52 protein-coding genes (1 of these 52 cut by a window edge) are annotated in these 56,890 nt (G+C 69.5%); 37 read left to right on the forward strand and 15 right to left on the reverse strand.

Annotated elements, in window-relative coordinates; translation table 11 throughout:
• Positions 1-144: 144 nt before the first annotated feature.
• Positions 145-5,883: an alpha-2-macroglobulin family protein gene (locus M9979_RS04545; RefSeq protein ID WP_422921533.1), complete on the reverse strand. Its 5,739-nt coding sequence runs from the start codon at positions 5,881-5,883 to the stop codon at positions 145-147.
• A 226-nt stretch (positions 5,884-6,109) separates the two neighbouring features.
• Between M9979_RS04545 and M9979_RS04550 the strand changes: the two genes are divergently transcribed.
• The 5 genes from M9979_RS04550 (at position 6,110) to M9979_RS04570 (ending at position 11,964) form a co-directional block, all read left to right on the forward strand.
• A complete protein-coding gene (locus tag M9979_RS04550; protein ID WP_340689043.1) occupies positions 6,110-7,486 on the forward strand; it encodes a glycosyl transferase family protein in 1,377 nt (458 codons plus the stop codon).
• 209 nt (positions 7,487-7,695) lie between these two features.
• Positions 7,696-8,496 carry a hypothetical protein gene (locus M9979_RS04555; protein WP_254288149.1) on the forward strand — a complete coding sequence of 267 codons (801 nt, stop codon included), beginning with the start codon at positions 7,696-7,698 and terminating at the stop codon, positions 8,494-8,496.
• Positions 8,497-8,536: 40 nt separating this feature from the next.
• On the forward strand, positions 8,537-9,451 hold the full coding sequence (locus M9979_RS04560; RefSeq protein ID WP_254288150.1) for a sulfite exporter TauE/SafE family protein: 915 nt from the start codon (positions 8,537-8,539) through the stop codon (positions 9,449-9,451).
• Between the two features lie 32 nt (positions 9,452-9,483).
• Positions 9,484-10,206, forward strand: a complete 723-nt coding sequence (locus M9979_RS04565; protein ID WP_254288208.1) for a TIGR02186 family protein — start codon at positions 9,484-9,486, stop codon at positions 10,204-10,206.
• 66 nt (positions 10,207-10,272) lie between these two features.
• A complete protein-coding gene (locus tag M9979_RS04570) occupies positions 10,273-11,964 on the forward strand; it encodes an ATP-binding protein (RefSeq protein ID WP_254288151.1) in 1,692 nt (563 codons plus the stop codon).
• A 340-nt stretch (positions 11,965-12,304) separates the two neighbouring features.
• Here M9979_RS04570 and M9979_RS04575 read toward each other — a convergent pair whose 3' ends face one another.
• Positions 12,305-13,789, reverse strand: a complete 1,485-nt coding sequence (locus M9979_RS04575; protein WP_254288152.1) for a M23 family metallopeptidase — start codon at positions 13,787-13,789, stop codon at positions 12,305-12,307.
• A 487-nt stretch (positions 13,790-14,276) separates the two neighbouring features.
• Between M9979_RS04575 and M9979_RS04580 the strand changes: the two genes are divergently transcribed.
• From M9979_RS04580 to M9979_RS04610, 7 genes are all read left to right on the forward strand, one after another.
• Positions 14,277-16,751: a helicase-related protein gene (locus tag M9979_RS04580; protein ID WP_254288153.1), complete on the forward strand. Its 2,475-nt coding sequence runs from the start codon at positions 14,277-14,279 to the stop codon at positions 16,749-16,751.
• Complete coding sequence (locus M9979_RS04585) at positions 16,744-17,037, forward strand: RNA-binding S4 domain-containing protein (RefSeq protein ID WP_254288154.1); 294 nt, start codon at positions 16,744-16,746, stop codon at positions 17,035-17,037. The genes M9979_RS04580 and M9979_RS04585 overlap by 8 nt, the downstream gene beginning before the upstream one ends.
• Positions 17,038-17,124: 87 nt before the next feature.
• Positions 17,125-17,466, forward strand: coding sequence for a ferredoxin FdxA (gene fdxA, locus M9979_RS04590; RefSeq protein WP_163957239.1), 342 nt, complete (start codon positions 17,125-17,127; stop codon positions 17,464-17,466).
• Between the two features lie 209 nt (positions 17,467-17,675).
• Positions 17,676-18,209: a CarD family transcriptional regulator gene (locus M9979_RS04595; protein WP_017980630.1), complete on the forward strand. Its 534-nt coding sequence runs from the start codon at positions 17,676-17,678 to the stop codon at positions 18,207-18,209.
• Positions 18,210-18,324: 115 nt separating this feature from the next.
• Complete coding sequence (locus tag M9979_RS04600) at positions 18,325-19,053, forward strand: head GIN domain-containing protein (protein WP_254288155.1); 729 nt, start codon at positions 18,325-18,327, stop codon at positions 19,051-19,053.
• 65 nt (positions 19,054-19,118) lie between these two features.
• Positions 19,119-19,844 (forward strand): head GIN domain-containing protein, encoded by a 726-nt coding sequence (locus M9979_RS04605; protein WP_254288156.1) that lies wholly within the window; start codon positions 19,119-19,121, stop codon positions 19,842-19,844.
• A gap of 245 nt (positions 19,845-20,089) precedes the next feature.
• Entirely contained in the window at positions 20,090-20,788 is a 699-nt protein-coding gene (locus tag M9979_RS04610; RefSeq protein WP_254288157.1) for a GIN domain-containing protein, read from the forward strand.
• An 88-nt stretch (positions 20,789-20,876) separates the two neighbouring features.
• Here M9979_RS04610 and M9979_RS04615 read toward each other — a convergent pair whose 3' ends face one another.
• From M9979_RS04615 to coxB, 4 genes are all read right to left on the reverse strand, one after another.
• Positions 20,877-22,262 carry a DUF1501 domain-containing protein gene (locus tag M9979_RS04615; protein ID WP_254288158.1) on the reverse strand — a complete coding sequence of 462 codons (1,386 nt, stop codon included), beginning with the start codon at positions 22,260-22,262 and terminating at the stop codon, positions 20,877-20,879.
• Between the two features lie 5 nt (positions 22,263-22,267).
• Positions 22,268-23,980, reverse strand: coding sequence for a DUF1800 domain-containing protein (locus tag M9979_RS04620; RefSeq protein WP_254288159.1), 1,713 nt, complete (start codon positions 23,978-23,980; stop codon positions 22,268-22,270).
• A gap of 483 nt (positions 23,981-24,463) precedes the next feature.
• A complete protein-coding gene (ctaD, locus tag M9979_RS04625) occupies positions 24,464-26,125 on the reverse strand; it encodes a cytochrome c oxidase subunit I (protein WP_254288160.1) in 1,662 nt (553 codons plus the stop codon).
• Between the two features lies 1 nt (position 26,126).
• Positions 26,127-27,311 carry a cytochrome c oxidase subunit II gene (gene coxB / locus M9979_RS04630; RefSeq protein WP_422921539.1) on the reverse strand — a complete coding sequence of 395 codons (1,185 nt, stop codon included), beginning with the start codon at positions 27,309-27,311 and terminating at the stop codon, positions 26,127-26,129.
• 215 nt (positions 27,312-27,526) lie between these two features.
• On the opposite strand from coxB, the gene pyrE reads away from it, so the two are divergent.
• The 6 genes from pyrE (at position 27,527) to M9979_RS04660 (ending at position 32,390) form a co-directional block, all read left to right on the forward strand.
• On the forward strand, positions 27,527-28,108 hold the full coding sequence (gene pyrE, locus M9979_RS04635) for an orotate phosphoribosyltransferase (protein ID WP_254288209.1): 582 nt from the start codon (positions 27,527-27,529) through the stop codon (positions 28,106-28,108).
• Complete coding sequence (locus tag M9979_RS04640) at positions 28,105-29,103, forward strand: serine hydrolase domain-containing protein (protein ID WP_254288162.1); 999 nt, start codon at positions 28,105-28,107, stop codon at positions 29,101-29,103. The genes pyrE and M9979_RS04640 overlap by 4 nt, the downstream gene beginning before the upstream one ends.
• Positions 29,100-29,828 (forward strand): pyridoxine 5'-phosphate synthase, encoded by a 729-nt coding sequence (locus tag M9979_RS04645; RefSeq protein WP_254288163.1) that lies wholly within the window; start codon positions 29,100-29,102, stop codon positions 29,826-29,828. Before M9979_RS04640 ends, M9979_RS04645 begins: the two co-directional genes overlap by 4 nt.
• Positions 29,829-29,966: 138 nt before the next feature.
• Positions 29,967-30,377, forward strand: coding sequence for a holo-ACP synthase (gene acpS, locus M9979_RS04650; protein ID WP_254288164.1), 411 nt, complete (start codon positions 29,967-29,969; stop codon positions 30,375-30,377).
• Positions 30,374-31,327 (forward strand): signal peptidase I, encoded by a 954-nt coding sequence (lepB, locus tag M9979_RS04655; protein WP_254288165.1) that lies wholly within the window; start codon positions 30,374-30,376, stop codon positions 31,325-31,327. The genes acpS and lepB overlap by 4 nt, the downstream gene beginning before the upstream one ends.
• A 1-nt stretch (position 31,328) precedes the next feature.
• Entirely contained in the window at positions 31,329-32,390 is a 1,062-nt protein-coding gene (locus M9979_RS04660; RefSeq protein ID WP_254288166.1) for an AI-2E family transporter, read from the forward strand.
• An 80-nt stretch (positions 32,391-32,470) separates the two neighbouring features.
• On the opposite strand, the gene M9979_RS04665 is transcribed toward M9979_RS04660, so the two are convergent.
• Positions 32,471-33,517, reverse strand: coding sequence for a glycosyltransferase (locus M9979_RS04665; RefSeq protein ID WP_254288167.1), 1,047 nt, complete (start codon positions 33,515-33,517; stop codon positions 32,471-32,473).
• Between the two features lie 112 nt (positions 33,518-33,629).
• On the opposite strand from M9979_RS04665, the gene M9979_RS04670 reads away from it, so the two are divergent.
• From M9979_RS04670 to M9979_RS04680, 3 genes are read left to right on the forward strand one after another with little or no spacing between them, the layout of a single operon-like run.
• Positions 33,630-34,571, forward strand: coding sequence for a hypothetical protein (locus tag M9979_RS04670; protein WP_254288168.1), 942 nt, complete (start codon positions 33,630-33,632; stop codon positions 34,569-34,571).
• Positions 34,568-35,083 carry a DUF2141 domain-containing protein gene (locus tag M9979_RS04675; RefSeq protein WP_254288169.1) on the forward strand — a complete coding sequence of 172 codons (516 nt, stop codon included), beginning with the start codon at positions 34,568-34,570 and terminating at the stop codon, positions 35,081-35,083. Before M9979_RS04670 ends, M9979_RS04675 begins: the two co-directional genes overlap by 4 nt.
• Positions 35,080-36,264 carry a glycosyltransferase gene (locus M9979_RS04680; protein WP_254288170.1) on the forward strand — a complete coding sequence of 395 codons (1,185 nt, stop codon included), beginning with the start codon at positions 35,080-35,082 and terminating at the stop codon, positions 36,262-36,264. Before M9979_RS04675 ends, M9979_RS04680 begins: the two co-directional genes overlap by 4 nt.
• Positions 36,265-36,457: 193 nt before the next feature.
• Here the strand turns inward: M9979_RS04680 and M9979_RS04685 are convergent, their stop codons facing one another.
• The 3 genes from M9979_RS04685 to ubiG all read right to left on the reverse strand — a co-directional run bounded on the left by M9979_RS04685 (position 36,458) and on the right by ubiG (position 39,531).
• Complete coding sequence (locus M9979_RS04685; RefSeq protein WP_254288171.1) at positions 36,458-37,177, reverse strand: polysaccharide deacetylase family protein; 720 nt, start codon at positions 37,175-37,177, stop codon at positions 36,458-36,460.
• Complete coding sequence (locus M9979_RS04690; RefSeq protein ID WP_254288172.1) at positions 37,174-38,583, reverse strand: hypothetical protein; 1,410 nt, start codon at positions 38,581-38,583, stop codon at positions 37,174-37,176. Before M9979_RS04690 ends, M9979_RS04685 begins: the two co-directional genes overlap by 4 nt.
• A 222-nt stretch (positions 38,584-38,805) precedes the next feature.
• Positions 38,806-39,531, reverse strand: coding sequence for a bifunctional 2-polyprenyl-6-hydroxyphenol methylase/3-demethylubiquinol 3-O-methyltransferase UbiG (gene ubiG / locus M9979_RS04695; RefSeq protein ID WP_254288173.1), 726 nt, complete (start codon positions 39,529-39,531; stop codon positions 38,806-38,808).
• Between the two features lie 52 nt (positions 39,532-39,583).
• On the opposite strand from ubiG, the gene M9979_RS04700 reads away from it, so the two are divergent.
• The 11 genes from M9979_RS04700 to M9979_RS04750 all read left to right on the forward strand — a co-directional run bounded on the left by M9979_RS04700 (position 39,584) and on the right by M9979_RS04750 (position 49,291).
• Positions 39,584-40,837, forward strand: coding sequence for an aspartate kinase (locus M9979_RS04700; RefSeq protein ID WP_254288174.1), 1,254 nt, complete (start codon positions 39,584-39,586; stop codon positions 40,835-40,837).
• 134 nt (positions 40,838-40,971) lie between these two features.
• Complete coding sequence (locus tag M9979_RS04705; RefSeq protein WP_254288210.1) at positions 40,972-41,958, forward strand: NAD(P)H-dependent flavin oxidoreductase; 987 nt, start codon at positions 40,972-40,974, stop codon at positions 41,956-41,958.
• Positions 41,959-42,172: 214 nt separating this feature from the next.
• Positions 42,173-42,943 carry a hypothetical protein gene (locus M9979_RS04710; protein WP_254288175.1) on the forward strand — a complete coding sequence of 257 codons (771 nt, stop codon included), beginning with the start codon at positions 42,173-42,175 and terminating at the stop codon, positions 42,941-42,943.
• Between the two features lie 42 nt (positions 42,944-42,985).
• Positions 42,986-43,450, forward strand: a complete 465-nt coding sequence (gene ybgC / locus M9979_RS04715; protein WP_254288176.1) for a tol-pal system-associated acyl-CoA thioesterase — start codon at positions 42,986-42,988, stop codon at positions 43,448-43,450.
• A complete protein-coding gene (gene tolQ, locus M9979_RS04720; RefSeq protein ID WP_254288177.1) occupies positions 43,447-44,139 on the forward strand; it encodes a protein TolQ in 693 nt (230 codons plus the stop codon). The genes ybgC and tolQ overlap by 4 nt, the downstream gene beginning before the upstream one ends.
• A 144-nt stretch (positions 44,140-44,283) precedes the next feature.
• Positions 44,284-44,739, forward strand: a complete 456-nt coding sequence (tolR, locus tag M9979_RS04725) for a protein TolR (protein ID WP_254288178.1) — start codon at positions 44,284-44,286, stop codon at positions 44,737-44,739.
• The gene (locus tag M9979_RS04730; RefSeq protein WP_254288211.1) at positions 44,739-45,752 is read left to right on the forward strand and encodes a cell envelope biogenesis protein TolA; all 1,014 of its coding nucleotides are present in this window, start codon (positions 44,739-44,741) and stop codon (positions 45,750-45,752) included. Before tolR ends, M9979_RS04730 begins: the two co-directional genes overlap by 1 nt.
• A 281-nt stretch (positions 45,753-46,033) precedes the next feature.
• Positions 46,034-47,410, forward strand: coding sequence for a Tol-Pal system beta propeller repeat protein TolB (tolB, locus tag M9979_RS04735; protein ID WP_254288179.1), 1,377 nt, complete (start codon positions 46,034-46,036; stop codon positions 47,408-47,410).
• 54 nt (positions 47,411-47,464) lie between these two features.
• Entirely contained in the window at positions 47,465-47,989 is a 525-nt protein-coding gene (pal, locus tag M9979_RS04740) for a peptidoglycan-associated lipoprotein Pal (protein WP_254288180.1), read from the forward strand.
• A 200-nt stretch (positions 47,990-48,189) separates the two neighbouring features.
• Positions 48,190-49,086: an SPFH domain-containing protein gene (locus M9979_RS04745; protein ID WP_422921547.1), complete on the forward strand. Its 897-nt coding sequence runs from the start codon at positions 48,190-48,192 to the stop codon at positions 49,084-49,086.
• A 4-nt stretch (positions 49,087-49,090) separates the two neighbouring features.
• Positions 49,091-49,291 carry a type II toxin-antitoxin system antitoxin gene (locus M9979_RS04750; protein WP_254288181.1) on the forward strand — a complete coding sequence of 67 codons (201 nt, stop codon included), beginning with the start codon at positions 49,091-49,093 and terminating at the stop codon, positions 49,289-49,291.
• Positions 49,292-49,457: 166 nt separating this feature from the next.
• On the opposite strand, the gene M9979_RS04755 is transcribed toward M9979_RS04750, so the two are convergent.
• The 3 genes from M9979_RS04755 to M9979_RS04765 all read right to left on the reverse strand — a co-directional run bounded on the left by M9979_RS04755 (position 49,458) and on the right by M9979_RS04765 (position 52,611).
• Positions 49,458-50,318, reverse strand: coding sequence for a S1/P1 nuclease (locus M9979_RS04755; protein WP_254288182.1), 861 nt, complete (start codon positions 50,316-50,318; stop codon positions 49,458-49,460).
• Between the two features lie 209 nt (positions 50,319-50,527).
• Positions 50,528-51,457: an isoaspartyl peptidase/L-asparaginase family protein gene (locus tag M9979_RS04760; protein ID WP_254288183.1), complete on the reverse strand. Its 930-nt coding sequence runs from the start codon at positions 51,455-51,457 to the stop codon at positions 50,528-50,530.
• Positions 51,454-52,611 carry an acyltransferase family protein gene (locus M9979_RS04765; protein ID WP_254288184.1) on the reverse strand — a complete coding sequence of 386 codons (1,158 nt, stop codon included), beginning with the start codon at positions 52,609-52,611 and terminating at the stop codon, positions 51,454-51,456. The genes M9979_RS04760 and M9979_RS04765 overlap by 4 nt, the downstream gene beginning before the upstream one ends.
• A 63-nt stretch (positions 52,612-52,674) precedes the next feature.
• Between M9979_RS04765 and ispG the strand changes: the two genes are divergently transcribed.
• The 5 genes from ispG to M9979_RS04790 are packed head-to-tail and all read left to right on the forward strand — an operon-like array spanning position 52,675 to position 55,833.
• Positions 52,675-53,805, forward strand: a complete 1,131-nt coding sequence (ispG, locus tag M9979_RS04770; protein ID WP_254288185.1) for a flavodoxin-dependent (E)-4-hydroxy-3-methylbut-2-enyl-diphosphate synthase — start codon at positions 52,675-52,677, stop codon at positions 53,803-53,805.
• A 36-nt stretch (positions 53,806-53,841) separates the two neighbouring features.
• Positions 53,842-54,087: an AbrB/MazE/SpoVT family DNA-binding domain-containing protein gene (locus M9979_RS04775; protein WP_254288186.1), complete on the forward strand. Its 246-nt coding sequence runs from the start codon at positions 53,842-53,844 to the stop codon at positions 54,085-54,087.
• A complete protein-coding gene (locus M9979_RS04780) occupies positions 54,084-54,470 on the forward strand; it encodes a type II toxin-antitoxin system VapC family toxin (RefSeq protein WP_254288187.1) in 387 nt (128 codons plus the stop codon). The genes M9979_RS04775 and M9979_RS04780 overlap by 4 nt, the downstream gene beginning before the upstream one ends.
• Entirely contained in the window at positions 54,467-55,360 is an 894-nt protein-coding gene (locus M9979_RS04785) for a DMT family transporter (protein WP_254288188.1), read from the forward strand. Before M9979_RS04780 ends, M9979_RS04785 begins: the two co-directional genes overlap by 4 nt.
• On the forward strand, positions 55,357-55,833 hold the full coding sequence (locus M9979_RS04790) for a GNAT family N-acetyltransferase (protein ID WP_254288189.1): 477 nt from the start codon (positions 55,357-55,359) through the stop codon (positions 55,831-55,833). Before M9979_RS04785 ends, M9979_RS04790 begins: the two co-directional genes overlap by 4 nt.
• Before the next feature lie 93 nt (positions 55,834-55,926).
• On the opposite strand, the gene ppa is transcribed toward M9979_RS04790, so the two are convergent.
• Together ppa and M9979_RS04800 are read right to left on the reverse strand one after the other, a co-directional pair.
• Positions 55,927-56,508 carry an inorganic diphosphatase gene (gene ppa, locus M9979_RS04795; protein ID WP_254288190.1) on the reverse strand — a complete coding sequence of 194 codons (582 nt, stop codon included), beginning with the start codon at positions 56,506-56,508 and terminating at the stop codon, positions 55,927-55,929.
• 33 nt (positions 56,509-56,541) lie between these two features.
• On the reverse strand, positions 56,542-56,890 hold the 3' end of the coding sequence (locus M9979_RS04800) for a M61 family metallopeptidase (protein ID WP_254288191.1). The gene runs 1,568 nt beyond the window's last position; only the last 349 of its 1,917 coding nucleotides appear in the window; its start codon lies beyond the right edge, outside the window — the gene reads right to left on this strand; the stop codon is at positions 56,542-56,544.

Genomic DNA, 56,890 nt, shown 5'->3' on the forward strand with positions numbered 1-56,890 from the left:
CCGGTGGACCCCGGAACAAGTCCGGGGTGACGAGGGAGTTGGGGTTGCGTTCGTGCGTCAGCCAACGCGCGGCGGAGGCGCCGCCGACGGCCGCCATCCCCCGTCCGACTCCAAATCGCGCCGCGCGCCGCACCGACGGCCCCCTCACCGCTGCGCCACCACCACCGGGTCGTTGGGCAGCTGCGCGCGCACGGTGGGCGAGTACATCGCCTCCACCCGTGTCGGCGGCAGGCTGAAGCGACCCGCGCCGTTGAGGCGCACCGCATAGCTCACCGTGAACCGCCCGCGCGGGACCCAGGCGAAGAAGCCGCGCCAGCTGTCGTTGCCGCGCTCGACGTAGGACGGCTGCACGCCCTCGCCGCCGCCGCCCTCGCCCAGCATCTGCGACTGGTTGGCGAGATCGCCGATGATCGTCGCGCCGGCGGGGATCGGATCGTTGACCACCACCCAATTGCGCTCGGCGGTCGCATCGACGGTGATCGTCACGCGCAGCACGTCGCCGCGGGTAAGCTGGCCTTTGGTACGCACTTGCACCGGCGTCACGCTGCGGCTGGCGCGATAGCCGGCGAACAGCGGCGCCCTGAGCGGCACCGCCGCGCGCACAGAGACCATCGCCCACGGCCCCGCACCGCCGTTCTGGCGCAGCAGCAGGGGCGTCTGTGCGGCGGGGAGCGGCAGGCTGACCGTGCGCGCCTCGGGGCCAAGCGGCCAGGCGCGCGACACGCTCGTGCCGCCAAGCTGCATCGTGGTCGTACCGGCGATCGCCTGCGCCGGATACAGGCTCGCGAACTTGCGCACCGCAACCGCGCCCCAGGCGTTGGCGGTGGTCGTGTCCCAATGGCCGCGCGACTGGCGTAGCGCGACGCCGACCATCATCTTCGCCGCCTCGTCCTGCCAGCCGGGGCGGCCGAGCGACACGAGCAGCGTCTTGACCGACGCCTCGTCGCCCGACGACATCAGCCACCATGGTGCGTTCGCCGCGTCGGACAGGTCGAGCCGCGTGCCTTCGTAGACCAGCCGGCTGCGCAACACGCCTTCCGCCTGCGCCTTCAGCGCCGCGGCATTGGCGAGCGGCACGCGATCGAGCGCGGCGATATAGTCGGCAAGGAGCGCGGTCGGCATGTCCTGCGCGGGCAGGCCGATCTGGCCGAGCATCGCCGGCGTCGCCGCGCCGGCGCGGGCGAGCGCGGCGAAGGCGACGAGCCGCTGCTGGCGCGGATCGCCGTAGCTTTCGCGGCGGACGCGGTCGTCGAGCACCGCCTTCAGCCCCTCGATCATCCGCGCGCGGGGCGCAGGCGGCAGCGGCAGGCCGGCCTCACTGGTCAGCGACAGGACATAGGCGGTCAGCGCCTCCGACCCGTCGAGCGTCTCGCTCGGCCAGTAGCGCAGCAGGCCGTCGGACGCCTGATAGGTCGGAATCGCGCCGGCCAGCGCCGCCCAGCGCTGCGTATCGCCCAATGCGACGATCCGGCTCAATTGCTGTTCGAAGCAATTGTACGGATAGTCGGTCATGTAGCGACGCACGCCTGCGAGCGGCGGGGCGAGCGTGTCGGTCAGTTGGACGTCGACCGAACCACGGCCGGGCAGCGCGCCGGCGGGCGGCGCGATCGGCAGCGACGTGTCGGCGACGCGGGTCAGCGCCGCCGCCCAGGTTTCGACCGGCACCGCGGGCACGACCTCCTGTGTCGCGGTGAGCCGGTCGACCGCCTTGCCGTCCTGCGACCGCGCGGTGACCTGCCAGCGCAACGTGCCGCTCGCCTGCGGCGCGGTGAGATTCCACGCCACCGGCACCGCGCCGCCCGCGGGGAGGGTGACGGTCAGCGGCCGCCCCTGCGCGATCCGCGGGAAGACTTCGACACTGGCGGTGACGGTCATCGGTTTGTCGCTGCCGTTGCGCAGCGTGAAGCCCGCCGCATACCAGTCGCCGCTGCGCACCAGCGGCGGCAGCCCGGCGTAGAGCGACAGGTCCTGCGCGGTGCGGATCGTGGTGGTGCCGGTGCCGAACAGGCCTTCGCCATCGGTGGCGATCCCGACCAGTTTGAACGACGACAGCGCATCGGACAGCGGCACCGACAGCGTCGCGCGACCCTGCGCATCGAGCGCGACATGGCCGCGCCACAGCAGGACGGGCTGGAAATTTTCGCGGTTGAGCGCCGCCGCGGCATCGCCGCCGCCGCCGCCCGCCTCCACCGCCTTGCGCCCGTAATGGCGCTTGCCGACGACCTGCATCTGCGCGGTCGCGGTCAGCACCGACAGCGGGCGATCGCCCATCATCGCAGGTAGCACGTCCCAACTGTCGTTGGGCGCAAGCTGGAGCAGCGCCTCGTCGACCGCGGCGAAGGCGACGTCGGCGCTCGCCGCCGGGCTGCCGTCGGGGCGGCGGACCTGCAGCGCGACCTCGGCGGTGCCGCGCGGCGCGAAGCGTTCGCGGTTCGCCTTCACGTCGACGGCGAGCGTATGGCCCTCCCACCCGACCGTGACCTTGGCGATGCCGAGGCGATAGGCGGGCTTGGCGAGATCGACGAGCGCGGTCGGTTCGGGCGCAGGCTCGGCCTTCACGAGGCCGAGACTCTGGCCGATCCCGCGCAGCCAGCTCGTCCAGCCGCTCTCGATCCGCCCGCGCACCGCCATCACCGAGACATAGACGTCGGGCGCATAGCTGCCCGGCATCGGCACTTCGACCACCGGATCGGTGCCGCTGAGTTCGGTGACGAAGCTCGACAGCACGCCCTCGCGCTCGACCGTGACCAGCGCGGTGGCGGAACGGAACGGCATGCGCACCTGGAAGCGTGCGGTCTCGCCCGCCTTGTAGGCGGTGCGTTCGGGAACGACGTCCATCCGGTCGCCATTGTCGCCGCCGAACCACCAGGCGTCGTCGCCCGCCAGCCACACCGATCGCACCGCGCGCGACACGTTGCCGTCGGCGTCGGTGGTGGTCGCGACGACATAGACCTCGCCCGACACGCCGGGATCGACGCTGCATTGGCCAAGGCCCTGCGCGTCGGTGGTCGCGGTGCAATCCGCCGCGAGCTTCGTCGTGCGCATCTGGTTGTCATAGGCGTAGAAGCCGCCGATCAGCCGCCGCCGCGCGGTAAGGATCTGGCGGCTGTACAACGCGACCGAGACCTTCTGGCCCTTGATCGGTTTGCCCGCGGTGTCGAGCGCGGCGAAGCGCAGGCGCAGATCGTCCTGCTTCATCAGCCAGCCGTCGGTCTTGACGCCCAGTTGCACCGCCGACGGGAAGATCGGCAGCCTGCGACTGGCGGTCAGCACTTCGCCGTTGGCGTCCTGATAGTCCATCTCGACCAGCATGTCGGTCAGTTCGTCGAGCGCGGGCACGTCGACGCTGGTGCGCGCGGTGCCGCCGGCGTTCAACGTCGCGGGCAGCGTCTGCGTCGGCGGCAGCGGCGTCGGCTGGTCGTCGCCGTCGCCGTTCATCGGCCGGACGCCCTCTTCCACCTTCGCACCGCCGAACGTATAGCCGTCATAGCCCTTGGGGCTGCCGCTATGCGCAAACCAGCCGACGCGCACCTCGACAGGCAGGCTCCCCGCGCCGCCGCCCGACAGATAGCCGACGTACAGGTCGAGCGGCAGCGACCTAGGCCGCACCGCCGGCGCCTTGGGCCCGGTGACGCTCGCGCGCATCGTCGGCAGTTTGTACTCGTCGACCTTGAACGACTGGTCGGTATAGGTGACCTCGTCGCCGCGGACGATCCTGAGGTCGTAATCGCCCATCGGCGCGCCCTGCGGTGCGGTCCAGGACGTCTCGCCTTGCCCGCGTGCATCGATCGTCAGCGGCACGTCGAATTGCGTGTCCGATCCGCGGTGCGACAGCCGCAGGATGCCGGTGAAGCCCGCCGGGATCGCGAAGCCGCTGCCGTTCGGGCGGCGGACGATATGCTTCATGTGGATCGTCTCGCCCTGCCGCACCAGCGCGCGATCGAAGACGGTGTGGAACGTCTCGGCGGGCGCCGAATAGCCATAGGGCAGCTCGAAATCGGACGGCCGGATGCCCTGGCCCCAGCTGGTCAGCGCGAAGCTGAAATCGTCGTCGCTGCGCGCCGACACCATCAGCGCGTGCGCGGACGAACTGTCCTCGCAGCCGTCGTACGTCTCGGGCTGCGGCAGACCGGCGGGGATCATCAGCCCGCCGCTGCGATCGGTCGCACCGCGCGCCAGCAGCTTGCCGGTGCAGCTGTCGCTGATCGCCACGCTGGCGTTGGCGACCGGCTGGCCGGTGTCGAGCGCGGTCACCCAGACGAGGCTGCGCTCGCGCCCCCATTTGAAATGCACCGCCATGTTGGTGACCAGCGCGGCGCTGGCGACATAGCGCGGCGCGTTGCGTCCGAGCAGCGAGCGTCCGAGCACCGGACTTGCCAGTTCGACGACGTAGAAGCCGGGCTTGCCCAATGGGATGCCGACCACCTCGAAATCGTGGCCCTTGCCGGGCAGGCCGAGCTTCAGCCCCGCGCCCTGCTGCCCCAGGATCGAACGGTCGCCGGTATGGTTGATCCGCCGCACCACTTCGTCGCCGCGCTTCACCTCCTCGACGTCATAATTGTCCGCGGCCGCGACCGTGCGCAGCCATGCGGCGACCGCCGCGTCCGAATCGCCGACCTTGAGCGTCCGCCCGCCGATCGCGAGGTTGCGGCCCTGCAGGGCAGGCTCGACGTTGCGTACGGTGACCGGCAGCACGCCGCCCTGTGCCGCCTCGAGGATGCCGAAGCCCGCCGCGAACTTCACCAGCGGCGGCGCGGCGTCGAAGCGCACGTCCAGTGGGAAGCGTTCGCCATTGGTCAGCGCACGGCCGCTCTCGTCCTTGAGGCCGGCGGGCAGCGTCAGCTTCGCCGCAGTGTCGTAGGGCAGCGGCGCCTTGAACGTGACGTCGGCGATCGTCGCCTTCTTCCTGTCGTCGTCGTCGAAGGTCGGCGCGATCTGCCTGCCGTCCGCCAGCGTCAGCCGGATCGCCGCCGCCTGGCTCATCGTCACCGGTGCGGTGAAGCGGACATAGGCGGGTTGCACCGGGCTGCACCCGGCCTGCGGATTGGTGCGGCTGCATTCGAAGCGCGCCGTGAACGGCTTGCGGACGCTATAGTCGAAGCGCTGATCGGCGCCGGCGAGACGGCCGGAGGCCGACGCGATCCCCTTCGGCCAGACCAGCGCGACGTCGCGCCCGGGCGGCAGCGCGCGGCGGCATTTGAGCGCGGTGACGCCGGCGTACAGCGCCTGCCGCGCGGCGGGCGCGTCGGGAACCGCATCGGGCAGGCCGGCATTCTCGAGGAAGCTGCGCACCGACCAGTCCTGCGTCCCCATCGCGCCGAACAGTTTCGCGGGCAGGTCGGCGGCGAGGACGTCGACCGGGATCTTCTCGCCGAGCCCGTCGACCGCGCAATAAGCGTTGGCGGCGACCGACGCGCGCGTCGGCGCGGTCGACGTGGCGACCAGGAACACCTGATCCTCCTCGATCTCGTCGCCGCCACCCGGCGGCAGGACGGCGCGCGCGCTCGGTCCTCCGGCGTCGACCGCATAGCTCTGCCGTCCGTTCAACGCATAGCCGGCGACGCTCTTCAGCCCCTTGGCGGCGTCGAAGCTGCATTTGGTCTCGCCGCGTAATGGTGTGGCGAAGTCGAAGACCCAGGTCTGCTGGTCGACCCAGCGTCCGCTGCCGGCACAGCCGGTGGTAAAGGGCGCGGGGCTGCGTGGATCGCCGAGCGGCACCATCGGCTGGTTGAAGCGGATCGTGTAGCGCTCGATCGCGCCACCGTTGCCACCGGCGCCGGGCTGGGCGAGCACCACCTGCGGGCTGTTGTCGCCGAACGCGGCGACGGGCGCCAGCGCCAGAGCCAGCACCGCCCACCGTACCGCTGCTCCGCGCCGCATCATCGCCCTCCCGTAACGACACGACGCTAGGCGGTTCACGAACGCGAATCCAGAGCCGCCGCCGTCCCCGAACCGATCCGCGTTTCCGCCGATTCGGCGGCAATCCGCCGCTGGCGGGCGCGTCATGAGCGATGAAATCCAACGATCGGAAAGGCTTGCCTATCGCCCCTTGTCCGATCCGCATCCGTAATGAACCTTATCGGCATGGGAAACTGTCCGGGGGCGGATCGTGGATCTTTTGACGGCGATCTTCGATGCCGCGGCGCGCGAAACGATGCTGTTCGCGGCGACGGGACTGCTCATCGGCGGGATCGACGACCTGATCGTCGATCTGTGCTTCCTGGCGCATCGCTGGAGCAAACGTAAGGCTGTCCGTCCGACGTTGGCCACCCTGCCACGGCCCGCCTCGCCTGGTGCGTTCGCCGTGTTCGTCGCGGCCTGGGACGAAGAGGCGGTGATCGGCGGCATGCTCGCAGCGGCCGTCGCCCGTTTCGAACATCCGGATTACCGCCTGTACGTCGGGGTCTATCCCAACGATCCGGGCACGATCGCGGCAGCTACGGCCGTTGCCGCCACCGATTCCCGGATCCGCGTCGTCATCGGCAGCCGCGACGGGCCCACGACCAAGGCGGACTGCCTCAACACATTGTGGACGGCGCTGATGCGCGACGAGGCAGCAGGCCGGGTGACGAAAGCGGTGGTTCTCCACGACGCGGAAGATGTCGTCCATCCCGCCGAACTGACCGTGTTCGACACGATGATCGAAGGGCGGTCGGTGGTGCAATTGCCGGTGTTGCCGCTGATCCGACGCGGATCGATGGTCTCGGCGCACTATGCCGATGAGTTTTCCTATGCGCACAGCGTCCAGCAGCCGGTGCGTGCGATGCTGGGGGCGGCGATGCCGCTGGCTGGGACAGGTTGCGCGATCGCGACGCCGATACTGGCGGCGATCGCCGCCGAGCGCGATGGCGCACCGTTCGACGAATCGAGCCTGACGGAGGATTACGAACTCGGCCTGCATGTCGCCGCGCGGGGCGGCGGCAGTTGCTTCGCGCGCATCCGTGATTCCCACGACGGCAGTCTGGTCGCGGTGCGCGCCTATTTTCCCGACGCGCTGCCGACGGCCACGCGGCAGAAGGCGCGATGGATGACCGGCATCGCGCTCGCCGGCTGGGATCGAACCGGATGGGGCAGGCCGCTCGCGCTCGCGGATCACTGGATGCGCATGCGCGACCGGCGCGCATTGGTCTCGGTGTTGGTTCTGGCCGTCGCCTATGTGGCCGTCCTGCTATGGCCCTTGGCGGTCGTATTGCACTGGCTGGCCGGTACGCCCGTCGCCGACGATCGGCTTGCCACATGGCTGCTCACGACGACATCAGTGCTGCTCGGCTGGCGGCTAGCGATGCGTGCCGTCTGCACGGCGCGGGACTATGGCTGGCGCGAGGCGGCATGGTCGCTACCGCGATTTTTCGTCGGCAATCTCATTTCGCTGATCGCCGCGCCGCGCGCGCTCCACCGTTACCTGAAGCTGCTGCGCGGTGCGCCGCTGGTATGGGACAAGACGCGGCACGAGTTTCCCGACCTCGACATGGCGTCCAACGTGTGACGGGTGGACGGCCGCTCCGCTTTCTCGCCGTCCTGCTCGCCGGCTGGGCCGGCACCAGGGGATATGCGATCTATCGCGACGGCGGCGTGGCGGCTTTACCCCTGGCGGCACCCGTCGCGCGGATCGTCGCGGCGATGGGGGTGTCCCCGGCCGTGGCGAGGCCCATGCCTTTTGCGCCCGCCGGCGATCGTCGGACGGAGCGGATGTGGATGCGTGCGAATCGTGTCGTGCATCGGGCGGCGGTGGCGAGCGATTCGCCATCGATCGCCAATCAACGGCGCTCTACGGCGGGCATCGACGCCTCCTGGGCGGTGGATGATGACCGGCGATCCGACCCGCCACGTCTGGCGCCCGCCGTCCAGCCGCCGCCGATCGCGCAAGGGCCATCGCGCTGGGCGGGCAGCGCGTGGCTGATCGCGCGTGGCGGGAATGTCGCCAGCGTCACGAGTGGCCAGCTCGGCGGGTCGCAGGCGGGCGTGAGGCTGACCTATGCGTTGGGTGCGGCACGGCGGGTAGCGCTTGCCGCTCGCGTGTCGGCACCGTTGTCCGGCCGGGGACGGGAAGCGGCGATTGGACTGGATTGGCAGCCGATGCGGGCACCGATCCACATCGTCGCCGAGCAGCGCATCGCCCTCGACGGTGGGCGGGGCGGGCCGATGGTGGGGGTGATCGCCGGGTTCGGCCCGACGCGGATCGCGCCGGCGCTGACGCTCGAAGGCTATGGACAGGCCGGTTTGATCGATCGCGGTCAGACCGAGGCATTCGCTGATGGCGCCTTGCGGGCGGCGCATCCGCTCGGCGCGCTGGGCGCGGTACGGATCGACATCGGCGCCGGCATCTGGGGCGGCGCGCAACGCGGGGCGACACGGCTCGACTTGGGGCCGTCGCTGGGTATCGTCGTGCCGGTCGGTAAACGTCGCCTTCGCCTGACCGCGGACTGGCGCCAGCGCGTCGCCGGTGCGGCGCGGCCGGATTCGGGGCCGGCGTTGTCGATCGGCACCGATTTCTGACGGCTGGTCCGCCGCGCCAAGCCGGGTATAACGCGGGGCCGTGGACCTCTACCTTCCCATCGCCAATCTGTCGGTCAACGCGCTCGTCATCGTGCTGCTGGGCGGTGGCGTCGGGTTGCTGTCGGGGATGTTCGGGGTCGGCGGCGGATTCCTGACGACGCCGCTGCTCATCATCTACGGCATCCCGCCGACCGTCGCCGCGGCGTCGTCGGCGAGCCAGGTGACGGGGGCGAGCGTATCGGGCGTCTTCGCGCATTTCCATCGCGGCGGGGTGGATACCAAGATGGGCGGCGTGCTCGTCGCGGGCGGCATCGTCGGCAGCTTCGCCGGTGCGTGGATCTTCCAGCTGCTGCGCGCCAGCGGCCAGATCGATACGGTGATCGGCGTCGTCTATGTGCTGATGCTGGGATCGATCGGCACGATGATGGCGCGCGAATCGATCGCCGCGATCGGCGTCGCGCGCGGGCGGCGGCCGGTGCGCCCGCGCAAGCGGCGCCACCATCCGCTCGTCGCCGCGCTGCCGCTGCGCACGCGTTTCTATGCGTCGGGCCTGTACATCTCGCCGCTCGCGCCGCTGCTGCTCGGCTTCTTCACCGGCATCCTCACCATCCTGCTCGGCATCGGCGGCGGGTTCATCCTGGTGCCGGCGATGATCTATCTGCTCGGCATGGCGACCAGCGTCGTCGTCGGCACGTCGCTGTTCCAGACGCTGTTCGTCACCGCGGTCGCGACGATGGTCCACGCCACCACCACCAAGGCGGTCGACATCGTCCTCGCCGGCCTGCTGCTGATCGGATCGGTGATCGGCGCGCAATTGGGCGCGCGCTTCGCCTCGCGGGTGAAGCCCGAATATCTCCGCCTCGCGCTCGCGATCATGGTGCTGCTCGTGGGCCTGCGCATCCTGCTCGGGCTCGTCTGGCGGCCCGAGGAGATCTTCACGGTCGAGCTGACGTGAGGCGCTGGCTGCCGCTCGCCGCGCTGCTGCTGATGGGGCAGGCGCCAAAACCCGTGCTCGTCCCCGACGTGTCGCAGCGCGATATCGAGATCGCCTATTCGTTTACCGGTGCCGAGCTGCTGCTGTTCGGCGCGATCCTCTATCCCGGCGGGCGACTGCCCAAGGGTGAGGCGCCGACCGATATCGTCGTCGTCGTCAAGGGACCGACCCAGCCGGTGCTGGTGCGCGAGAAGGAAAAGGTCGCCGGCATCTGGGTCAATGCGCAGCACCAGCGCTACAGCTCGGTGCCGAGCTTCTACGCGCTTGCCTCGTCGCGGCCGGTGGACCGTATCGTCGATGAACGGACGCGCGCGATCTACGAACTCGGGCTCGACAGCCTTCAGCTGTCGCCGGGATCGAATGCGGTCACCGCGGTCGAGCATCGGTTCCAGCGCGGGCTCGTCGACCTCAAGCGCCGCGCCGGCCTGTATCTGGAGGCGCCGCATGCGGTCGGGATCACCGATGGCGTGCTCTACCGCGCGCGGCTGACCATCCCCGCGCGTGTCCCCGTCGGGCGGTTCACCGCGGAGACGTTCCTGATCCGCGACGGCCGCGTCCTCGCCGCGGCGGTGCGCGACATCGACATCCGCAAATCGGGGTTCGAGCGGTTCGTCGCGCGCGCCGCGGAACGGCACGGCATCTATTACGGCCTCGCCGCGGTCGTCCTGTCGGTGGCGCTCGGCTGGGGGGCGGGCTGGATCGCGCGGCGCATCTGATGGCGAACGCTATGTTAAGGCCTTCGCCCTAATCCATCGGGTCGATATGGACGAGGATCGACCGTGATGACCGACATGCCGGGACCCGCCGCCTTTGCCGGAGCGGTGCCGCTGGCGGCAGGAGCGGCGCCGCTGGCGGGGCCGGCCGGCATCGGCGGCATGCCGATCGGCTGCGTGCTGGCGATCGCGGGCGGCAGCAGCCGCGTCCTGTTCGACCGCAACGCGCTGGAGCTCGCCGCGCAGGATGCCGATCCCGTCGCCGCGTCGGCGGGGCAGGTCGGCGGCCAGATCAAGATGCGCGTCGGCGGCACCTGGCTGGTCGCCAACATCCGCAGCCTGGCGTTGCAGGAAGCGGGCGGCGACTGGGTCGCGGCCGATATCGATTTCCTGGGCGAGGGCGACGAGGAGCGGCTGACCGGCAAGCTCTACCATTTCCGTCGCGGCGTGACGCGCTATCCGATACCCGGCTGCGAGGTGTTCGCGATCACCACCCCCGACCTCCAGCAGATCTATTCCGCCGCCGACAAGCCGCATATCCAGGTCGGCACCGTCTATCCGACGCGCGACGTGCGCGCTTCGCTCTACATCGACGCGATGCTCGGCAAGCATTTCGCGCTGGTCGGATCGACCGGCACCGGCAAGTCGACGTCGGCGGCGCTGATCCTCCATCGCATCTGCGAACTGGCGCCGCAGGGCCATGTGCTGATGATCGATCCGCACGGCGAATATGCCGCCGCCTTCCGCGGCAACGGCGCGATCTACGACGTCAGCAACCTCCAGATGCCGTACTGGCTGATGAACTTCGAGGAGCATTGCGAGGTCTTCATTACCGCGAGCGGATCGGATCGCCAGATCGACGCCGACATCCTCGCCAAATGCCTGTTGATGGCGCGCGCCAAGAACCGGCTGGGGCAGGGGATCGCCAAGCTGACCGTCGACGCGCCGATCCCCTATCTGTTGAGCGACCTCACCAACCTCATCGCGCTCGAAATGGGCAAGATGGACCGTGCCGGCGATACCGCGCCCTATCTGCGCCTCAAGACCAAGATCGACGAGATCAAGGCCGATCCGCGCTACGGCTTCATGTTTTCGGGCATGCTGGTCGCCGACACGATGGCCGATTTTCTCGCGCGCATCTTTCGCCTGCCGGGCGACGGGCGGCCGATCTCGATCGTCGACGTCTCGGGCGTACCGTCGGAGATCACGTCTGTGGTCGTCGCGGTGCTGAGCCGGATGACGTTCGACTTCGCGATCTGGTCGCGCAACGAACCGCAGCGGCCGATCCTGCTCGTCTGCGAAGAGGCGCACCGCTACATCCCGAGCAGCAACAGCGAGGCCGGGCGCAGCGCCTCGGTCGGCCGCATCCTCGGCCGCATCGCCAAGGAAGGGCGCAAATACGGCGTCAGCTTAGGGCTTATCACGCAGCGGCCGTCCGATCTGGAGGAAGGCGTGCTTTCGCAATGCGGCACGATCATCGCGATGCGGCTCAACAACGAACGCGACCAGGCGTTCGTGCGCGCCGCGATGCCGGAGGGCGCGCGCGGCTTCCTCGATGCGATCCCCGCGCTGCGCAATCGCGAATGCATCATCTGCGGCGAAGGCGTCGCGGTGCCGATCCGGGTGAGCTTCGACGGCCTCGAAGAGTCGAAGCGGCCGGCGTCGGGCGACCCTTTGTTCTCGCAGTTGTGGCGCGATGCCGGCGGCGAGGATGCGATCATCGGCCGCACGATCATGCGCTGGCGCGCGCAGGGGCGGTAGGCGACATAGACAAGATGGACACCTTGACGTGAACGATCCGGTTCGATCGTTTCGATTTCGGTGATGATGCGAAAGAGCGTGGGGCTGCGGTAGCAGGGCGATGCCGTGTAGGACAGCGGTGGGTGAATTTGCGTTCCACGTCAGTTGGTTACGCGATCGTACGACCAACAGCGCGGTCGGCGGCCGGGATTTTTGTCGTTTCCCAAAGCGATTCGTCACCCCGGACTTGTTCCGGGGTCCACTCCGCGGCGAGGCGCAGCCCTCTCGCCTCCAACCCTGCGCTTGCGGCACAGTGGACCCCGGAACAAGTCCGGGGTGACGGAGGATGTGGGGAGGGGCCTTACCCGCCCCCGCCGACCTTCACCGCCAGCAGGTCCGCGACCTGCGCCTTGAAGCGGCGCAGGTTTTCGCCCGACAGCGCCTGCACACTGGCGAACGAGATCGAGCGCGGGTTGATCGTCTGGCCGTTGCGCCAGACCTCCCAATGGAGGTGCGGGCCGGTCGACATGCCGGTCGAGCCGACATAGCCGATCACCTGTCCCTGGCGGACCTGCTGCCCGCGCGCCACCGCGATCCGGCTCATATGGCCGTAACCGCTGGCGAGCCCGCCGGCATGGGCGAGCTTGACGAAATTGCCGTAGCCGCCCGATCGCCCCGCACCCTGCACGACGCCGTCGAGCGCGGCATAGATCGGCGAGCCATAAGGCGCGCCGATGTCGAGCCCCTTGTGCATCTTAAGATAGCCGAGCAGCGGGTGCATGCGATAGCCGAAGGACGAGGTGATCCGCCCCGCCACCGGCATGCCCATGAACCCGCGGCGTTCGCTCTGCCCGTGCGCGTCGAACCACGACGGTTTGCCGTCGTCCTCCCAGCGCACCAGCTGCACCTTGCGGCGGCCCTGGTCGATGCCGGCGAACAGCAGGTCGCCGAGGCGCACCTCGCCGGTTGCGGCACGGTCGCGCGCGACGATCAGGTCGAAGCCGTCGGCGGCGCTGACGTCGCGGCCGATCGACAGGCGCGTCGCGAGCGCCTTGATATAGCTTTCGACGACGCGTGCCGGCGCACCGGCGGCGCGCGCCGAGCGATAGAGGCTCGATCCGACGAGGCCCTGGATGCGCAGCGGCGTGCGGTCGACCGCGATCGGCTGGCGCGTCATGACCAGCCCGCCGCCGGCGCGATCGAGGCTGAGCGCGAGGTCGAAGCGCGCGCGCAGGGAGAGTTTCTCGAGCGGGCGTGCCACCGTCTTCGCCGGGCGGCGGCCGAGGGTAAGAGAAAGACGCGTGCCCGGCTGGATATCGCCGAGCGCGACCGCCTGCGCGACCAGCCCTGCTGCGGCCTTCGCATCCGACCGGCCGACGCCGGCGCGGGTGAGGACATGGTCGAAGGCGTCGCCTTCGCCGAGCGTCGCGCTGAGTTCGACGAGCGGGCGTTCGGGCGCTTCGGCGAGCGGCGCGACGAGGTCGTTCGCCGCCATCCGGTGACCGGTGTCGCCGCCCCAGGCGAGCGGCGCGATCGCCTGTCCGCGCGCTTCCTCCCAGGCGGTGTCGGCGAGAGGTGCGGGGGTGGCACCGACCAGCGGCCGCATGCCGGGCGCCAGTGCCCAGACGCTGCCGAGCAGGACGGTGAGCGTCGCAAGGCCGCGCCACCAGTCGCGGCTGCCGATCTGCGCGCCCAGATCGGGCGCCCAGTCGATCGCACCCCAGTGCGGCGCGACGGTCGGGCTGCGGCGGGGATCGAGCACGCGCGGCACGGCGAACGCCCGCCCGAACGGGCGTGCGGCGGTGCCGCCGGCGAGATCGAAACCTTGGTCGTTGCGCAGGAACACGCGGGCGGCGCCTCATCAAGAACGTCGCCGTCATCCCCCCGGCGCTGGGTGGCAGCGTTGTGGGGGAGAAAGTCTAAAGTCAAATTAACCGCGGGGGTGCGCGAGTCGCGGTGCGACGAGGCGTTTCGGGGGTGCGGCGATCGCCAAATATCCCGCGTTACCCCGGACTTTTCGAGGCCTCTGCGAAACGCTATCCGTGCTCCCGCGCAGGCGGGAGCCCTGGAGTCCCGAGCCCCATCAGCCGTTGTTTTGCTTGGCTCTGGGCTCCCGCCTGCGCGGGAGTACTGGAGGGGATGCGGACTTTCGCAGAAATCTCGATGTGTTCCGAGGTCCACTCCTCGGCGAGGCGAACGGTCGGAGCCTCTTGTCCTGCGCCCGCGGCCCGGTGGACCCCGGAACACGTCCGGGGTGACGGGGGCGATGGGTGACGGGGGGATGCTTGATCCGCCTCATTGCGCTGATCCCCCGGACGCACGATGTTGCCCCCATGAAAGCGGCGGTCACCGCGGTCCTCGGACCCACCAACACCGGCAAGACCCACCTCGCCGTCGAACGGATGTGCGCGCATTCGAGCGGCATCATGGGCTTTCCGCTGCGGCTGCTGGCGCGCGAGGTCTATGACCGTGTCGTCAAGCTGAAGGGCGCCGACAGCGTCGCGCTCGTCACCGGCGAAGAGAAGATCGTGCCCCCCAATGCGCGCTGGCACCTGTGCACGGTCGAATCGATGCCCGAGCACGACGCCGCTTTCGTCGCGCTCGACGAGGCACAGCTCGGCACCGATGCCGAGCGCGGCCATGTCTTCACCGACCGGCTGTTGCGCCGGCGCGGGCGCGAGGAAACGATGATCCTGGGGTCCGAGGCGCTGCGGCCGATGGTGCGCGCGCTGGTGCCGGATGCCGAGATCATCGTCCGGCCGCGTTTTTCGAAACTCACCTATGCGGGCGCCAAGAAGATCAGCCGGCTGCCCAAACGCTCGGCGATCGTCGCGTTCAGTGCCGAGGAAGTGTACGCCGTTGCCGAGATGCTGCGCCGCCTGCGCGGCGGAGCGGCGGTGGTGATGGGCGCGCTGTCGCCGCGTACCCGCAACGCGCAGGTCGCGATGTTCCAGGCGGGCGAGGTCGATTATCTCGTCGCCACCGATGCGATCGGCATGGGGCTCAACATGGACGTCGCGCACGTCGCCTTCGCCGGCCTCAGCAAGTTCGACGGTCGCCGCAGCCGCCGGCTGACGGTGGCGGAGATGGCGCAGATCGCCGGCCGCGCCGGGCGCCATCAGCGCGACGGCACCTTCGGCGGGGTCACCGAAGAGGGGCCGGGCGCGTTCCTGCCCGAAGAGGTGTTCGCGATCGAGGAGCATCGCTTCCCGCGCATCGAACAGCTCTACTGGCGCAACGGCGAGCCCGATTACGCCAGCATCGACGCGCTGATCGCCAGCCTGGAGCGGCGGCCCGAGCCGGGCGTGCTGCTCGCCGCGCCGCAATCGACCGACCTTGCGGTGCTCAAGCGGCTCGCCGACGAACCCTGGGTGCGCGACCGGACGCGATCGCCGGCGATGGTCAAGCGGCTGTGGGCGGCGTGCGGACTGCCCGATTTCCGCAAGCTCGGCCTCGATCCGCACACGCGCTTCGTCGCGCGCGTGTTCGGCTACCTCAGCGAAGGGCGCGGCGTCGTGCCCAACCAATGGTTCGCCGACGAGGTGTCGCGGCTCGACACGATCGCCGGCGATGTCGAGACGATCGCCGGACGGATCGCCGCGATCCGCAGCTGGGCCTATATCGCGCAGCGCCCCGACTGGCTCGCCGATCCCGCCGCGGGGGCGGAGCGGGCCAAGGGAATCGAGGAGCGATTGTCCGACGGGCTCCACGCCAGCCTGACGCAGCGCTTCGTCGACAAGCGCACGACCGCGCTGATGCGCCAGATCGGCGGCGACGTGTCGCTGCTGCCGGTGGTGATCGGGCCGGAGGGCGAGGTGCTGGTCGAGGATCATCCGATCGGCCGACTCGAGGGGTTTCGCTTCACCGTCGATCCCGCGGCGCGCGCGACCGACCGCCGGCTGTTGCTTGCCGCGGCGGAAAAGCATCTCGGCGGCGAGCGTCGCCGCCGCGGCGAGGCGCTGATCGCGGCGGAGGATGCGGCCTTTACGCTGCGCGACGACGCGATCGTCTGGAACGGGCATGCGGTCGCGCTGCTGACGCCGGGGCCGTCGCTGGCGCGCCCGCAGCTAAAGCTCGATCGCGATCTCGATTGCTTGGCCAAGCCGCAGCGCGAGGCGGTGGCGGTGCGGCTCAACGCATGGTTCGCGACGATGCTCGGCCGTCATCTGCCGGCGTTGGTCGCGCTTGCCGAGGCGGCGCGCGATCCGCAGGCAACGCCGGCGCTGCGCGTCGTCGCGGGCGAGCTGGAGGCGGCGGGCGGGTTGCTGCCGCGGTTGCCGCTGCGCGAATCGCTCGACGCGCTGGGGCAGGACGAACGCAAGCGGCTGCGCCGGATCGGCATCACCATCGGCGCGCTCGACCTGTTCGACCCGCGGCTGCTCAAGCCCGCGGCGGCGCGCTGGCGGCGGACGCTGCTCGGCGTGCGCGGGCGCACGCCGGTGCTGCCGCGCGAGGGGGCGAGCGTGCTGCCGCGCGGCGCGCCGGGGGCGCAGCTCGCCACCGGTTTCCGCCCGCTTGCGGCGCAGGCGGTGCGCGTCGATCTGGTCGAACGCATCGCGCGTGCCGCGCATGACGCGCGACAGGGACGCAAGCCGTTCGCGCCCGACCCGGCGCTCGCCACGTCGATGGGGGTGGAGCCGGCGACGTTCGCGCGGCTGATGGCGGAACTGGGCTTCCGCACCGTGCGCGGCGCCGACGCGCCGGCGTGGATCTGGCAGGGTCGCCGCCCGCCGCGGCGCGAGGAGGCGCCGGCCGCGCCGCCCACGGGGGCCTTCGCCGCGCTTGCCGGCTGGGGCCGCCATGGCTGAGGCATCGATGCGGCTCGACCGGTTCCTGTGGTTCGTGCGGCTCGCGAAGACGCGCGGGGTCGCGCAGGACATCGCCTGCGACGGGCGGATGCGGATCGACGGGCGGCGGGTGGAGCGCAGCGCGGCGCCGGTGCGCGTCGGCAACATCCTGACCTTCGCGCAAGGGTCGCGGGTGCGCGTGCTGCGCGTCGAGGCGCTGCCCACCCGCCGCGGGCCGGCGCCCGAGGCGCAAGGCTGCTATCAGGAACTGGTCGCGAACGTCTCGCAACCCCCCGGGATCGATTGACGCGAGCGACGACGCGGCATAGCAGCCCCAGACATTCGTACCCGGCGCGGCGCCACAGCCGACGCACCAAGGCCGCAAGGAACCGCCATGACCTACGTCGTCACCGATGCCTGCATCCGCTGCAAGTATATGGACTGCGTCGAGGTGTGTCCGGTCGACTGTTTCTATGAAGGCGAGAACATGCTCGTCATCAACCCCAGCGAGTGCATCGACTGCGGCGTGTGCGAACCCGAATGCCCGGCCGAGGCGATCCTGCCCGACACCGAGAGCGGGCTGGAACAGTGGCTCGAGCTCAACACGACCTTCTCGGCGCAATGGCCCAACGTCACGCGCAAGCTCGACCAGACGCCGCCCGACGCCGACGCGATGAAGGGTGTCGAGAACAAGTACGACCAGTTCTTCTCGCCCGAGCCCGGCGCCGGCGATTAAGTCCGGCAAATCCGCGCATGAGGCAGGGTAACTGACTCATGCGCGCTGGTAATTTTGTTGCGAGTGTGTTAAAAGGGTCCATGACGGGCATGATGCGTCATGCCTGCTCTGGAGACACTCGTACCAACCATCCTCGCCGGTCCCTGTCCAGCGGTTTGCCGCCACGGATCGTCCACAAGCGAGCGATGCGACCTTAGAAAGGCCCGTTCATGGCTGCCAAGGCATTGTCCTTCGATGTCGGTGATTACGTCGTTTATCCCAAGCATGGCGTCGGCCGTGTGATCGAGCTGCAGAAGCAGGAGATCGCCGGGACCAGCCTGGAGCTGTACGTGCTCCGCTTCGAAAAGGAGCGCATGACGCTCCGCGTCCCCACCAACAAGGCCGAATCGGTCGGCATGCGCAAGCTGTCGTCGGACAAGACGATGCGCGAGGCGATGGAGACGCTGAAGGGCAAGCCCAAGGTCAAGCGCACCATGTGGTCGCGCCGCGCGCAGGAATATGAGGCGAAGATCAATTCGGGCGACCTCGCGTCGATCGCGGAGGTGGTCCGCGACCTGTTCCGCGCCGACGACCAGCCCGAGCAGAGCTATTCGGAACGTCAGATCTTCGAAGCGGCGTGCAGCCGCCTCGCGCGCGAACTCGCCGCGATGGAAGAGGTCGACGAGCTGAAGGCGCAGGAGAAGATCCTCGACATCCTGCGCGCCGCCGCGGCGATCTACAACAAGGACAAGGTGCCGGCGTAACTCGCCGCGACCTTTGTTTCATGTGAAAGGGCGGTCCCGCGAGGGGCCGTCTTTTTCGTTTACAGGCGTAGGCGACGCGGTGTAGCATCCGACTACAACAGTTGAGGACGATCCCATGAAGCTGCTCGCACTCGCCCTGATCCCGCTTGCCGCCACCGGCGCGTTCGCCGGTGAGCGCGATCGCGGGCCGGGCCTTCCCGGCCAGCGGCAAGGCAATGCGCTGGTCTATGCCGCGCGCGATTTCGACAGCGTCAGCCTCGGCGGTGCCGCGCGGGTGATCGTGCGGGCCGGGCCGGTGTTCGCCGTCCGTGCCGAAGGGCCGGCGGAGGCGTTCGCCAATTTCCGCGTCGCGCGCGAGGGGCGGACGCTGCAGGTCGGCCGCCGCTACGAAGGGCGCAGCGAGATGCCGCTCGAACGCCGCATCACCGTCTACGTCACGCTGCCCGCCCTCGCGGCGGCGAGCGTCGGCGGGTCGGGCAGCATCGACGCCGATCGTGGCGGCGGCGAGCGCTTTTCGGGCGCGGTCGGTGGATCGGGCCGTCTGCGCGTCGCCCGGCTCGATACGCCCACCGCCGAATTGAGCGTCGGCGGATCGGGCGACATCGCCGCCGCCGGTACGGTCGGCGCGCTCAAGGCGAACGTCGGCGGATCGGGCAGCATCGCCGCCCCCGGCCTGCGCGCGTCGCGGGCGGAAGTGTCGATCGGCGGATCGGGCAGCGTCCGCGCGATGGTCGCCGGCCCTGCCGACGTGTCGATCGCGGGCAGCGGCAGCGTCGATCTCGGCGCGCAGGCGCGCTGCCGGGTCAGCAAGGTGGGCAGCGGCACGGCGCGCTGCGGCCGCTGAGCCGACCCCTTGCCCCGCCTCTCGTTGTGTATTATACAAGCAATACACAACGAGAGGGTTTCGTCATGCGCCAGGTTGCGATCATCATGCTCGGGGCGGCATCGCTCGCCGCCTGTTCGATCGGCCATGACGACGGCCCCGGGGTCGCGCCGACCGGCAGCGGGCCGACGCGCAGCTATGCCGTCGACGGCTTCAGCAAGATCGACCTCGGCGGTGGCGACGACGTCGACGTGCGCGCCGGCACCGCCTTTTCGGTGCGCGCGGAAGGGCCGGCGGAGGAGCTCGACCGGCTCCGCATCGCCAGGGACGGCGACACGCTGGAGATCGGCCGCAAACGCCAGGCGTTCGGCTGGGGCAGCCGCGGCAAGGTCAAGGTCTACGTCACGCTGCCCCGCCTGACCGAGGCGAACATCGCCGGCTCGGGCACGATGGCGGTCGACCGCATCGAGGGTGGCGCGTTCGAGGGCAATATCGCCGGGTCGGGCGACCTCAACATCGCCGCGCTCGGCGTCGACGAGGCGAAGGTGTCGATCGCCGGATCGGGCAACGTGCGCGCCGGCGGTGCGGTCAAGCGGCTCGAGGTCAACGTCGCCGGCTCGGGCAGCCTCGACGCCGCCGGCCTGCGCGCCGAACGCGCGGAGGTGTCGGTCGCCGGATCGGGCGACGTCCGCGCCGCCGTGACCGGCGAGGCGAAGGTCGAGCTGATGGGATCGGGCGACGTCGACCTGGGCGCGGAGGCGCGCTGTTCGGTGTCGAAGATGGGATCGGGTTCGGTACGCTGCGGGCGGTGATGGGGGCGGGGCTTTGACCCCTTGCCTCCAGCCATTCGTCACCCCGGACTTGTTCCGGGGTCCACTCCGCGGCGAGGCAAACGGCTAGAGCCTCTTGCCCTGCGCCTGCGGCCCGGTGGACCCCGGAACGAGTCCGGGGTGACGCGTGATGGGTGGAAGCGTTCCGGCACCATCGCCATCGTCGTCCGAGCGCTTGCCGTAACGGAACCCTTGCCCCGCCCCGCCACCGGTGCGACGCTTGCCGCATGATCCGCCTCCTCGTCCTCGCGCTGCTCCTCATCCCCACCGCCGCCACCGCGGACGAACGCCGCGTCGCGATCGGCAGCTTCGAACGGTTGCGCGTCAACGGCGCGTTCGAGGTGACGGTGGCCACCGGCACCTCGCCCGGCGCGACCGTGATCGCCGATCGCGGCGTGATCGGCGACATCGACCTGCACGTCGAGGGCAATACGCTGACCGTCCGCCGCAACACCACCGGCCGCTGGAGCGAACAGACGTCCGCCGCCGTCGCCACGCCGGTGCGGATCGCGCTCACCACGCCGCGGCTGTCGGGCGTCGCGATCGTCGGCGGCAGCCGCGTCACCGTGTCGAAGCTGACCGGCATGCGCATCGATCTGGCCGCGACGGGCAATGGCGCGATCCAGGCGGGCGACGTGCAGGGCGACCAGCTCGTCGCGCAGCTGATCGGTGACGGCAAGATCACCGCCGCCGGCCGCGTCGCTACCGCGCGATTGCTCGCCAACGGCGCGGGCGCAATCGATGCGGCGGGGCTGGATGCGGGGGATCTCAATGCGCATCTCGACGGCCTCGGCACGATCGCCGCGCGGGCGCGCTATACCGCGCAGGTGTCGAGCACCGGGCTCGGCACGATCAGCGTCGCGGGGCGGCCGAAATGCCGCGTCATCGCCAGCGCGGGCGCGCCGGTGACATGCGGCGGGAACTGAGGCTCACGCTCTCCCGTTCGCCCTTGGGGGAGGACGAGACTCAGGCCCTTCGACAGGCTCAGGGCGAACGGGTGGCGGGTGGCCGCCCTTACACGAACCCCAGATTCCAGGTCGATGCATTGTAATTGCCCATGTTGGGCAGCACCGTCGTCAGGTCTCCATTGCCGACGCCGAACCAGCTCGCCAGCGTCGCGGCATATTGATCGACCGACGTCGTCGGCAGCAGCCGGCCCTGGCCGACGTCGTCCGTCGTGCCGTTGCCGACCTGCGGCGCGGTGCCGAAGAAGCGCCGCCCGCGCACCGCGCCGCCCATGACGACATGGTGGCTGCCCCAGCCGTGGTCGGATCCGTCGTCGTTCGATTGCAGCGTGCGGCCGAAGTCGGAGGCGGTGAAGCTCGTCACCTTGTCCGCGACGCCCAGTGCGACCGTGGTGTCGTAGAAGGCGCGCATCGCATCGGCGACCTTGCCGATCAGCGCGGGATGCTGCGCGACGAGATTGTCGTGCAGGTCGAACCCGCCGATCGAGACGAAGAACACCTGCCGCTTGGCGCCGAGTTCCGACGAGACGGAGATCAGCCGCGCGACCATCTTGAGCTGGTCGGCGAGGGAGTTGCCGGTCGGGAAGAGCGGGAAGCCGGTCGCCGGCGCGGATCCCAGCGCGCCGCTGACCTGCGCATAGGTGTCGAGCGCGCGCTTGCTGACGCGGGCATGCTCGCTGGCGAAGACGTTGGCGTTGCTGCCCGTCATCAGGCTGCGCAGCGTCGATGCGGCGGTGGTCGATCCGTACAGCGACGTCGCGTTGTTGATGAGCGCCACGGGTCCGCCGGTGCCGATCGCATATTGCACCGCCGACTTGCCGGTCAGGTAGACCGCATTGCCGCTGGCGTTGATGCAGGTCAGCGTCGCGGCGCCGTTGCCCGACTGGAACAGGTCGCCGATCCGCCCGCCCCAGCCGCTTGTCGCGCCCTCGGGATTGGACGCCTGGAAATAGCTTTGCTGGTCGTTGTGGCTGAACAATTTCGGCGGCAGCTTGACGCTGTTCGCCTGATATTGCGCCTTGGTCGTCGGCTGGACGAGCGTGCCGACGTTGAGTGCGACCGCGAGTCTGCCCTGATCGAACAGCGGCAGCAGCGACCCCATCGTCGGCGCCAGCGCATATTGCCGCCCGCCGGCCAGCCCCGCGGTCGGATTGAGCACCGTCGCCGCCAGCGATTCGCGGGTCAGCGCGATATTCGATCGTGCGGCAAGATATTTGGCGTAGCTCTCCGCGTCATAGGCGGCGACCGTGTTGGCGTAGTCGTTGCCGCCGTACAGGAAGACGCAGACCAAAGCCTTGTAATCGGTCGCGGTCGCCGCCGCGGCTTCGCCGATCGCGGCGAGGCTGGTGACGAACGGCGTCGCCACCCCCGCGACGCCGAGCGCGGCGGACCGCTTGAGGAAGGCACGGCGCGAGGCGTCTCGGGTAAAATCCATGGGGCTCACCGCAACGTCAAAAATTCGGGGGAGGCGAGCGTCAGCAGGATCGCGATGCCGACGCGGTTGACCGGGCCGTTGGTCGCGGTCGTCGCGACGCTGTCGACCGCGGCGCGGATCGCGGTGACGGTCGCGGCGCTCAACTGGTTCGCGGCGAGTACCAGCACGACCTCGTCGACGAGGCTCGCGCTGTCGGACGCCTTGGCGATCAGGTCGGTATAGTCGGGCTTCATGTCGCCGGTGCCGTTGGCGACGAGGCCCTGCATGTAGTTGACGTAGGCGACGACGCTCTGTTCGTTGGTGATCTGGAATTCGGGCGCGACCAGCCCGGCGTTGCTGATCCCGCTCGCGGGCGGGGCATAGCCGGGGCGGAAGAAGTTGAAGACGGTCTGGCTGCGGCCCATCGACTGGCCGAGCCGGCTCGACTGGCTCGACGTGTCGCCGAACGCCCAGGTATTGGCAGGCGAGTTGATCTTCGCGAGCCGCGCCCAGGCGGTGAGCCGCATGACGGGCTCGCGCAATTTGCCCGCGGTGGTGCTGGCCAGCGCATCGTCGCTGCGCGCCTCGGTATCGAGCAGGATCGCCTTCAGCACCGCCTTCATGTCACCGCGCACGCCGGAGCCGTTGTTGGCGAACACCGCCGACACGCGGCCGATGTAGGCGGCGCTGGGGTTGCTGGTGACGAGGCGCTGGATCAGCTGCTTCGATACGAACGGCGGCAGGTTGGGATGCGCGAAGATCGTGTCGAGCGCGACCTTGACCGCGGCCATGCCGCCGCCGCTGGTCGAGGTGCCGAGGAAGGTGGCGGTGCCCGTCTCGTTGAGCGACGCGTTCATCACCAGCGGCTGGCGATGGCGGTCGGGCGTCGCGCTGACCGTCGTCGCGAGGCTGAGGCCGGTGAAGACGCGCGCGAGGCCGCTGACGTCGGCGGGCGTATAGGTTTCGAGCGGCACGCCGCCGCTCGTCTTGACGCTGCCGTCCATGTTCAGCTGGTAGAGGCCGAGCGTGAAGAGCTGCATCAGCTCGCGCGCGTAATTCTCGTCGGGCTGCGCGCCGGTGGTGGCGTTCGCCTTGCGGTTGCCGAGGAAGGTGAGGAACGACCCCATCGCCGCATTGGTGGTGATCGCGTCGAGGATGGTCCGGTAGTTACCGAAGGCGTTGTCGAGCAGCACGTCGACGTAAGCCGCGGTCGCGAACTGCTTCCAGTTGAGGTTGACCCCGCCGATGCCGACGACGAGCAAATCGAGGAGCGCCATGCCGACCCGCTGGCGCAGCTGGTCGGGTTCGGCGATCATCTGACGCCACATCGTGGCGTCGAAACCGGTCTCATTGTTGGTGTTGGCGGCGACGGCATAGCCGTTGGCGACCAGCCAGTCCCAGTGCGAGGTCGCGCGGGGCAGGGCGAACTGGTCGTCGATCCAGCCTTCGTAACGGCGGCTGACGACGGTATCGATCATTGCACGGGTGGCGCCCATCGTCGTCTGCGCGAGGAAGCGGCTCGCCTGCGCGGTGGTGATCGCGGCCGGGGCGACCACGACCGGCGCGCTCGCCGCCGGCGGCGCGCTGCCCGACCCGCTGCCACCGCCGCTGCCGCACGCGGCGAGCAGGAAGGCGGGTGCGAGCGTGGCGCCGAGCGTCAGCGCGCCGGCGCCGCTTTCCGCGAGCGTTTCATGATCCCCGGCGAACGCGCGTGCGTCCGCTGCTTCCCCATCCAGCACTGATGCAGTCCCCCGACCCGGTCGCCCGAACACCCTCCCGCAGGCGAACCATGGTTTATCAGCATCATAGCGGGTCAAGTCTTAACGAAGAAGATTAACGCGGATCGGGTCGGCGCGTTGGAAGCGGCGTTGGTCGCATGTGTGTCGGAATATTGCTGAGGGGCTGGGTCTGCTGGCGGCACCACCATCCCGCCGTCACCCCGGACTCGTTCCGGGGTCCACCGGGCCGCGAGCGTAACGCTCGATCATTTGCCGTGCGCCTCGCCGCGGAGTGGACCCCGGAACGAGTCCGGGGTGACGGGGGCAAAGAAAAGCCCCGGAGGTTTCCCCCCGGGGCTGTTTCGTCCCGATCCCGGCAGCCCGTCACGGGAGTAAATCCCGTGACGTCGATCGCGGCGTCGCCGCGTCGGCCGGGCCGGGTGCATGCGACCGGCTGCGCCGTTCGCACCGGGCTGCAACGGGGTTGCAGCCCTTGCACCCGCCTCAATCGATCTTCGGGAGCGTCTCGAACTGGTGGTACGGCGGCGGCGAGGACAGCGTCCATTCCAGCGTCGTCGCACCTTCGCCCCAGGGATTGTCCGGCGCCTTCGGACCCGCGATCAGCGAATAGATCACGTTGACGAAGAACACGACCATGCCCGCGGCCATGATCTCATAGCCGTGCGTCGCCAGCGCGTTGAACGTCGCATAGGCGTCCGGATAATCCGGATAGCGGCGCGGCATGCCCTGCAGGCCGAGGAAGTGCATCGGGAAGAACAGCACGTTCACGCCGACGAAGAACACCCAGAAGTGCAGCTGGCCGAGGAACTCGTTGTACATCTTCCCGAACATCTTCGGGAACCAGTAATAGAAGCCCGCGAACAGGCCGAACACGGCACCCAGAGACAGGACGTAGTGGAAGTGCGCCACGACGTAATACGTGTCCTGCATGTAATCGTCGATGCCGCCGTTGGCGAGCACGACGCCGGTGACGCCGCCGACGGTGAACATGAAGATGAAGCCGATCGCCCAGACCATCGGCGTCTTGAACGACAGCGAACCGCCCCACATCGTCGCGATCCAGCTGAAGATCTTGATGCCGGTCGGCACCGCGATCACCATCGTCGCGGCGGTGAAGTACATCTTCACGTTCACGCTGAGGCCGGTGACGAACATGTGGTGCGCCCACACGACGAAGCCGACGACGCCGATCGCGACCATGGCATAGGCCATGCCGAGATAGCCGAAGACGGGCTTGCGGCTGAACGTCGCGATGATCTGGCTGACGATGCCGAAGCCCGGCAGGATCATGATGTACACTTCGGGGTGACCGAAGAACCAGAACAGATGCTGGTACAGGATCGGGTCGCCGCCGCCGGCGGGGTCGAAGAAGGTCGTGCCGAAGTTGCGGTCGGTCAGCAGCATCGTGATCGCCGCGGCCAGCACCGGCAGCGCGAGCAGCAGCAGGAAGGCGGTGACGAGCACCGACCAGACGAACAGCGGCATCTTGTGCAGCGTCATGCCCGGCGCGCGCATGTTGAAGATCGTGGTGATGAAGTTGATCGCGCCGAGGATCGAGCTGGCGCCGGCGAGGTGGAGCGACAGGATCGCCATGTCCACCGACGGTCCGGGTTCGCCATAGGTCGAGAGCGGGGCATAGACCGTCCAGCCGGTGCCGGCGCCGCCGAAGAAGGGCGAGGCAAGCAGCAGCGAGAAGGCGGGGATGAGCAGCCAGAAGCTGACGTTGTTCATCCGCGGGAACGCCATGTCCGGCGCGCCGATCATGATCGGCACGAACCAGTTGCCGAAGCCGCCGATCATCGCCGGCATCACCATGAAGAACACCATGATGAGGCCGTGCGCGGTGATGAGCACGTTCCACAGGTGGAGCGCATGGTCGAGGCCGCCGTCGCCGCCGGGCAGGAAGTTCGCCCAGCCGACGAGATACTGGATGCCCGGCTGCGCGAGCTCGGCGCGCATCAGGCCTGAGATCGCGCCACCGATGATCCCCGCGACGATCGCGAAGATTAGGTAGAGCGTCCCGATGTCCTTGTGGTTGGTCGACATGAACCAGCGGGCGAAGAAGCCCGGCTTGTGGTCCGCGTCATGGTGCGCATGATCGTCGTGCGCGACGAACGCGTTAGGGTGGAGGGCGGTATCGGTCATCTTACTGTCCCGCGTTGCCGGTGGCCGGATTGCCGGTCGCACCCTGCGAAGTGGTAGGGGCGGCGGTCGTCGCATTCTCGGTCGGGCCGGTGGCGGCGTCGGCGGCATTGCCCTGCGCCTCCCCGGCCGCGGAGCCGACGGCGCCGGGCTGCGGGATCACCTTGTTGCTGAGCTGGCCGGGCGCGGGCATCGTGCCGCCCTTGGCACGGACCCAGGCGGCGAACTGCGCCGGGGGAACCGCCTGCACCGCGATCGGCATGAACGCGTGGCGCGCGCCGCACAATTCGGAGCACTGGCCGAAATACAGGCCGGGCTTGTCGATCGTGAAGCTCGTCTCGTTCAACCGGCCGGGCACCGCGTCGAGCTTGATCCAGAAGGCGGGGACCGCCCAGCTGTGGATCACGTCCTGCGAGGTGGTGATGAGGCGGATCGGCACGCCGACCGGCAGCACGATGCGGTTGTCGGCGGCGAGCAGGCGGGGCCCGTCGGCATCGGTGCGGAAGCGTTCGCCCTTGCCGACCTGGTCACGCTCTTTCAGCATGTTGGCGGTGATCTCGAACCCGCCGTTGTCGGGATACTGATACGACCAATACCATTGGTTGCCGATCGCCTTCAGCGTCACCGCGCCGGCCGGGGCCGGCTTGAACTGCGCCTGCAGCAGGCCGATCGAGGGGACGGCGATCAGCACCAGGATGACGACCGGCGCCAGCGTCCAGATGATCTCGATCGCGGTATTGTGGCTGGTCTTGGAGGGGATCGGGTTCGCCGCCTTGCGGAAGCGGATGACGACCCAGATCAGCAGCAGCAGCACGAAGACGCTGATGACGACGATCAGCGGCAGCAGGATCGAATCGTGGAACCAGTGCGCGAACTGGCCATTGGTCGTGACCTGCGGCTGGATGCCGATGCGGCCGTCGACCGGATGGCCGACGCCCGGCTCGATCGTCGTCGCCGGCGCACCGTCCTGCGCGAGCAGCGGCGAAGACGGCGCCGCCGGAGCGGTCGCCGCGGCGGTGGTGGGGGCGACGTTCGACACGCCGGCTGGTGCGGCGGCCGCCTGGGGGGCCGGTGCGGCAGCCGCCTGAGGGGCCGGCGCGGCGGCGCCCTGCGGCCTGGGCGACGCTTCGGCGCCCCCCATGCCCGTCAGCGCCAGCCCGATGGCCAGCGCGATCCCCGTGAACCTCATGCGCATGCGTGTCGTCACCCCGTCCTGTTCCCTGGCCCGCCCGGCGAACGGGCCATCCGGGGCGCACGGATGCACCCCTTTTGCCATGGCCTATACGCGGGGGTGCCGTCCGCCTCAAGCGCCCGGCCCATGTTTATGACGCGAGCGCGCTTGGCGGGGACCGGGCGAGTTCCTATGAGCGCCGTACCCGACGTTTCTTATCGGAAGTGACGATGATGACCGACGACGACGTGCTGGCCGAATTCCGCGCCGCCGATGCCCTGCTGGAGGGGCATTTCATCCTGTCGTCGGGGCTCAGGAGCTCGCGCTACCTGCAATGCGCCCGCGTGCTGATGGACCCGCGCCGCGGCGCCCGCCTGTCCGACGCGCTGGTCCAGCGCATCCCCGCCGAGCTGAAGGCGCGGATCGCCGTGGTCGTCTCCCCTGCGATGGGCGGCGTCATCGCCGGCCACGAGATGGCGCGCGCGCTCGGCGTCGAGGCGATGTTCGTCGAACGCCCGACCGGCACGTTCGAGCTGCGCCGCGGCTTCCGGCTGGAGCCGGGGCAGGAGGTGCTGATGATGGAGGACGTCGTCACCACCGGGCTGTCGAGCCGTGAGGCGATCAAGGCGATCGAGGCGGCGGGCGGCAGGGTGATCGCGGCAGCGTCGCTGGTCGATCGGTCCGGCGGCACGGTCGACCTCGGCGTGCCCTTCTATCCGCTGATCCGGCTCGATGTGCCGACCTATGCCGCGGACGCGCTGCCGCCCGAACTGGCGGCGATCCCCGCGATCAAGCCGGGGAGCCGCGCGGCGTGATCCGCGCGCTGCTCGCCGCGCTGGTGTCGGTCGCCGCGCCGGTCGCGGCGGAGACGCCGGATGCGGTGGCGCGGCGCTACGGGCTGCAGGGCGAGCTGCTGGCCGCGAAGGGTGACCGCATCCTGCTCGATCGCGGTTATGGCACGATCGATCCGGCGGGCGGCGCGGTCCACGCGGCCGGCGAACGCTGGCGGCTGGCGTCGATCACCAAGCAGGTGGTGGCGGCGCAGGTTGTCGCCGGACTCGAATCCAAGCCGGGGGTATTGGACGCGCCCATCCCCCGCGAGGTCGCGCCGGGCGTCGGTTTCATACCCGCGCTGGCCGGGCTGACCGTGCGGCAATTGCTGACGCACCATAGCGGGCTGGCCAATCCGGACGATACGCCGCCGGGCGCAGGCGGCGTGCCGGGCGCCTATCTGAAGCGCGCGCCCGATGTCGCTTATTGCGCGTCGAAGCCGGGAACCCCCGGCGCGGCGTTCGCCTACAACAATTGCGATTATCTGCTGGTCGGCGCGTGGCGCGGGACGGACCGCTGGCCGCAGGGCATGGCGATGGCCACGGCCGGCGAGCGCGGCGTGCCGGGCTATGTAAAGGGCCGACCCGAACCGGCCATCCAGCTGGCGAGCTTCGGCGCGGCCGGTGGCCTGATCGGCACCGCGCGCGACGTGTTCCGCTTCGACCGGGCGCTGATGACCGGCAGGCTGATGGCACCCGCCAGTCTGGCCGCGTTATGGACGCCGGAGGGCAAGGGCAGCTATCAGGCGCTCGGCCAATGGGTGTTCCCCGGCACGCTTGCCGGCTGTGCGACGCCCAGGCGGATCGTCCAGCGCGACGGCGAGATCGGCGGCGTCCAGGTGCGCAACTTCATCCTGCCCGACGACGCTATCGTCGTGATCGTCTTCACCAACCGCTCGTCGGACGATTTCGCGTTCGGCGAGGTGTGGGAAGGCAAGGGCTTCGTTTACGACCTCCTATCCGCGGCGGCCTGCTCATGACCCATTCCCTGCGCCTCGGCGTCAATATCGATCACGTTGCGACGGTGCGCAACGCGCGCGGGTGCGGCTATCCTGATCCGGTACGTGCCGCGCTGCTGGCGGCGGAGGCGGGGGCGGACGGGATCACCGCGCACCTGCGCGAGGACCGGCGGCATATCACCGACGAGGATATCGCGCGGCTCGCGGCGGAGCTGACCGTGCCGCTCAACCTCGAGATGGCGGCGACCGACGAGATGCTCGCCATCGCGCTGCGCCACCGTCCGCATGCCGCCTGCATCGTCCCCGAGAAGCGCGAGGAGCGCACCACCGAGGGGGGGATCGATGCGGCCGGGCAGCACGACCGCCTCGCGCCGCTGGTCGGCGAGCTCGGCGCGGCGCGCATCCGCGTGTCGTTGTTCATCGAACCCGATGCGCGCCAGATCGAGGCGGCGATCCGCCTGGGCGTGCCGGTCGTCGAGCTGCACACCGGGCGCTACGCCGAGCTGGACGGTGAGGCGCGCAGCGAGGAGCTGCGCCGCCTGTCGGATGCGGCGGCGCTGGCGGCGAAGAACGGGATCGAGGTGCATGCCGGGCACGGGCTGACGTTCGACAATGTCGGTCCGATCGCGGCGATCCCGCAGGTGCGCGAGCTCAACATCGGGCATTTCCTGGTGGGCGAGGCGTTGTTCGTCGGGTTGGGCGAAGCGGTGCGGCGGATGCGCGAGGAAATGGATGCGGCGCGATGACATCTCCCTCTCCCAGCGGGAGAGGGAAGGGGCCCACGTCGCGCAGCGACGTGGGAAGGGTGAGGGGCGTCGGTTGATCCTCGCCCTCACCCTTCCGCAGCTTCGCTGCTCCCTCCCTCTCCCGCTGGGAGAGGGATTATGATCGTCGGTCTTGGCTCCGACCTGTGCAACATCGAGCGGATCCAAGCGTCGCTCGACCGTTTCGGCGAGCGTTTCGAACGCCGCGTCTTCACCGACGCGGAACTCGCTCGCGCCGCGCGGCGCCCGTTCACCAAAGCGGGTACGCTCGCCAAGCGCTTCGCCGCGAAGGAGGCGTTTTCCAAGGCGGTCGGCACCGGGTTCAAGGCGGGCGTGTTCATGAAGGACATCGGCGTCGTCAACGCGCCTTCGGGTGCGCCGACGCTCAGCCTGACCGGGGGGGCGAAGGAACGCCTTGACGGCATGATCCCCGCGGGCCACCTCGCGCGTATACATCTGACCCTGACCGACGATCATCCCTGGGCGCAGGCCTTTGTGATTATCGAGGCGATCGCGGACCCCAAGGCATGAAGGAAGCGGTGTTGGACGGCAGCAACCCCAGCGAGGCAGCGGTCCCCGCGCCCGCGCCCGCGCCAGAGGCCGCCGCGAAGAAGAAGACCGACTGGTGGGGCGAGATCAAGGGCATCTTCTGGCTGATCCTGATCGTATTGGGCTTCCACAGCTTCGTCGCCAAGCCCTTCTATATCCCCAGCGAATCGATGCTGCCGGGCCTGCGCATCGGCGACCGGCTGGTGGTGAGCAAGTTCGCCTATGGCTGGTCGTTCGTCTCGCCGACGATCCCCAATCCGGTGGCGATCTTCAAGGGGCTCGTGCTGCGCGAGCCCGAGGAGAGCTGGAGCGTCGGCCTGCCCTTCGTCCACGGGCGGCTGTTCGGCCGCCTGCCGACGCGCGGCGACGTGGTGATCGTCACCCCGCCGGGCACGCGCAACGATTATATCAAGCGCGTCATCGGCCTGCCCGGCGACACGCTCGCGGTGCAGGGCGGCACGGTGATCCTCAACGGCAAGGCGATCGCGCGGGGAGCCATGCATTACGTCGACCTGCCGGTCGACACGAACAGCCCGTGCAGCGACAGCGAATATTATGGCGCGCGCCGCCCCGCAGCCGGCGGCGGTTACGTCTGCCACCTGCCGATCGTCACAGAGACGCTGCCCAATGGCCGGCATTACGACACCGTCGACCTCGAACCGGACAGCCCGGGCGACAATTACGGGCCGGTGACGATCCCCGCCAACCACGTCTTCCTGATGGGCGACAATCGCGATCGCTCGGCGGACAGCCGTTTCCCGCTCGCGCAGCTCGGCCTCGGCGGGCCGGTGCCGTACGAGAATCTGGGCGGGCGCGCCGAATTCCTGACCTTCAGCCTCGATGGCGATGCGACGCTCAACCCGCTGACCTGGCCGGGATCGCTGCGCTCGGGCCGCGCCGGCCTGTCGCTCCACCCCGCCGAAGGGAAATAAGGTGACCGAGCAGCGCGTGCAGGACCCCAGCCCCAACGAGCTGCGCGATCCGTTCGTCCGGCAGGAGCTGAAGCGCGCCACCGTCTGGCTCGGGCTCGCCTGCGCGATCGCGCTGGCGGTGATCCTGGTCCAGCCGCTGCTCATCATCTTTGCAGGACTCGTGTTCGCCGCGCTGCTCGACGGCGGCGTGCGGCTGCTGGGCAAGGTGCTCCCCATCGGGCGCGGCTGGCGGCTGCTGATCGTCGTGCTGCTGACGATCGCCTTCCTCGCCGGCACCTTCTACCTCACCGGCGTGCAGGTCGCCGACCAGTTCTCGCAATTGCGCAGCACGCTGGAGGGCCAGGCGAACCGGCTGGCCGGCTGGCTCAGCGCGCAGGGGCTGATGCCCGGTGCCTCCGACGTCAGCGGCATCGCGCGACAGGCCTTGTCGTCGGTCGGGCGGATCACCTCATGGGTCGGCACCGCGTTCGGCGCGCTGACGACGATGTTCATGATTATCGTCATCGGCCTGTTCGTCGCGATGGATCCGGGCACCTACAGCCGCGGGCTGGAATGGATGGTGCCGCGCGACAATCGTCCCGAATTCGGCGTGGTGCTCGCGCGGATGGGCAAGACGCTCCGCCGGCTGCTCGCCGGCCGCCTGCTCGGCATGGTGGCGGAGGGGATCCTCACCGGCATCGCGCTGACCATCGGCGGCGTGCCGATGGCGATGATCCTCGGCATCCTCACCGGCCTCCTCGCCTTCATCCCCAACATCGGCGCCTTCATCAGCGGCGCGCTGATGATCGCGGTCGGTTTCTCGGCGGGGACGCATGTCGGTTACTGGGCGATCGGCACCTATGTGATCGTGCAGGGGTTCGACGGCTACGTGCTGCTGCCGATCGTCGCGAAGAAGACCGTCGACCTGCCGCCGGCGCTGACGCTCGGCGCGCAGATCATGGCGAGCGCGCTGTTCGGCATCCTGGGGCTGGCACTCGCCGATCCGATGACCGCGATGGTCAAGACCGCGCTCGAGCGCAGCTCGGAACGCGAGGCGGAGCGGGACGAGACGGGCGGGGCGTGAACGCAGGCCTCTCCCACCGTTCGTGCTGAGCCTGTCGAAGCACAGGTGAGTTTCATCGCCCTTCGACAGGAAAGGGAGGCTCAAACCAGCCGGTCGAACAGCGCCAGATAACGCTCCGCCGAATCGGCCCCCGGTTGCGGCACCGGCGCCGGACGCGGGGCGTCGAGCCAATATGCGAGGGCCGCAGCAAACCCGGCCGCATCCTCCGCTTCGACGACGCTCCCCAATTGCGGCGTCGCGACGATCTCGCGCACCGAGGGGCTGCACGCGGTCGCCACCACCGGCGTGCCGACCGACAGCGCTTCGCGCAGCACGCCGGGCACGCCCTCGTAATCGGAAGGGAGCGCCAGCATCCGCGCCGCCGCCATCGCGCCGAGCGGATCGGCGACATGGCCGGGCAGATGGACGCGCTCGCTGAGCCCCGCCTCGCGCGCCTGCCGCTCGAGCGCCTCGCGCAATTCGCCCTCGCCGAGGATCACGACCTGCACGTCGTCGGGCAGCGCGGGCAAAGCGGCGATCAACCGGTCCCAGCGCTTCTGCGCCACCAGCCGGCCGACGCCCAGCACGACGCGCCCCGGCGGCAGCGGCGCCGGCGTCGCGGCGAGCGGCGCGGCGGGCGGATTGGGGATGACGCTGGTCCGCCGCTCCATCCGCGTCAGCCGCGCCGCCTGCGCCGCGGTCGCCGGCGTCATCGCGACGAGATGATCGAGGAAGCGGCCGTGCTGCGCCAGCCACACGCGATGCGCGGCATCCATGACCCGGCCGTGGTCGCCGCGCGCGACCGCGTTCGACAGCTTGGCGACGATCGGCGGGCAGTCGTCTTTCAGCCGCCAGCGCAGCCACGCGGCGACCAGCGTATAATGGCTGCCCGGGCAGAAGACGATATCGGGGCGGAGGTCACGCACCACCTCGGCGACCCGCGCCTGCGTCGCATAGCGGCGATCCGCCAGCGGCACGATTCCCAGCCCCGGCGGAATCTCGCCCGCCAGCGCGCCGTTCGTGTCGCCGATCGCCAGCGTCACCCGCCGTCCCGCCGCCAGCCAGTCGCGCGCCAGGCGCAGCTGCGCGCGTTCGACACCGCCCCCGTTCAGGTCTTGCGCAAAGGTCAGGATGTGGTCGGCGGCCATGGTTCGGGCGCGTCTTGCCACAATGCTGCCCGACACGACAGTGAAAGCGATTTCATGTGCAAATCCGCGACTTCCCCGCTAAGCCGCGCCACCTTCATGTTCGGACCATTGGGTGCAGATCGATCATAAAGCCGGCGGTTTTCCGACCGAAACCGTAGCTCCTGCCCCCGACATCGCGGGGCTCCAGCCGTTGAAGACGATCAAGAGCCGCTGGCCGGCGATCATCGGCGGGCTGGTGACGCTCGCCATGCTGGCGGGCCTCGCGCACGAACTGCTCAATGCGGGGCTCGCCGGCCTCGAACGCGCGACGCCGCGCGATCCGTGGTTCTACGTCGCCTTCGCCGCGCTCTATTTCATCCCGCCCGTCGCCGATTACCTGATCTTCCGCCGGCTGTGGGGCATTCCGCTCGCCGGGCTGGTCGCGCTCATCAAGAAGCGGATCGCGAACGACGTCGTCATGGGCTATTCGGGCGAGGCCTATTTCTACGCCTGGGCGCGGCAGCGCGCGCAGCTGGTCGCGGCGCCATTCGGCGCGGTCAAGGACGTGTCGATCCTGTCGGCGATCGCCGGCAATGCGGTGACGCTGGCGATGATCGCGGTCGCGCTGCCGGTCGGGCGCGACCTGATCCCGCCCGACATGATCCGCTACGTCTACGGCAGCCTCGCGGTGATCTTCGGCACCTCGCTGCCGTTCCTGATCTTTTCGCGCAAGGTCTTCTCGCTGCCGCGCGGGCAGCTGTGGATGGTGTTCGGCATCCATTGCGCGCGGCTGATCCTCGGCGCGCTGTTCCTCGCCGTCGCCTGGGCGCTGGCGATGCCCAGCGTCGCGCTCGGCACCTGGGTGTTCCTGTCGGCGGGGCGGATGCTGTTCGGGCGGTTGCCGCTACTGCCCAACAAGGACCTGTTGTTCGCCAATTTCGCGATTCTCATGATCGGCGAGGATCAGGCCTTGTCCGAACTGATCGCGTTCACCGCTGCTGCAGTCCTGTTGGTGCATGCGGTGCTGATCCTGGGCTTCGGCCTCCACCATCTGGCGACGAGGAAGCGGGTATGAAGTCTCTGGCGATCCTTGCCGCGCTGGTGCTGGCGACGCCGGCGGGCGCGCAGGTGCTGGGCAGCGATGCCGCGGCGTGCAGCGCCGGCGGCGGCCCGGCGATCCTGGCGCAGGTGCTGGGCCTCAAGGACCGCAAGGGCCGCATCAAGCTGGAGCTGTATCCGGCGACCGAGGGCGATTTCCTGAAGGACGACGACGCGCTCGTCGCGCAGGGCAAGACGTTCCGCCGGGTGTGGACCGCGATCCCCGCGAGCGGCGCGGTGCAGGTGTGCATCCGCGTGCCGCGCCCCGGCCGCTACGCGCTGCTCGTCACGCACGACCGCGACGGCAAGAACAAGTTCAACTTCTTCGCCGACGGCGCCGGTTTCGTCGGCGCGGGCAAGCTCGGCATGTCGCGGCCCAGGCTCGACCAGGCGGTGGTCGACGTCGGCACCGGCACGGTCGACCGCGCCGTGCGCATGCAGTATCTCCACGGCCTGGGCGGGTTCGGCCCGATGAAGGGCGGGGCATGAGAATCGTCGACGTCAACGAATTCTACTCGCCGACCGGCGGCGGCGTGCGCACCTATGTCGATCGCAAGATCGAGGTGCTGGCGGGCATGGGCCACGAGCTGATCGTGCTCGCCCCCGGCCGCGAGAACCGGATCGAGGAGCGCCCCGGCGGCGGCGCGATCCATTATATCGAGGCGCCGGGCATGCCGTTCGACGCCAATTACGGCCTGTTCTGGGATGCCGCGCCGCTCTACCAGCGATTGAACGCGCTCGACCCGGACGTGGTGGAGAATTGCTCGCCATGGCGCGCCGCCTGGATCGTGTCGGGCTGGCGCGGGCGGGCGATCCGCTCGTTCTTCATGCACAACGACAATGTCGAGGCCTACCCCAAGCGCTGGTTCAAGCCGCTCGCCTCGGCACCGCGGATCGAGCGCGCCTTCTCGTGGTACGACCGCTATCTCGGCCGCTGCCTCGACCGGTTCGACACCGTCGTAACCAACGGCCCGTCGCTGACCAAGCAGCTCAGCCTTCGCGGGGTCCGCGTCGATGCGACGATGCCCTTGGGAATCGAGCGCGCGCATTTCTCGCCGTCCTTGCGCGACGAAGGGCTGCGCGCGGCGCTGCTCCAGCAATGCGGGCTGCCGGCGGATGCGCACCTGCTGCTCGGCGTCGGGCGGCACCATCCCGAAAAGCGCTGGCCGACGGTGATCGACGCGGTGCGCCGCGCCGGCACGCAGGCGCCGGTCGGACTCGTCATCCTGGGGCAGGGGATGGATACCAAGACGCTGGAGCGCCACATCGGCGACAATCCGCACATCCGCCTGTTCCGCCCGGTCTACGACCGCCGCCGCCTCGCGACGATCATGGCGAGCGCGGACTTCTACATCCACGGCTGCGGCACCGAGACGTTCGGGCTGGTCCCCGCCGAGGCGCTGGCGAGCGGCACGCCGCTGATCGTCCCCGACGGCGGCGGCACCGCGGAGATCGCCGATCCGCTGTTCGCCGAAGTCTATGCGCAGCGCGACGCGCATTCCTGCGCCGACGCGATCCTGCGCATGCTCGCGCGCGACCGCGGCATCGTCCGCCGCGCCGCAACGGTCGCGGCGGCCACGGTGCGCAGCGACGAGGAGCATTGCGCCGATCTCGTCGCGCACTACGCCGACGTGATCGCGCGGCGGGGGGGTGTGCGGCTGACGGCGTGACCTTCGAGGGGGGGGCATCCTCCACTTGCATGATGCCCCGGGGCTTCCGCCCAAAGCCCTTCGTCACCCCGGACGTGTTCCGGGGTCCACCGTTCGGCAAGCGTAAAGGCCAGAGCCTCTTGTCCTCCGCGTGCGGAGCAGTGGACCCCGGAACAAGTCCGGGGTGACGGGGGATATGGACGGGCCGACCGTCCTACCCCAGCAGCTCCGCATAGCCCGCCGGGCGATGCCGCCCGAACGCGGCGAAGGTCGTCGTGATGCTGCGCATCAGCGCCGGCACCGTCGTATCGCCCGGATGCACCGCGATCCGCACGTTGCGCGTCGGCTGCAAGACATGGCGCAGCGCCCCCGCCGCGGCGAGCGAGCTCAGCTGGCGCGGGCGGCTGCGGCTCGCCCAGGTGATGACCGGCCCGCGCGCGACTACCGCGCCGCCGGGGCGCCACACCCGCGCATGATCCTCCGCCAGCGCGAAGCCCGCATCCTGCAACGCGGCGCGCGCGCCCTCCGAATACAGCCATGCCGGCGCGATGAAGCCGGTCGCGGCGCGGCCGGTGATATCCTCGACCAGCGCCTTGCCGCGCCGCATCCGTTGCAGCGCCTCGGCATGGGACAGGCCCAGGAATTCGCCCTCGCCCGCGGTCATGTGGCGAGCCTTGAGCGCGGCGGCCTTGTCGACGTGCGGCGTATCGTCGCGATGCGTCCAGCCGTGGACGAACATTTCGATCCCCTCGTCCGCCCAGCCGCGCAGGCGGGTGGCGAAGGCGGGCGTGATCGGCGCGCTCGACCAGTGATCGGGCACCACCAGCATCGCGAGCCGCCGCCCGACATGGGGGGCGAGATGGTCGAGCAGGCGGTCGACCTGCCCCTCGAACCGGGGCGAGACGTCGTGGATCGAGGCGAACAGGCGTTTCATCGCGCCCGTTTATAGACGCTGATCGTCTCGTTGCCCATCGGCAGCGCCGCGGCGAGGCGATAGCCGGTGGCCATCGTCGCCATGGCGAGCGCGCGCGCCTGCGGCCGCTCGCCTCCGTAGGGCGGGCGCATCACCACCACCGCCGGTTGCCCTGCGAGGATGCGGCGGATCTCGCCATCCTGATCGACCCCGGTCGCCCCCGCCTCGCGCGTGCGGCCGAGGTGGCTAGGCACGATATAGCGCGACGACGTGCAGCGCCCGCTCGCGACATAGAGCATCGTGCTGCCCGAATAGACGTAGAGGCAGCCGGGACCACGCCCGACCGCCTGCGCCAGCGCGGCGAACTGGCGCGCGTCGCCACGCTCGCCGCGTAACGCGACAAGCACGATCTGCCCGGCGAGCGCGGCGGTCAGCAGCAGCGCCGGCGTGCGCCAGCGCTGCCAGTCGCCACGGCCGAGCATCCCCGCCGCGGCGGCGCAGGCGGGCAACAGCACCGGCAGGCTGTAATGATCGAACCACGGCCGGAACACGAGCACGCCGGCAATCGCGACGCCGAGCCAGAGCGCGAGGAAGCGGCGCTCGCGCGTCGCCTCTGCCCGATGCAGCGCGAGCACCGCCAGCGCGACCAGCGGCGAGATGACGAGCACGATCTGGCCGAGGTTGCCCGCCAGCTCGCCCAGCGGATCGGGGTTGCGATGGAAGATCGACAGGAAGTTGGCGTAGACGAACGCTTGCCCTTGGCCGATGGCGGCGTAGGCCGCGGCGGCGAGTGCGGTTGGCAGCAGCGCGACGACGATCAGCATTACGCCATAGGTCAGGACGGCGAGCGGCCGGCGGGTGCGCGGCCATGCGTCGGCGAGCAGCCACAGGCCGAAGAACACCCCTTCGAACACCACCGAATATTTGATCTGCAACGCGACGCCGACCAGCGCCATCGCGGCGATCCCGGCGGCGCGTCCGCCGCGCAGGACCAGCAGCGCCGCACCGATCGTCAGCAGATTGTAGAAGACCGGCGACTGCCCACCCTGTCCGCCCAGCAGCCCGAGCCAAAGGATGTAGCCGATGCCCGCCGCGGTCGCCCCCGCGGCGAAACCGGCGCGCGTGGCAAGACGCGCGACCAGCCACGCCGTTGCGACCGCACTCGCGAGTGCCAGCGCCTGATACGCCCAGATCCCCGCCGGAAAGCCGAGCCCCGCGGGCAAGGCGTAGAGCAGGAACAGCCCCACCGGCTTCCTGTCCCATACGTCGACGAACGGCAGCATCCCGCGCCACAGCGCCGATCCGGTGACGAAGTAGAACTCCTCGTCGACATGGACGACCGGATTGCCGAACGTCAGTGCCCGCGCCGCGATCGCGACGAGGATCAGCAGCGGGAGCCGCAGCCGCGAGTTGGTGAGGACGTGCATCGGCGTGGGCCTAGCGGGGGAGCGGGAGAGTGCCAATCGCCTAGCTCGTCATGGACTTTGGCGAGGTGAGACCTCACCGCACATCCTTCGTCACCCCGGACGTGTTCCGGGGTCCACCGTTCCGCGAGCGTTTCGCTCCAGCTTCATGCCGTGTGCCTCGCCGCGGAGTGGACCCCGGAACAAGTCCGGGGTGACGCGGGGATTCTGGGTGCCCCGCAGGGCTCAGAGCCGCTTCGCCGTCACGAAATAATCGAGGCTCGTCGAATCGCTCAACGTGAACCCCGTCGCCGGCGAGAAGCCCAGCCCCTGCACGTCGGTCACCGTCAGCCCGGCACGGGTGAGCAGGTCGGTCAGCTCGTCGGGGGTCAGGAACTTGTCCCAGTCGTGCGTGCCGCGCGGGATGCGCCCCGTCCCCTCCGCCAGCGTGATGAGCGCGAGCCGCGACAGCGGCGTGCGGTTGGGGGTGGACAGCACCAGCAACCCGCCATCGGCGAGCGCCTCCGCCAGCCCGCGGACGAAACCGGCGGGGTCGCAGACGTGCTCGATCACCTCGAGGCTGGTGACGAGGTCGAACCGCTCGCTCATCGCCTCGACGCCGACCGCGCGGTAAGCGATGCTGAGGCCGCTCTGCGCCGCATGCGCTTCAGCCACCGCGATATTCTCCGCCGCCGCGTCGATCCCCGTCACCGCAGCGCCCAGCCGCGCCAAGGGCTCGCACAACAGCCCGGCACCGCAACCGACGTCGAGCGCGGTCTTGCCTGCCAAGGGCGTGAAGCTCGTGTCGTCGCCGTCCCAATGCAGGTCGATCGCCGCGCGGATATAGCCCAGCCGCGCCGGATTGAGCTTGTGCAGCATCGCCGACGAGCCCTTGGGGTCCCACCAGTCCTTCGCCATCGCACCGAAATGCGCGGCTTCGCGGGCGTCGATCGTGCTGCTTGCGCTTCCCATGGCCGCTACCTATCAGGACGGCCCTTCTACCCCAAGGAGTTTGGCGAGCAGCATGGCGCGGATCGTGATGAAGTTCGGCGGCACGTCGATGGCCGGGATCGAGCGCATCAGGAGCGTCGCCGCGCGCGTCAAACGCGAGGTCGAGGCGGGCAACGAGGTCGCGGTCGTCGTCTCGGCGATGGCGGGCGAGACCGACCGGCTGGTCGGCTTCTGCCGCGAGGCGTCCTCGCTCTACGACCCGAAGGAATATGACGTCGTCGTCGCCGCGGGCGAACAGATCACCAGCGGGCTGCTGGCGATCGCGCTGCAGGCGGCCGGCGTGAAGGCGCGGTCGTGGCTCGGCTGGCAGCTGCCGATCCACAGCGACGATGCGCATGCCAAGGCGCGGATCGGCACGATCGAGACGGATGCCTTGCTCGCCAGCATGGCGGCGGGCGAGGTCGCGGTGATCCCCGGTTTCCAGGGCGTATCGGACGAGGGCCGGGTGACGACGCTCGGCCGCGGCGGGTCGGATACCTCGGCGGTCGCGGTGGCGGCGGCGATCAAGGCGGATCGCTGCGACATCTATACCGACGTCGACGGCGTCTACACCACCGATCCGCGCATCGTGCCGCGCGCGCGCAAGCTCGCCAAGGTGACGTACGAGGAGATGCTGGAACTCGCCAGCGTCGGCGCGAAGGTGTTGCAGACCCGCTCGGTCGGCCTCGCGATGAAGGAGAACGTCCGCGTCCAGGTGCTCTCGTCGTTCACCGGCGAGGACGCACCGATGGCGGACACATTGCCCGGCACGATGATCGTCGCCGAAGAGGAGATAGACGTGGAACGCCAGCTCATCACCGGCATCGCGCACGACAAGAACGAAGCGAAGATCACGCTGACATCCGTCCCCGACAAGCCGGGTGCGGTCGCCGCGATCTTCGAACCGCTTGCCGCCGCCAACATCAACGTCGACATGATTATCCAGAACATCGCGCACAACCACGGCTCGACCGACGTCACCTTCACGGTGCCCTCGGCGGATCTGGCGCGCTCGCTGGAAGCGCTCAACCAGGCGCGCGAGGCGATCGGCTTCGGCGAGCTGGTCCACGACACGCGCGTCGCCAAGATCTCGGTCGTCGGCGTCGGCATGCGCAGTCATGCGGGCGTCGCCAGCACGATGTTCACCACGCTGGGCGCGCGCGGCATCAACATCCAGGCGATCTCGACCAGCGAGATCAAGGTGTCGGTGCTGATCCACGAGGACGAGACCGAACTCGCCGTCCGCGTCCTCCACACCGCCTACGGCCTCGACGCCGAGGCGGCGTAATATTCCCCTCCCGCTTGCGGGAGGGGTTAGGGGAGGGCATGGCGACAATCATGACTCCTTCTCACGTCGAAGCGGGCGCGCAGGCCCTCCCCCAGCCCCTCCCGCAAGCGGGAGGGGAGCGATTGCAGCGCCGCATGGCACGCGGCGCGGCGTTCCTCGGCAGCGAAGTCGCGATCATGGCCGGCGCGATGTCGTGGGTCAGCGAGCGCAACCTCGTCTCCGCCATGTCGAACGCGGGCGGGTTCGGCGTGATCGCCTGCGGCGCGATGACCCCCGAACTGCTCGATGCCGAGATCGCCGCGACCAAGGCGCTCACGACCAAGCCGTTCGGCGTGAACCTCATCACCATGCATCCGGCGCTGTTCGACCTGATCGCGGTGTGTGCAAAGCATAAGGTCGGCCATGTCGTGCTCGCCGGCGGCCTGCCGCCCAAGGGGTCGCTCGAGGCGATCAAGGAGAGCGGCGCCAGGGTCATCTGCTTCGCGCCGACCCTCGCCTTGGCGAAGAAGCTGATCCGTTCGGGCGTCGATGCGCTGGTGATCGAGGGGATGGAGGCGGGCGGCCATATCGGCCCGGTCTCGACCAGCGTGCTGGCGCAGGAGATGCTGCCCGAGATCGCCGAACTGGTGCCGGTGTTCGTCGCCGGCGGCATCGGCCGCGGCGAGGCGATCGCGGGCTATCTCGACATGGGCGCGGCGGGCGTCCAGCTCGGCACGCGCTTCGTCTGCGCGACCGAATCGATCGCGCACGCCAATTTCAAACGCGCGTTCATCCGCGCGAGTGCCCGCGACGCGATCGCCAGCGTCCAGATCGACCCGCGCCTGCCGGTGATTCCGGTTCGCGCGCTCAAGAACGCGGCGGGCGAGCTGTTCGGCGCGAAGCAGCGCGAAGTGGCGCTGCTGCTAGACGGCGGCAAGGTCGAGATGCTCGAGGCGCAATTGCAGATCGAGCATTACTGGGCCGGCGCCCTCCGCCGCGCGGTGATCGACGGCGACGTCGAACATGGCAGCGTCATGGCCGGCCAGTCGGTCGGCATGGTGACGAAGGAAGAACCGATCGCCGAGATCATCGCCGCGCTGATCGCCGAGGCGGCGTCCGCGCTGGAGAAAAGGGCGGCCTGATCCTCCCCGGCACGGGGAGGGGGACCGTTCGGCGCAGCCGAATGGTGGAGGGGGTTCTCCACGCAGCGCACGGTGTGTGGAAGCCCCCCTCCGTCATCGCTTCGCGGCGCCATCTCCCCGTGCCGGGGAGGAATTGGTTCACCCTTACCCTCTGTTAACCATTGCCGTCGCACAGTCCGCATCTGCCGGGGGGCAGGGAAGGACGAGTCTCGCGATGCGCCGTTATGGAGTTCTCACCGGGATCGGTCTGGCGCTGCTCGCCGGCTGTGCGGTCAAGCCGAAGGTTGTCGCGGTCGCACCGCCGCCGCCTGCGCCGCCGGCCCCCGCACCGCTGGCGATGCCGAAGGGTGCCTATGTCGGCATGCAGATCCCGGCGCTGATGTCCGACGGCCGCTACGCGACGCCCAACCGCAACCTGTCCGCCGACGGCGCGGTCTGGCATCTGCGCGCAGCGTTGAACGTCGCCGCGCTCGCCTGCCGCGGCCCCGACGAAGCGGCGATCATCGCCGGCTACAACACATTGCTCGCGCAGCAGAAGGCGACGCTCGCCGGTGCGCAGACGCGCCTCACCGCCGAATACAAGACGCGCTACGGGGCGGGCGGCGGCGATTGGCAGGATCGCTACGACGACCAGATGACGCGGCTGTACAATTTCTTCTCGCAAAGCCAGGCGCGCGACGCCTTCTGCAACGCCGCCGCCGCGACGCTCGCCGACAGCGCGACGGTATCGACCGCCGACCTGCCCGCCTTCGCTGCCGGCCGGCTCGCGGTGCTGGAAAAGCCGTTCACCGATTTCTACGCCGCCTATGACGCGTGGCGTGCCGAACGCGCCGCCGCGACCCGCATGGCGATGGCCAACGTCGCGCCGATGACGCCGCGGTCGGCGGTGGTGCAGGATGTCCCCGCGCCCGTCCCGGCATCGCGCCCGCGCCTCGTCCTCGATCCCAGCGTCTTCGTCGACGCGAGCGCCAGCGTCACGCAGTAACGGGGTTTCCCCTGCGACCGGGTTCGGTTAACGCCCGGCGGGATGACCGACCAAGGCGTGGACCAGCCGCAGGCAGGACGCTTCGAGGGGCGCGAGCACCGCTATCCGGTGCGCGTGTACTTCGAGGACACCGATCTGTCGGGCGTCGTCTATCACGCCAACTACCTGCGCTTCATGGAGCGTGCGCGATCCGACATGCTGCGGCTCGCCGGGATCGACCAGCGCGCCGTCCATGAGGCGGGCGAGGGCGCCTATGCCGTCGCCGACCTGTCCATCCGCTACCGTGCGCCGGCCAGGCTCGACGATGCGCTGCTCGTCGTCAGCCGCGTGATGCAGGTGCGCGCCGCCAGCGTCGTCATTCATCAAACAGTCAGGCGCGGTTCGCTTGTTCTGACCGAGGCCACGGTCACGGCGGCGCTGGTCGCGCCATCGGGACGGCCTAAGCGTCAACCGGCCGCCTGGACGGACATTTACCAACGCCTGATCTGGCAGGGGACAGCTACATGAATCCGGTGTTCAACATGGATGCGGCGACGCTGTCGCCCGTCGCGCTCTTCCTCCAGGCGGATATCGTGGTGAAGATCGTGATGGGCGGTCTGCTGATCGCCAGCATCTGGACCTGGGCGCTCATCATCGCCTTCTGGCGACGGCTGGGGCGCATCCGCAAGGGGATGACCGGGTTCGAACGCGACTTCTGGAAGGCGGAGGATATCGACGCCTTCTACAAGGCGGAGGCCGACAGGGACCTGCCCTCGGCGCGCGTCTTCGCCGCCGGGGTGAAGGAATGGCGCCGCTCCACCGCGGGCGGATCGATCGACAAGAGCGGCACGCGCGAACGGCTGGCGACCGCGATGGGCGCGGCGGCGGCGCTGGAGATCGACCGGATCTCCGACCGGCTCAACATCCTCGCGACGATCGGTTCGGTCGCGCCGTTCGTCGGACTGTTCGGCACGGTGTGGGGGATCATGCGCAGCTTCACGGGAATCGCGCAGGCGCAGAATTCGTCGCTGGCGGTGGTCGCGCCGGGGATCGCCGAGGCCTTGTTCGCCACCGCGATCGGGCTGTTCGCGGCGATCCCCGCGGTGATCGCCTACAACCGCTTCAGCCATGGCGTGAACCGGATCGAGGCGGCGCTGGGGCGCTTCGCGGACGGCTTCCACACGACGCTGTCGCGCCAGCTGGACGGTTCGCGGTGAGCGCTCTTCTTCAATCCTCCCCGGCACGGGGAGGGGGACCAGCCGCAGGCTGGTGGAGGGGGCTCTCCACGCAGCGCACCGCTTGGGGAAGCCCCCCTCCGTCAGCCTGCGGCTGCCACCTCCCCGTGCCGGGGAGGATCTAGGATGGCGATGAATCTCCCCTCCAACCGCTCGCGCGGCCGCCGTGCGCCGGTGGCGGACATCAACGTCACGCCGCTGGTCGACGTGATGCTGGTGCTGCTCATCATCTTCATGGTCACCGCGCCGCTGCTCACCGCGGGCGTGCCGGTCAACCTGCCCGACAGTCGCGCGAAGGCGCTCGACCAGGAGCAGAAGCCCGTCCAGCTGTCGCTCGACGCCGCGGGCAAGCTCTACATCGACGACGAGGAGGTCGCCGAGGCGAATTTGCCGCAGCGGCTCGAACAGATCGCCACGGTGCAGGCGGGCGGCGAGCCGCCGCAGGTGTTCCTGCGCGCCGACCGTGCGCTCGACTATGGCCGGGTGATGCGGGTGATGGGCGAGCTCAACCGCGCCGGGCTCAACCGCGTGTCGCTGCTCACCGTGGAAGGCTCCGGCTCGGGCGGATCGGCGGCCAAGTGATGGATCGGGCGGAGAAGGTCGGACTGGGCGTCGCGGTCGTCGGGCACCTCGTGCTCTTCGGCCTGCTGTCGGTCGGCTTCCTCGCCACGCCCAACCCGCAGAAGCTGCAGCAGACCCCGATGGAGGTCAGCCTGGTCAAGGATGTCGGGCTGGAGGCGACCGCGCCGCAGGCAGTGACCCCGCCCGCGCAGTCGATCGCCCCCGATCAGGGCGAGCCCGAGGACGCTGCCCCGCCGGCCGAAAGCGTCGCCGCGCCGGAGCCCGAACCCGCGCCGCCCGCACCGGCGCCGAAGCCCGCGCCTCAGCCGCAACCGAAGCCCCAGCCGCAGCCCAAGCCCGCGCCGCCGAAGCCGGCGCCGCCGAAACCCGCCCCCGCGCCGGCGCCCAAGCCCGCCGCCGCGAAGCCGCAGCCCAAGCCGCGTCCTGCCGAGGCGCCCGCCAAGCCCGCGGCGAAACCTGCACCGGCGGCACAGACCGCCAAGGCCGCCCCCGCGGCGCCGGCGAAATCGGCCTCGTCGTCGGGCAAGCCCGCCGCCGGCAAACCCGCCGCGGCGAAGGGCAGCGGCAGCAGCGAGACCGCCAAGGCCGCGCGCCCGCGCGGATCGCGGCTCGGCAGCAATTTCCTCGAAGGGCTGACCAGCGATCCCTCGACCAGCACCTCGACCGCGCCGCGCGCCGCCAAGATCGATGCGCGCGCGATGGCGGGGATCGTCCAGGCGATCGCGCGCCAGATCCAGCCCTGCGCCGACCGGCAGGTCAATCCGGGGCCGGGCGCGAACGAGATCGTCACGACGCTCAACCTGCGCCTCAACGAGGACGGCACGCTGGCGGCGACCCCGCGCATGGTGCGGCAGGCGGGGGTCAGCGACGAGAACGAGCGCTACAGGCAGCGCGTCGTCGATCTCGGCGTCGCGGCGTTCAAGGGCTGTTCGCCGCTGAAACTGCCGGCCGAATATTATGCGACGCCGTCGGGCGGGTGGAACAACATCAACTTCCAGTGGAAGCTGCAGTGATGGGGTTTTCCTCCGCTGTTCGTGGTGAGGCGGTCGAAGCGCGGGGGCTCGATCGTGACGGTTCGCCCGCGGCGCCGGCCCTTCGACAGGCTCAGGGCGAATGGGGGTTTAGGTTGAACCGCTGCCTTCGCTCCCCCGTCACCCCGGACTTGTTCCGGGGTCTACCGGGCCGCGAGCGTGGCCTTGAGCCTCTTGCCGATACGCCAGCCGAAGAGTGGACCCCGGAACAAGTCCGGGGTGACGGTAAGTTTGTGGTACGTGTGCGGAAGAGGTTCAAAAGGATGGTCATGATCCGGTCGTTGCTAGTCGCGCTCAGCGTCACCGTCGCTGTTCCCGCCATCGCGCAGGACGCGCCCGCACCCGCGCCGCAACAGGCGACCCCCGCCGGACAGGAGGCCGCGCCGCTCGAGGTGTCCGTCACCGGTGGCGTGTCGGCACCGCTGCCGATCGCGATCCCGGCGATGCCGACCGCGCAGGTGGTTGACACCCCCGCCGGATCGACCGATGCGCTCGGCCGGCAGATGGCGGACATCATCGCCAACGACCTGCGCAACTCGGGCCTGTTCACCCCGCTGGGGTCGAACCAGCTGCGCCCCGTCGGCTTTCAGGAGGTCAACGCCCCCGCCTTCGACTATTGGCGCGGCACCGGTGCGCAGGCGCTCGTGCAGGGGTTCGTGCGCGCCAACGGCGACGGCAATCTGACGATCGGCTGCTACCTCTACGACACCTTCTCCAGCGTCGAGCTGACCCGTGCGGGCTTCGTCGTGTCGCCGTCCGATTGGCGGCGGGCCGGGCATAAATGCGCCGACATGGTCTATGCCAAGCTGACCGGCGAAGGTCCCTATTTCGACAGCCGCGTCGTCTACGTTTCGGAGACGGGGCCGAAGGGCAAGCGCATCAAGCGGCTCGCGATCATGGATCAGGACGGCGCCAACCACCGTTTCCTGACCAATGGCCAGTCGATCGTGCTGACGCCGCGCTTCGCACCAAACCAGCAGTCGATCGTCTACATGAGCTACGAGAACGACAAGCCGTCGATCTACGTCTACGATCTCGGCTCGGGCCGGCCGCGGCGCGTGGTGCAGAATGCATCGCTGACCTTCGCGCCGCGCTTCTCGCCCGATGGCCGCTGGATCCTGTTCTCGATGGCGCAGGGTGGCAACACCGACATCTACCGCGTCTCGAGCGGTGGCGGCACGCCGCAGCGGCTGACCACCTCGCCGGGAATCGACACCGGCGGCAGCTATTCGCCCGACGGATCGCGCATCGTGTTCGAGAGCGACCGGTCGGGCGGCCAGCAGGTTTACGTCATGAACGCCGACGGATCGGGGCAGCAGCGGATCAGCTTCGGCGGCGGGCGTTATGCGACGCCGGTGTGGAGCCCGCGCGGCGACCTGATCGCCTTCACCAAGCTTGGCGGCAGCTTCCGCATCGGCACGATGTCGCCGTCGGGCGGGGGTGAGAAGATCCTGACCGGCGGTCAGGACGAGGGGCCGAGCTGGTCGCCCAACGGCCGCGTCATCACCTTCTACCGCGCCAGCCCGGGCAGCTCGGGCAAGGCCGACCTGTGGATGGTCGACCTCACCGGACAGGTCGAGCGGCGGATTCCGACGCCGCTCGACGGCTCCGATCCCGCCTGGGGACCCTTGCGGCCGTAACGCGTTATACGGGGGAGTTTCGGGGGCGAAACGACACTCACTGGGAGATACGATATGGCCAAGCTCACCTCCACGCTGCTGACCGCGGTCGCGCTCGCCAGCCTCGCGGCGTGCGCCAGCAAGCCCAAGCAGCTGCCGCCGCCCCCGGTCGACAATACCGCCGGCCTCAACACACCGCCTCCCGCCGATACCGGCCCGGTCGATGGCGCGGTGGTGCCCGGATCGGACGCCGATTTCCGCCGCTCGGTGACGTCGAACACGATCCTGTTCGGGCTCGACATGAGCGATATCGATTCGCAGGCGCGCGGCATCCTCGACAGCCAGGCGACGTGGCTGCAGCGCTTCCCGCAGGTACGCGCGACGATCGAGGGCCATGCCGACGAACGCGGCACGCGTGAATACAATCTCGCGCTCGGCGATCGCCGGGCGAATGCGGCGAAGAACTATCTGGTCGCCAAGGGTATCGATCCGTCGCGGCTGACGACGATCAGCTACGGCAAGGAACGCCCCGTCGCGCTGGGGTCGGACGAGGCGAGCTGGGCGCAGAACCGCCGTTCGGTGACGGTGGTGCTGAACTGAGCTGAGCTGACCCAACCCAACCCATCCTCGTCATCCCCGCGAAGGCGGGGATCCATAATCACGACGGGCTGCGATTGAGCCGCGCAGTCAGCCAGTATGGATTCCCGCCTGCGCGGGAATGACGGAGGAAGGGTTGGCGATTCCCCTTGCATCGCCCGAAATCCGATATAAATGTGATATCACATTAAACGGAGGACAGGGTGGTGGAACAGGGGAGTCTCACACGGTCGCAGGAACGGCGGGCCGGTACGACGAGCGGCTATCCGATGCTGGGGATCGCGGCGGTGCTGGTGGCGGTCGGCGTCGCTACGATCTGGCGGCTGGCGAACGATCTCGCCCCGCCGATCATGGCGCTGGTGCCGCTCGCCTGCGCGCTCGGCACCGTGTTCATCGCCGCGGGCTTCTACATGCTGCAGCCCAATCAGGCGGCGGCGGTGACGCTGTTCGGCAGCTATGCCGGCACCGATCGCGTCGCGGGGCTGCGCTGGGTGCTGCCGTGGCTGATGCGGCGCAAGATCTCGGTGCGCGCCAACAACGTCATCTCCGACCGGATCAAGGTCAACGACCTGCGCGGCAACCCGATCGAGATGGCGGCGCAGGTCGTCTGGCGCGTCACCGACACCGCGCAGGCTTTGTTCGACGTCGACGATTACAAGGCGTTCGTGATGGTGCAGGTCGAGGCGGCGGTGCGGACGATCGGCTCGCGCTACCCGTACGACGATTACGAGCACCAGGAGGTGACGCTGCGCGGCAATCACGATCAGGTGGGAGCCGAGCTGCGTACCGAGCTGATCGCCCGGTTGCTGGTCGCGGGCATCACCGTCGACGAATGCGGCTTCACGCATCTCGCCTATGCGCAGGAGATCGCGGGCGCGATGCTCCGCCGGCAGCAGGCGCAGGCGGTGGTCGCGGCGCGCACGACGCTGGTCGAGGGCGCGGTGGGGATGGTCGAGCTGGCGCTCGCGCAACTGTCGGCGAAGAACGTCGTCGAACTCGACGACGAGCGGCGCGCGGCGATGGTATCGAATCTGATGGTGGTGTTGTGCGGCGAGCGCGACACGCAGCCCGTGGTCAACGCCGGCTCGCTGTACCAGTAAGCGGGTGGCGGCTTCCCCGAAGAAGGCGTTTGCGCTGCGTCTCGATCCCGCGCTCTACGCGGCGATCGAGCGGGCGGCGGCGGGCGACCTGCGCAGCGTCAATGCCGAGGTTGAATGCCTGCTGCGCGAGGCGCTGGCGCGGCGGGGGGTGAAGCTGGACGCGCCCGAACCGGCGCGGCGCGGGCGGCCGCCGAAGGAGGGGTGAGGGGGCGCATTGCCACAAGCCACTCGTCACCCCGGACTTAGTCCGGGGTCCACCGGGCCGCAGGCGTAGGACTCAAGAATCGCGCCATTCGCCTCGCCGCGGAGTGGACCCCGGAGCCAGTCCGGGGTGACGGTGGAGGCTTGGAGGCGGTTGGCCTCAGATCAAATCAGCCCAGCGCGGCATCGAGCAGCTTCGCCAGCCGCAGGCCGCCGCGCTTCACCTCCAGCCGGGCGACCGGAACGATGCGCTCGATCGTCGCCTCGTCCAGCGTCACCTTCGCCGGCGACGGCGCACACGGATCGCCGCCCAGCGCACTCGCATAGACGATGTCGTGCGCGACCTTGTACGATTCGCGGCTCCAGTCGGTGACCGTCCCCGCCGCGATCCGCCGCTTCTCCGCCGCCGGATAGCGCCGCACCAGCGATGGCCCGGTCGTGATCGCGCGTTCGGCGAGCGTGCCGTCCCAGATCGAATGGAGGTTGAACCGCTTCGGGCTGTAGCTGCCATAGGCCGCGGCGACGTCGTTGCCGCCCTTGTCGTTCTTCTCGCCGGCATGGAGCGGCTGGTGCAGGTCGCCGACGAAGTGGATCAGGAACACCAGCGCCTGCGCGCGGTCCTTTTTCGAGGCGCGCTTGTCCTTGAGGATCGCGACGTCGCGGGTGATCTGCGCCGAGACGCAATTGCCGTCCTTGCACGCCTCCGCCAGCGTGAACGGCTGGCAGATGTTCACGTCCTGGAAGTGCCAATTGTAGGCATAGCCGAAGCGCGACTTGCCGTCGGGGCCTTTCAGCGGCTTGACGCAATCGGCCCAGATGCTGGCGCCCTCGATCGTCGTCGCGGGGCATTCGGGGGTGTCGAGCCGCGGCGTCTCGGCGAGCAAGCGCCGGATCGCCGCCTGCGTGCCGGGACGCACATTGGCATAGGCGATCTGCGCGACCGTCTGATGCCCGAATTCCCAATAGGCGCTCGCGGGTGAGGCGAGGACGAGCGCCGGCACGGCGGCGGCAAGCAAGCGGAGGATGGTCATGGGCATGGCTTTAGCCGCGGATGATGACGGCTAGAAGCGCTTTCCGGTCAATGCGATGCGGGCGGGCAGGGACCGTATTCCTTTGCGATCCGCGCGCGAGGACCGGCGGTGGTGCGGCCTCCGCAGTCGCGAGAAAGACGGCGGCGAGAAGCGCGAGGCGGCGGATCATCTTGTCAGGCTGGCCACCGATCGTGGCGGGATCGTGACGCCTATTCGTCGCCGTAGATCGCGACCTCGCGCAACCCGCCGGCGGTGGCGCGGGCGCGGTACATGCCCGGCGTGGTGAAGCTCCAGATCGCCTCGGCACCGGGCGTGGCGACGATGACGCCGCCGGTGCCGCCGAGGGCGCGGACCTCCGCCATCACCGCATCCGCCGCCTCCTGCGGGCTTTCGCCGGTCAGGCGGATGCGCGCGGCGATCTCATGGCCCACGCCGACGCGGATGAAATATTCGCCCGATCCGGTGCACGACACCGCGCAGGCGCGATCGTCGGCGAAGGTGCCCGCCCCGATCAGCGGCGAATCGCCGATCCGGCCCCAGCGCTTGCCGGTGACGCCGCCGGTCGAGGTCGCGGCGGCAACATGGCCCCGCGTGTCGCGCGCGACCGCACCGACGGTGCCGTATTTCATGTCGACGTCGAACGCATCCGCGTTGCGCGCGAGCAGCTCGTCGAGCTGGCGGCGGCGCTCCGCCGTGGCGAACCAGGCGGGATCGACCGCTGCGATCCCCTGGCTACGCGCGAAAACTTCGGCGCCGGTGCCGCTCAGCAGGACGTGCGGGCTGTCGGTCATCACCCGCCGCGCCAGCCCGACGGGCGAACGCGTCGTGGTGAGGCCCGCGACGGCGCCGGCGGCGCGGGTGCGGCCGTCCATGATCGCCGCGTCGAGCTCGATGCCGCCGTCGCGGGTGAAGGCGGCGCCGCGGCCGGCATTGAAATGCGGATCCTCCTCGAGCACCCGCACCGCCGCCTCGACTGCATCGAGCGCGCCGCCGCCGTCCGTCAGGATCGCCGCGCCGGTGTCGCGCGCCAGCGTCAGCGCGGCGCGTGCGCCTGCGTCCTGTTCGGGGGTCAGGCGGTGGCGCTCGATCGATCCGGCGCCGCCGTGGATCACCAGCGACCAGTCGGCGGGTTCGGTCATGGCATGGCCCTGTGTACGGGATGGGGAAGCGGACGCAGGCCGATCAGCGGGCGGACCGGCCTGATCCGCCGCCCGGCGATATAGAAGAGCAGGCACCCCGCGACGGTCGCGGCGACCAGCAGCGCGAACTCGACCCCGCCGGAGAGGCCCGCGGGGATCAGCCAGTAGGCGACGAGCACGATGATCGTCTGGTGGACGAGATAGAAGGGAAACACCGCCTCGGTCAGCATCTGGCGCACGCGCGCATCGCGGTTCCAGTGGCGCTCGGCGAAGCCGATCAACGCGACGATCGTCGTCCATTGCTGCACCGCATGCGCCGCGCCGTACGCGGGATAGAGCCAGCGCGGCGCTTCGCCGTCAGGGGCCAGTTCCACGGCCAGGATGAAACCGTAACCGGCGATCCCCAGCAGCGCCGCGGGCCAGCGCCAGCGCACGCACGCCGCCAGCACCGGCGCCGACCCCGCCAGCGCGAACCCGAACAGGAAGGCGGGCAGATAGGACAGATGCGCCATCACGTCGTGCAACGGATCGTGCGTCTCGTATCCCATCGGGAACCACCAGGCATGGATGCACACCAGCCATGCGAGCGGCACGACGAGCAGCGCCGGCCCGGCGAACAGGCGGTCGAACGCGGCTTGCGCACCACGCCAGCGCACCGCCATCACCGCGACCGCCAGCACCAGCGTGTACAGCCATAGGTAGGCGACGAACCATAGATGGTTGAGCGCGGGCAGCACGATCCCGCCCAGCCGCCCGAAGCGGAAATAGTCGTGCACCCAGAACGAGGGAAAACCGCCGCGATAGCCGTGCTGCGTCACCAGCTCGACCCAGCTCTGCGGCGGCACCACCACCGCGACACCGAAGGCGAGCGGCACGAGCAGCCGCGCCGTCCGTTGCCACAGGAAGCCTCCCACTCCCGGCGCACGCGTCAGCAGCGCGCGGCTGGCATAGCCCGACACGACGAACAGCAGGCTGAGTCGCCAGGCGTTGACTGCGAGCATCGGCAGGATCGCCCAGTCGGCGCCATGCGCGCTCTTGGCGTGGAAGCCCCAGGGCACGAACACCATGCCGACGTGATAGACGATCAGGATCGCGAAGGCGGCGACGCGCAGCCAGTCGAGGCCGTAATGGCGGGGGATCGGGACGCGCGACATGGAACCGGTGCTGCCCTACACCAGTGCCTTTGAACCGCAACCCGGCTGCTGTATATGGGGCCCATGTCCTTACGTCCGTGGCGCGACATCGTCCGCCGTCCGAGCCGCCAGATCATGGTCGGCACTGTTCCCGTGGGTGGCGACGCCCCGGTCACCGTCCAGACGATGACCAACACGCCGACGCCCGATATCCGCGCGACGCTCGACCAGATCTGCCGCTGCGAGGAGGCGGGGGTCGACATCATCCGCGTCTCCTGCCCCGATGTCGAATCGACCGCGGCGCTGAAGCAGATCGTGCGCGGATCGAACGTGCCGATCGTCGCCGACATCCATTTCCACTACAAGCGCGCGCTGGAAGCGGCGGATGCGGGCGCCGCCTGCCTGCGCATCAATCCGGGCAACATCGGCTCGTCCGAGCGCGTCGCCGAGGTGGTGCGCGCCGCCAAGGCCAACGGCTGTGCGATCCGCATCGGCGTCAACGGCGGCTCGCTGGAGCGGCATCTGCTCGAGAAGTATGGCGAACCCTGCCCCGATGCTTTGGTCGAATCGGCGCTCGACCATATCAAGCTGCTGCAGGACCACGATTTCCACGAATATAAGGTGGCGGTGAAGGCGTCCGACCTGTTCCTCGCGGTGGCGGCCTATCAGCAGCTCGCCGAGGCGGTCGACTGTCCGCTGCACCTGGGCATCACCGAGGCGGGCGGCTTCGTCGGCGGCACGGTCAAGTCGGCGATCGGTATCGGCAGCCTGCTCTGGTACGGCATCGGCGACACCATCCGCGTCTCACTCTCCGCCGAGCCCGAGGATGAGGTGCGCGTCGGCTTCGAGATTCTCAAGGCCTTGGGCATCCGCAACCGCGGTGTCCGCGTCGTGTCGTGCCCGAGCTGTTCGCGCCAGGGCTTCGACGTGATCCGCACCGTGCAGGCGTTGGAGGAACGGCTCCAGCATATCCGCACGCCGATGAGCCTGTCGGTGCTCGGCTGCGTCGTCAACGGCCCCGGCGAAGCGCGCGAGACCGACATCGGCATCACCGGCGGCGGCAACGGCAAGCACATGGTCTATCTCTCGGGCGTCACCGACCATCACGTTCAGGATGAGGGGATGATCGACCACATCGTCCGGCTGGTCGAGGCCAAGGCCGTGGAGATCGAAGCGGCGGACGCGTCTGCACAGCAGGCCGTAGCGGCAGAATAGGTCCTATGGTACATGTCAGGACCTGGAGGCTCTGACATGACCTATCACGCGAAGGTGATCGCGGGCGGCAAGGTGGTGATCCCTGCCGACATCCGCCGCGAACTGGGTATCAAGGATGGCGATTCGCTCGTCATCGACCGAACGGAAGACGGCGGCGTCCGGCTGATGACGTTCGACCAGACGATTCGTCAGGCGCAGACCAAGGCACGCGCCATCTTCGGCGCGGACTATACGGTGGACACGTTTCTGAAAGAGCGTCGGGCCGACTGGGGCGAGGAATGAGCGCCGTCGTCGATGCATCGGCGACCATGGCGATCATGCTCGGCGAGACGGGCGCGGAGATGGTGCGCGATGTCATTCGTGGCAGCCTGATGTCGGCGGTGAACGTGTCTGAATGTTGTGCCCGCGGCGTCGAGCGGGGGGCGAGCGCGGATATGGTGCTGTCCATCCTTGCGATGTACGAAATCGCCGTCGTACCGTTCGATCTCCCGCTGGCCTTGGAGGCGGCGCGGCTGCGCGAACCGACGCGGGCACAAGGCGCATCGCTTAGCGACCGTGCCTGCCTGGCGCTCGGCTGGACTCGCAGCCTTCCCATTTACACGGCCGATCGTCGGCTCGCCGAGGTGGATCCCGCGCTCGGCATCGACATCCGCCTGATCCGATGACGCGGAGCGTATCGCCGCTTGTCGCCTTCGCCGTCGCGGCGATGGGGATCGCCGTCTATTCGGTGATGGATGCGATCATGAAGGGGCTGTCGATCGCGAGCGGCGCCTATGCCGCGGTGCTGTGGCGGTCGCTCGCCGGGGTCGTGCTGCTGGCGCCGGTGTTCGTGCTGCGCGGCGGGCGCTGGCCGGCGTGGGTCGCGCTGCGGCTCCACGTCGCGCGCGGAGCGACCGGGGGCGCGTCGGTGCTGCTGTTCTTCTGGGGCCTCGTCCGCGTGCCGATGGCGCAGGGGGTAGCGCTGACTTTCCTCGCGCCGCTGATCGCCTTGTTCCTTGCCGCACTGACCTTGGGCGAGCGTATCCGACGCGGCGCGGTCCTCGGGTCGCTGGTCGCCAGCCTCGGCGTGCTGGCGATCGCCGCCGGACAGGTACAGGCGCGCGCGTCCGAACAGATGGTGCTTGGCAGCATCGCGATCCTGATCGCGTCGGTGCTCTACGCCGGCAGCCTGATCCTGCTGCGCCGGCAGGCGCAGGCCGCCGATCCGCTCGAGGTCGCGCTGTTCACCAGCATCGTGCTGGGCGGGCTGCTGCTGGTCGGGGCGCCGTGGTTCGGTGCCATGCCGACGACCGTGCAGCTGCCGGCGATCGTCGCGGCGGCGGCGCTGGGATCGGTGTCGGCGGTGGCGCTCGCCTGGGCCTATGCCCGCGCCGAGGCGCAGGTGCTGGCGCCGGTCGAATATACCGCCTTCGTCTGGTCGGCGCTGCTCGGCTGGCTGGTCTTCGCCGAGCGCGTGTCGGCGTGGACGGTGGCGGGGGCGGGGCTCATCATCGCCGGCTGCCTCGTCGCGGTGCGCCGCCCGACGCCGGCACCGCAAACGGAAGCCTCCTTATGATCCGCCCCGCCATCCCCGCCGACGTGCCGGTGATCCTGCGCTTCGTGCGCGATCTCGCCGCGTTCGAGCGCGAACCCGATGCGGTCGAGGCGACCGAGGCGATGCTCACCGACGCGCTGTTCGGCGCGACGCCGGCGGCGGAGGCGGTGATCGCCGAAGGCGATGGCAAACCGCTCGGCTTCGCGCTGTTCTTCCACAATTTCTCGACGTGGAAGGGGCGGCGCGGGCTGTATCTCGAGGATCTGTACGTCACGCCGGCTGCACGTGGGCGGGGGGTCGGCGGCGCGCTGCTCCGCCATCTCGCCGCACTGGCGATTGCGCGAGGTTGCGCACGGTTCGAATGGTCAGTGCTCGACTGGAACGCCGATGCGATCGCCTTTTATCGGCAGATGGGTGCGGTCGGGCTGGAGGACTGGACGGTGCAGCGGGTCGATGGCGAGGCGCTGGTACGGCTGGCTACCTCGATCGCGTAAGACACTATCCAACCGTTCGTGCTGAGGGCGAACGACGGTGGGTTCTTCGCTGATGAACGATGGGGCGCAGCACCGCTGCGCCCCATCCGACGGTCAGCCCTCGCGGCCGGGCACGTCGTATTCGTGCGGCTCTTCGCCCTTGGCCTTGGCGGCTTCGTAGCGGTCGATCGCCTCGCGGGTGATGCGGCGCGCCTCGTCGCGGTCGCCCCAGACGCCGACGCGGACCCACTTCTTCTTTTCCAAGTCCTTGTAGTGGGTGAAAAAGTGCTCGATCTGTTCGAACACGATCTCCGGCACGTCGGCGCGGCCGTCGACGTTGGAATAATAGGGGAAGACCGCGTCGACGGGGACGCAGACGAGCTTTTCGTCGCCGCCGGCCTCGTCCTCGAGGTTGAGCACCGCGATCGGACGCGCGCGCACGACGCAGCCCGGGATGAACGGCGAGCGCGCGATGACCAGCGCGTCGAGCGGATCGCCGTCCGGCGACAGCGTGTGCGGCACGAAACCGTAGTTCGCCGGATAGCGCATCGGCGTGTGCAGGATGCGATCGACGAACAAGGCACCGCTCGCCTTGTCGAACTCGTACTTAACGGGCTCGCCGCCGGTCGGCACCTCGATGATGACGTTGAGGTCGTCGGGCGGATTCTTGCCGACCGGAATCAGATCGATACGCATGGAAGTCCCTTGTTAGTCCTGGCCGGCTGCCCCTCAGCGCGGCGCGAGAAGCCTGTCGAGTCCGGTCTCGCCGGTGCCAGTCTTCTGCAGGCGCGGATAGCGGGGGCCGCCGTGATAGTCGATGGCGACTTCGCGGAAGCGTGGCCCGTTCTTGACCAGCAGGCGAATGGGCTCCTTCGACGACTGTGCAGCAACGATCGCTGCCTTCATCACGTCGCCGCTATAGGCGACGCCGTTGACCGCCTGGATCACCGTGCCGACGTCCATCCCCGCCTTGAACGCCGGGCTGTCCCAGATCACCGCGGTCGCCTCGCCGTCCTTGGCGATCGACAGGCCGACCGAATAGGTGACGTTGATCGTGCCGCTCTTTTCGGCGCTGGAA

It is taken from the genome of Sphingomonas liriopis (assembly GCF_024211255.1).
In the GTDB taxonomy this organism is placed as follows: Bacteria; Pseudomonadota; Alphaproteobacteria; order Sphingomonadales; family Sphingomonadaceae; genus Sphingomonas; species Sphingomonas liriopis.

Bases quoted from the DNA above. Each gene is read 5' to 3' on its own strand.
- M9979_RS04545 (WP_422921533.1), bottom strand. From the start codon at position 5,883: ATGATGCGGCGCGGAGCAGCGGTACGGTGGGCGGTGCTGGCTCTGGCG.
- M9979_RS04555 (WP_254288149.1), top strand. From the start codon at position 7,696: ATGCGTGCGAATCGTGTCGTGCATCGGGCGGCGGTGGCGAGCGATTCG.
- M9979_RS04565 (WP_254288208.1), top strand. From the start codon at position 9,484: ATGGGGCAGGCGCCAAAACCCGTGCTCGTCCCCGACGTGTCGCAGCGC.
- M9979_RS04570 (WP_254288151.1), top strand. From the start codon at position 10,273: ATGACCGACATGCCGGGACCCGCCGCCTTTGCCGGAGCGGTGCCGCTG.
- M9979_RS04580 (WP_254288153.1), top strand. From the start codon at position 14,277: ATGAAAGCGGCGGTCACCGCGGTCCTCGGACCCACCAACACCGGCAAG.
- M9979_RS04585 (WP_254288154.1), top strand. From the start codon at position 16,744: ATGGCTGAGGCATCGATGCGGCTCGACCGGTTCCTGTGGTTCGTGCGG.
- fdxA (WP_163957239.1), top strand. From the start codon at position 17,125: ATGACCTACGTCGTCACCGATGCCTGCATCCGCTGCAAGTATATGGAC.
- M9979_RS04595 (WP_017980630.1), top strand. From the start codon at position 17,676: ATGGCTGCCAAGGCATTGTCCTTCGATGTCGGTGATTACGTCGTTTAT.
- M9979_RS04600 (WP_254288155.1), top strand. From the start codon at position 18,325: ATGAAGCTGCTCGCACTCGCCCTGATCCCGCTTGCCGCCACCGGCGCG.
- M9979_RS04605 (WP_254288156.1), top strand. From the start codon at position 19,119: ATGCGCCAGGTTGCGATCATCATGCTCGGGGCGGCATCGCTCGCCGCC.
- M9979_RS04610 (WP_254288157.1), top strand. From the start codon at position 20,090: ATGATCCGCCTCCTCGTCCTCGCGCTGCTCCTCATCCCCACCGCCGCC.
- M9979_RS04615 (WP_254288158.1), bottom strand. From the start codon at position 22,262: ATGGATTTTACCCGAGACGCCTCGCGCCGTGCCTTCCTCAAGCGGTCC.
- ctaD (WP_254288160.1), bottom strand. From the start codon at position 26,125: ATGACCGATACCGCCCTCCACCCTAACGCGTTCGTCGCGCACGACGAT.
- coxB (WP_422921539.1), bottom strand. From the start codon at position 27,311: ATGAGGTTCACGGGGATCGCGCTGGCCATCGGGCTGGCGCTGACGGGC.
- pyrE (WP_254288209.1), top strand. From the start codon at position 27,527: ATGACCGACGACGACGTGCTGGCCGAATTCCGCGCCGCCGATGCCCTG.
- M9979_RS04645 (WP_254288163.1), top strand. From the start codon at position 29,100: ATGACCCATTCCCTGCGCCTCGGCGTCAATATCGATCACGTTGCGACG.
- acpS (WP_254288164.1), top strand. From the start codon at position 29,967: ATGATCGTCGGTCTTGGCTCCGACCTGTGCAACATCGAGCGGATCCAA.
- lepB (WP_254288165.1), top strand. From the start codon at position 30,374: ATGAAGGAAGCGGTGTTGGACGGCAGCAACCCCAGCGAGGCAGCGGTC.
- M9979_RS04665 (WP_254288167.1), bottom strand. From the start codon at position 33,517: ATGGCCGCCGACCACATCCTGACCTTTGCGCAAGACCTGAACGGGGGC.
- M9979_RS04675 (WP_254288169.1), top strand. From the start codon at position 34,568: ATGAAGTCTCTGGCGATCCTTGCCGCGCTGGTGCTGGCGACGCCGGCG.
- M9979_RS04680 (WP_254288170.1), top strand. From the start codon at position 35,080: ATGAGAATCGTCGACGTCAACGAATTCTACTCGCCGACCGGCGGCGGC.
- M9979_RS04685 (WP_254288171.1), bottom strand. From the start codon at position 37,177: ATGAAACGCCTGTTCGCCTCGATCCACGACGTCTCGCCCCGGTTCGAG.
- M9979_RS04690 (WP_254288172.1), bottom strand. From the start codon at position 38,583: ATGCACGTCCTCACCAACTCGCGGCTGCGGCTCCCGCTGCTGATCCTC.
- ubiG (WP_254288173.1), bottom strand. From the start codon at position 39,531: ATGGGAAGCGCAAGCAGCACGATCGACGCCCGCGAAGCCGCGCATTTC.
- M9979_RS04700 (WP_254288174.1), top strand. From the start codon at position 39,584: ATGGCGCGGATCGTGATGAAGTTCGGCGGCACGTCGATGGCCGGGATC.
- M9979_RS04705 (WP_254288210.1), top strand. From the start codon at position 40,972: ATGGCACGCGGCGCGGCGTTCCTCGGCAGCGAAGTCGCGATCATGGCC.
- M9979_RS04710 (WP_254288175.1), top strand. From the start codon at position 42,173: ATGCGCCGTTATGGAGTTCTCACCGGGATCGGTCTGGCGCTGCTCGCC.
- ybgC (WP_254288176.1), top strand. From the start codon at position 42,986: ATGACCGACCAAGGCGTGGACCAGCCGCAGGCAGGACGCTTCGAGGGG.
- tolQ (WP_254288177.1), top strand. From the start codon at position 43,447: ATGAATCCGGTGTTCAACATGGATGCGGCGACGCTGTCGCCCGTCGCG.
- tolR (WP_254288178.1), top strand. From the start codon at position 44,284: ATGGCGATGAATCTCCCCTCCAACCGCTCGCGCGGCCGCCGTGCGCCG.
- M9979_RS04730 (WP_254288211.1), top strand. From the start codon at position 44,739: ATGGATCGGGCGGAGAAGGTCGGACTGGGCGTCGCGGTCGTCGGGCAC.
- tolB (WP_254288179.1), top strand. From the start codon at position 46,034: ATGGTCATGATCCGGTCGTTGCTAGTCGCGCTCAGCGTCACCGTCGCT.
- pal (WP_254288180.1), top strand. From the start codon at position 47,465: ATGGCCAAGCTCACCTCCACGCTGCTGACCGCGGTCGCGCTCGCCAGC.
- M9979_RS04755 (WP_254288182.1), bottom strand. From the start codon at position 50,318: ATGACCATCCTCCGCTTGCTTGCCGCCGCCGTGCCGGCGCTCGTCCTC.
- M9979_RS04760 (WP_254288183.1), bottom strand. From the start codon at position 51,457: ATGACCGAACCCGCCGACTGGTCGCTGGTGATCCACGGCGGCGCCGGA.
- M9979_RS04765 (WP_254288184.1), bottom strand. From the start codon at position 52,611: ATGTCGCGCGTCCCGATCCCCCGCCATTACGGCCTCGACTGGCTGCGC.
- ispG (WP_254288185.1), top strand. From the start codon at position 52,675: ATGTCCTTACGTCCGTGGCGCGACATCGTCCGCCGTCCGAGCCGCCAG.
- M9979_RS04775 (WP_254288186.1), top strand. From the start codon at position 53,842: ATGACCTATCACGCGAAGGTGATCGCGGGCGGCAAGGTGGTGATCCCT.
- M9979_RS04780 (WP_254288187.1), top strand. From the start codon at position 54,084: ATGAGCGCCGTCGTCGATGCATCGGCGACCATGGCGATCATGCTCGGC.
- M9979_RS04785 (WP_254288188.1), top strand. From the start codon at position 54,467: ATGACGCGGAGCGTATCGCCGCTTGTCGCCTTCGCCGTCGCGGCGATG.
- M9979_RS04790 (WP_254288189.1), top strand. From the start codon at position 55,357: ATGATCCGCCCCGCCATCCCCGCCGACGTGCCGGTGATCCTGCGCTTC.
- ppa (WP_254288190.1), bottom strand. From the start codon at position 56,508: ATGCGTATCGATCTGATTCCGGTCGGCAAGAATCCGCCCGACGACCTC.